49 protein-coding genes, 1 tRNA gene and 2 pseudogenes (2 of these 52 cut by a window edge) are annotated in these 57671 nt (G+C 48.9%); 28 read left to right on the top strand and 24 right to left on the bottom strand.

Annotated features, from left to right (window positions below):
- Nucleotides 1-111: the end of an LPS export ABC transporter ATP-binding protein gene (gene lptB / locus ADH68_RS02525; protein ID WP_068961969.1), read on the top strand. 627 nt of this gene lie to the left of the window's left edge; the window shows 111 of its 738 coding nt (coding positions 628-738); its start codon lies beyond the left edge, outside the window; the stop codon is at nucleotides 109-111.
- A 1113-nt stretch (nucleotides 112-1224) separates the two neighbouring features.
- Here lptB and ADH68_RS02520 read toward each other — a convergent pair.
- From ADH68_RS02520 to ADH68_RS13870, 3 genes are all read right to left on the bottom strand, one after another.
- Complete coding sequence (locus ADH68_RS02520) at nucleotides 1225-1773, bottom strand: RloB family protein (RefSeq protein ID WP_068959942.1); 549 nt, start codon at nucleotides 1771-1773, stop codon at nucleotides 1225-1227.
- Between the two features lie 2 nt (nucleotides 1774-1775).
- A complete protein-coding gene (locus tag ADH68_RS02515; protein WP_068959943.1) occupies nucleotides 1776-2930 on the bottom strand; it encodes an AAA family ATPase in 1155 nt (384 codons plus the stop codon).
- 309 nt (nucleotides 2931-3239) lie between these two features.
- Nucleotides 3240-3395 (bottom strand): hypothetical protein, encoded by a 156-nt coding sequence (locus ADH68_RS13870; protein ID WP_157517390.1) that lies wholly within the window; start codon nucleotides 3393-3395, stop codon nucleotides 3240-3242.
- Nucleotides 3396-3687: 292 nt separating this feature from the next.
- On the opposite strand from ADH68_RS13870, the gene ADH68_RS02510 reads away from it, so the two are divergent.
- The 3 genes from ADH68_RS02510 to ADH68_RS02500 are packed head-to-tail and all read left to right on the top strand — an operon-like array spanning nucleotide 3688 to nucleotide 4308.
- Nucleotides 3688-3903 (top strand): hypothetical protein, encoded by a 216-nt coding sequence (locus ADH68_RS02510; protein ID WP_068959944.1) that lies wholly within the window; start codon nucleotides 3688-3690, stop codon nucleotides 3901-3903.
- A 12-nt stretch (nucleotides 3904-3915) separates the two neighbouring features.
- Complete coding sequence (locus ADH68_RS02505; protein WP_068959945.1) at nucleotides 3916-4143, top strand: hypothetical protein; 228 nt, start codon at nucleotides 3916-3918, stop codon at nucleotides 4141-4143.
- Nucleotides 4144-4155: 12 nt separating this feature from the next.
- Entirely contained in the window at nucleotides 4156-4308 is a 153-nt protein-coding gene (locus ADH68_RS02500) for a Cas9 inhibitor AcrIIA9 family protein (RefSeq protein ID WP_084273915.1), read from the top strand.
- A gap of 87 nt (nucleotides 4309-4395) precedes the next feature.
- On the opposite strand, the gene ADH68_RS02495 is transcribed toward ADH68_RS02500, so the two are convergent.
- Genes ADH68_RS02495 through ADH68_RS02485 form a run of 3 tightly spaced genes read right to left on the bottom strand, consistent with a single transcriptional unit; the run spans nucleotide 4396 to nucleotide 7640 of the window.
- Nucleotides 4396-5382, bottom strand: coding sequence for a tyrosine-type recombinase/integrase (locus tag ADH68_RS02495; RefSeq protein ID WP_235606689.1), 987 nt, complete (start codon nucleotides 5380-5382; stop codon nucleotides 4396-4398).
- Between the two features lie 31 nt (nucleotides 5383-5413).
- Entirely contained in the window at nucleotides 5414-6409 is a 996-nt protein-coding gene (locus ADH68_RS02490; protein ID WP_068959947.1) for a tyrosine-type recombinase/integrase, read from the bottom strand.
- Nucleotides 6396-7640, bottom strand: coding sequence for a site-specific integrase (locus tag ADH68_RS02485; RefSeq protein ID WP_068961955.1), 1245 nt, complete (start codon nucleotides 7638-7640; stop codon nucleotides 6396-6398). The genes ADH68_RS02490 and ADH68_RS02485 overlap by 14 nt, the downstream gene beginning before the upstream one ends.
- A gap of 179 nt (nucleotides 7641-7819) precedes the next feature.
- Between ADH68_RS02485 and ADH68_RS02480 the strand changes: the two are divergent.
- The 7 genes and pseudogenes from ADH68_RS02480 to ADH68_RS02450 all read left to right on the top strand — a co-directional run.
- A pseudogene (locus tag ADH68_RS02480) lies at nucleotides 7820-8119 on the top strand (PcfK-like family protein); the annotation flags it as partial.
- 12 nt (nucleotides 8120-8131) lie between these two features.
- On the top strand, nucleotides 8132-9463 hold the full coding sequence (locus tag ADH68_RS02475) for a PcfJ domain-containing protein (RefSeq protein ID WP_068959949.1): 1332 nt from the start codon (nucleotides 8132-8134) through the stop codon (nucleotides 9461-9463).
- Between the two features lie 52 nt (nucleotides 9464-9515).
- Nucleotides 9516-9773, top strand: a complete 258-nt coding sequence (locus tag ADH68_RS02470) for a hypothetical protein (protein WP_068959950.1) — start codon at nucleotides 9516-9518, stop codon at nucleotides 9771-9773.
- Nucleotides 9774-9784: 11 nt separating this feature from the next.
- Nucleotides 9785-10009 (top strand): DUF3873 domain-containing protein, encoded by a 225-nt coding sequence (locus tag ADH68_RS02465; protein WP_068959951.1) that lies wholly within the window; start codon nucleotides 9785-9787, stop codon nucleotides 10007-10009.
- A 7-nt stretch (nucleotides 10010-10016) separates the two neighbouring features.
- Nucleotides 10017-10334, top strand: a complete 318-nt coding sequence (locus ADH68_RS02460) for a hypothetical protein (protein ID WP_016562958.1) — start codon at nucleotides 10017-10019, stop codon at nucleotides 10332-10334.
- A gap of 279 nt (nucleotides 10335-10613) precedes the next feature.
- Nucleotides 10614-11312, top strand: coding sequence for a DUF3800 domain-containing protein (locus ADH68_RS02455; RefSeq protein WP_068959952.1), 699 nt, complete (start codon nucleotides 10614-10616; stop codon nucleotides 11310-11312).
- A 3-nt stretch (nucleotides 11313-11315) separates the two neighbouring features.
- Nucleotides 11316-11855: a hypothetical protein gene (locus ADH68_RS02450; RefSeq protein WP_068959953.1), complete on the top strand. Its 540-nt coding sequence runs from the start codon at nucleotides 11316-11318 to the stop codon at nucleotides 11853-11855.
- A gap of 502 nt (nucleotides 11856-12357) precedes the next feature.
- Here ADH68_RS02450 and ADH68_RS02440 read toward each other — a convergent pair.
- The 8 genes from ADH68_RS02440 to ADH68_RS02405 form a co-directional block, all read right to left on the bottom strand.
- The gene (locus ADH68_RS02440; protein ID WP_068959954.1) at nucleotides 12358-13389 is read right to left on the bottom strand and encodes a tyrosine-type recombinase/integrase; all 1032 of its coding nucleotides are present in this window, start codon (nucleotides 13387-13389) and stop codon (nucleotides 12358-12360) included.
- Nucleotides 13382-14560 (bottom strand): tyrosine-type recombinase/integrase, encoded by a 1179-nt coding sequence (locus ADH68_RS02435; protein WP_232321432.1) that lies wholly within the window; start codon nucleotides 14558-14560, stop codon nucleotides 13382-13384. The genes ADH68_RS02440 and ADH68_RS02435 overlap by 8 nt, the downstream gene beginning before the upstream one ends.
- 127 nt (nucleotides 14561-14687) lie before the next feature.
- Nucleotides 14688-15374: a tyrosine-type recombinase/integrase gene (locus tag ADH68_RS02430; protein WP_157755860.1), complete on the bottom strand. Its 687-nt coding sequence runs from the start codon at nucleotides 15372-15374 to the stop codon at nucleotides 14688-14690.
- 186 nt (nucleotides 15375-15560) lie between these two features.
- On the bottom strand, nucleotides 15561-16343 hold the full coding sequence (istB, locus tag ADH68_RS02425; RefSeq protein ID WP_068961956.1) for an IS21-like element helper ATPase IstB: 783 nt from the start codon (nucleotides 16341-16343) through the stop codon (nucleotides 15561-15563).
- A gap of 37 nt (nucleotides 16344-16380) precedes the next feature.
- Entirely contained in the window at nucleotides 16381-17982 is a 1602-nt protein-coding gene (gene istA / locus ADH68_RS02420; protein WP_068959738.1) for an IS21 family transposase, read from the bottom strand.
- Between the two features lie 106 nt (nucleotides 17983-18088).
- Complete coding sequence (locus ADH68_RS02415; protein ID WP_157755859.1) at nucleotides 18089-18454, bottom strand: Arm DNA-binding domain-containing protein; 366 nt, start codon at nucleotides 18452-18454, stop codon at nucleotides 18089-18091.
- Nucleotides 18455-18958: 504 nt separating this feature from the next.
- A tRNA-Lys gene (locus ADH68_RS02410) sits at nucleotides 18959-19031 on the bottom strand.
- 231 nt (nucleotides 19032-19262) lie between these two features.
- The gene (locus tag ADH68_RS02405) at nucleotides 19263-20537 is read right to left on the bottom strand and encodes a histidine phosphatase family protein (RefSeq protein ID WP_068959957.1); all 1275 of its coding nucleotides are present in this window, start codon (nucleotides 20535-20537) and stop codon (nucleotides 19263-19265) included.
- 45 nt (nucleotides 20538-20582) lie between these two features.
- Here ADH68_RS02405 and ADH68_RS02400 point away from each other — a divergent pair, with 45 nt between their 5' ends.
- Nucleotides 20583-20855: a hypothetical protein gene (locus ADH68_RS02400; RefSeq protein WP_068959958.1), complete on the top strand. Its 273-nt coding sequence runs from the start codon at nucleotides 20583-20585 to the stop codon at nucleotides 20853-20855.
- Nucleotides 20856-20995: 140 nt separating this feature from the next.
- On the opposite strand, the gene ADH68_RS02395 is transcribed toward ADH68_RS02400, so the two are convergent.
- The 5 genes and pseudogenes from ADH68_RS02395 to guaD form a co-directional block, all read right to left on the bottom strand.
- Nucleotides 20996-21181 (bottom strand): hypothetical protein, encoded by a 186-nt coding sequence (locus ADH68_RS02395; protein WP_068959959.1) that lies wholly within the window; start codon nucleotides 21179-21181, stop codon nucleotides 20996-20998.
- A gap of 309 nt (nucleotides 21182-21490) precedes the next feature.
- A pseudogene (locus ADH68_RS02390) lies at nucleotides 21491-22142 on the bottom strand (response regulator transcription factor).
- A 42-nt stretch (nucleotides 22143-22184) separates the two neighbouring features.
- Entirely contained in the window at nucleotides 22185-23135 is a 951-nt protein-coding gene (gene cysK / locus ADH68_RS02385) for a cysteine synthase A (protein WP_068959960.1), read from the bottom strand.
- Nucleotides 23136-23410: 275 nt separating this feature from the next.
- The gene (locus ADH68_RS02380; RefSeq protein ID WP_068959961.1) at nucleotides 23411-24646 is read right to left on the bottom strand and encodes an MFS transporter; all 1236 of its coding nucleotides are present in this window, start codon (nucleotides 24644-24646) and stop codon (nucleotides 23411-23413) included.
- A 12-nt stretch (nucleotides 24647-24658) separates the two neighbouring features.
- Nucleotides 24659-26056 carry a guanine deaminase gene (gene guaD, locus ADH68_RS02375; RefSeq protein ID WP_068961971.1) on the bottom strand — a complete coding sequence of 466 codons (1398 nt, stop codon included), beginning with the start codon at nucleotides 26054-26056 and terminating at the stop codon, nucleotides 24659-24661.
- A 457-nt stretch (nucleotides 26057-26513) separates the two neighbouring features.
- Here guaD and trpB point away from each other — a divergent pair, with 457 nt between their 5' ends.
- The 8 genes from trpB (at nucleotide 26514) to typA (ending at nucleotide 35166) form a co-directional block, all read left to right on the top strand.
- A complete protein-coding gene (gene trpB, locus ADH68_RS02370) occupies nucleotides 26514-27725 on the top strand; it encodes a tryptophan synthase subunit beta (protein WP_068959962.1) in 1212 nt (403 codons plus the stop codon).
- 80 nt (nucleotides 27726-27805) lie between these two features.
- Nucleotides 27806-29203, top strand: coding sequence for an anthranilate synthase component I family protein (locus tag ADH68_RS02365; RefSeq protein WP_068959963.1), 1398 nt, complete (start codon nucleotides 27806-27808; stop codon nucleotides 29201-29203).
- Nucleotides 29204-29217: 14 nt separating this feature from the next.
- On the top strand, nucleotides 29218-29790 hold the full coding sequence (locus tag ADH68_RS02360) for an anthranilate synthase component II (protein ID WP_068959964.1): 573 nt from the start codon (nucleotides 29218-29220) through the stop codon (nucleotides 29788-29790).
- Between the two features lie 66 nt (nucleotides 29791-29856).
- The gene (trpD, locus tag ADH68_RS02355) at nucleotides 29857-30855 is read left to right on the top strand and encodes an anthranilate phosphoribosyltransferase (protein WP_068959965.1); all 999 of its coding nucleotides are present in this window, start codon (nucleotides 29857-29859) and stop codon (nucleotides 30853-30855) included.
- Nucleotides 30852-31646, top strand: coding sequence for an indole-3-glycerol phosphate synthase TrpC (locus ADH68_RS02350; RefSeq protein WP_068959966.1), 795 nt, complete (start codon nucleotides 30852-30854; stop codon nucleotides 31644-31646). The genes trpD and ADH68_RS02350 overlap by 4 nt, the downstream gene beginning before the upstream one ends.
- A gap of 168 nt (nucleotides 31647-31814) precedes the next feature.
- Nucleotides 31815-32510, top strand: a complete 696-nt coding sequence (locus ADH68_RS02345) for a phosphoribosylanthranilate isomerase (protein WP_157755858.1) — start codon at nucleotides 31815-31817, stop codon at nucleotides 32508-32510.
- Nucleotides 32476-33255: a tryptophan synthase subunit alpha gene (trpA, locus tag ADH68_RS02340; RefSeq protein ID WP_068959967.1), complete on the top strand. Its 780-nt coding sequence runs from the start codon at nucleotides 32476-32478 to the stop codon at nucleotides 33253-33255. The genes ADH68_RS02345 and trpA overlap by 35 nt, the downstream gene beginning before the upstream one ends.
- Nucleotides 33256-33366: 111 nt before the next feature.
- The gene (typA, locus tag ADH68_RS02335; RefSeq protein WP_068959968.1) at nucleotides 33367-35166 is read left to right on the top strand and encodes a translational GTPase TypA; all 1800 of its coding nucleotides are present in this window, start codon (nucleotides 33367-33369) and stop codon (nucleotides 35164-35166) included.
- 265 nt (nucleotides 35167-35431) lie between these two features.
- On the opposite strand, the gene ADH68_RS02330 is transcribed toward typA, so the two are convergent.
- Nucleotides 35432-36877 (bottom strand): MFS transporter, encoded by a 1446-nt coding sequence (locus tag ADH68_RS02330; protein WP_370015448.1) that lies wholly within the window; start codon nucleotides 36875-36877, stop codon nucleotides 35432-35434.
- 156 nt (nucleotides 36878-37033) lie between these two features.
- Here ADH68_RS02330 and ADH68_RS02325 point away from each other — a divergent pair, with 156 nt between their 5' ends.
- From ADH68_RS02325 to ADH68_RS02310, 4 genes are all read left to right on the top strand, one after another.
- The gene (locus ADH68_RS02325) at nucleotides 37034-38203 is read left to right on the top strand and encodes an AI-2E family transporter (protein WP_068959969.1); all 1170 of its coding nucleotides are present in this window, start codon (nucleotides 37034-37036) and stop codon (nucleotides 38201-38203) included.
- A 365-nt stretch (nucleotides 38204-38568) separates the two neighbouring features.
- Entirely contained in the window at nucleotides 38569-40068 is a 1500-nt protein-coding gene (locus tag ADH68_RS02320; protein WP_068959970.1) for a DUF6377 domain-containing protein, read from the top strand.
- 99 nt (nucleotides 40069-40167) lie between these two features.
- On the top strand, nucleotides 40168-41277 hold the full coding sequence (gene thiH, locus ADH68_RS02315; RefSeq protein ID WP_068959971.1) for a 2-iminoacetate synthase ThiH: 1110 nt from the start codon (nucleotides 40168-40170) through the stop codon (nucleotides 41275-41277).
- Nucleotides 41277-41708 carry a DNA alkylation repair protein gene (locus ADH68_RS02310; RefSeq protein ID WP_068959972.1) on the top strand — a complete coding sequence of 144 codons (432 nt, stop codon included), beginning with the start codon at nucleotides 41277-41279 and terminating at the stop codon, nucleotides 41706-41708. The genes thiH and ADH68_RS02310 overlap by 1 nt, the downstream gene beginning before the upstream one ends.
- Nucleotides 41709-41809: 101 nt before the next feature.
- On the opposite strand, the gene thrC is transcribed toward ADH68_RS02310, so the two are convergent.
- From thrC to thrA, 3 genes are read right to left on the bottom strand one after another with little or no spacing between them, the layout of a single operon-like run.
- On the bottom strand, nucleotides 41810-43123 hold the full coding sequence (gene thrC, locus ADH68_RS02305) for a threonine synthase (protein ID WP_068959973.1): 1314 nt from the start codon (nucleotides 43121-43123) through the stop codon (nucleotides 41810-41812).
- A gap of 22 nt (nucleotides 43124-43145) precedes the next feature.
- Nucleotides 43146-44357 (bottom strand): cofactor-independent phosphoglycerate mutase, encoded by a 1212-nt coding sequence (locus ADH68_RS02300; protein ID WP_068959974.1) that lies wholly within the window; start codon nucleotides 44355-44357, stop codon nucleotides 43146-43148.
- A 40-nt stretch (nucleotides 44358-44397) separates the two neighbouring features.
- Nucleotides 44398-46833, bottom strand: coding sequence for a bifunctional aspartate kinase/homoserine dehydrogenase I (thrA, locus tag ADH68_RS02295; protein ID WP_068959975.1), 2436 nt, complete (start codon nucleotides 46831-46833; stop codon nucleotides 44398-44400).
- Between the two features lie 276 nt (nucleotides 46834-47109).
- On the opposite strand from thrA, the gene ADH68_RS14000 reads away from it, so the two are divergent.
- From ADH68_RS14000 to ADH68_RS02275, 4 genes are all read left to right on the top strand, one after another.
- A complete protein-coding gene (locus tag ADH68_RS14000) occupies nucleotides 47110-49020 on the top strand; it encodes a family 43 glycosylhydrolase (RefSeq protein WP_157517391.1) in 1911 nt (636 codons plus the stop codon).
- Nucleotides 49021-49267: 247 nt separating this feature from the next.
- Entirely contained in the window at nucleotides 49268-50440 is a 1173-nt protein-coding gene (locus tag ADH68_RS02285; protein ID WP_068959977.1) for an efflux RND transporter periplasmic adaptor subunit, read from the top strand.
- Nucleotides 50440-53568, top strand: a complete 3129-nt coding sequence (locus ADH68_RS02280; protein ID WP_068959978.1) for an efflux RND transporter permease subunit — start codon at nucleotides 50440-50442, stop codon at nucleotides 53566-53568. The genes ADH68_RS02285 and ADH68_RS02280 overlap by 1 nt, the downstream gene beginning before the upstream one ends.
- A complete protein-coding gene (locus ADH68_RS02275; RefSeq protein WP_068959979.1) occupies nucleotides 53543-54985 on the top strand; it encodes an efflux transporter outer membrane subunit in 1443 nt (480 codons plus the stop codon). The genes ADH68_RS02280 and ADH68_RS02275 overlap by 26 nt, the downstream gene beginning before the upstream one ends.
- Before the next feature lie 102 nt (nucleotides 54986-55087).
- On the opposite strand, the gene ADH68_RS02270 is transcribed toward ADH68_RS02275, so the two are convergent.
- A protein-coding gene (locus ADH68_RS02270; protein ID WP_084273919.1) for a glycoside hydrolase family 31 protein crosses the window boundary here: on the bottom strand, nucleotides 55088-57671 show its 3' portion. It continues 83 nt past the right edge of the window; 2584 of the gene's 2667 nt are visible here — the last part of the coding sequence; the start codon falls outside the window, past its right edge; it ends in the stop codon at nucleotides 55088-55090.

The following is a 57671-nucleotide window of genomic DNA, read 5'->3' as shown; positions in this document are numbered from 1 at the left end:
GAGGGAAAAATCCTGTTTCAAGGTACCTCCGAAGAGCTTGCCGGCAATCCTGTGGTACGTGAGAAGTATCTCGGGCGCAATTTCGTATTCAACCGCAAGCGCTTCGACTGATATACCGCAAGGCCTGGCTTAATAGGTCCATGAACTATGACTTCGAGGTCAGAAAACTTGGGAACGATACCGCATGTGGTAACGTTTCCAAGTTCATTATGAAGCAATTCGTTTTTTTACATTCATACGAAATTTACTATGATGTTGCTCATAAGCAGACAAATGGTAGTTAATGGCTTAGCTACCACTAATTCACTAGCAATCTGTGGATTGTGCAACTTTTGAGTTTTAATTCAACCAACGAGTTTTCAAGAGTTAAAGTATGTTTAGAAAACTCCGAAATTGCCACCCTAACCGGGTCAGAGGTTCATTCCCACTCTGAAAACCCCACTTTGTGAATGTGTATATGATGGTAATATCGTGTGTTCCAGTCAGCTCACAGTCGAGAATTATCAACTGTGAGTGAAATCGATCACAATTGTGCCCACTCACACATCACTCACAGCCGACCAAAATCAGAACCCTCGCGAGGGTACAATCGGGTCAATGTAAAAAAGCGGTTGTTAATTTCTGAGATTTAGGGATAGATGGGCGTATCGCTAACTGAATTAGGGAAGTCTAATCATCATAAGCACTTGTTATTTATATAGTAGATTCCCTAATGACAACAGCGCTAAACTCCAATCTAAGCGCCTAAAAATATTTTTACTCTCGGGTAATTTTTTTACAATTCAACCGGGTTTTGCTACTGACCCCCAATGTTCTGTGTAGAAACGCCGATTGGGGATAACGAAAAACCTCCGAAATCGTCTGGATTTCAGAGGTTTTCTGCATTTTGATGCTTTGTCTTGTGACCCCGGAGATTTCGGGGATATTTCATTTATTAGCACTGGCTATCAAAGAGTTGCGAGCAAGAGTAAGAGCCGACTCACTATTGGCTCACTCCGCTACTTCAATGTTCTTCACCGTTATGATGATACGGTAATGCAAAGTTAATACTTTATTCCCAATCATCAAAGAGCCAAAGCGTTAAAAATCCTTCGGACTCACGAATACAGGAATTTCCCGGCTCACGGTTCAAAATGCCAAATCCAAGTATTCCATAAGAGTATGGCTTTTGCCGACTCACGGTTGATTTGCCGTGCTGTTTTCAGCCGAAAAAGCTTCTTGCAACTATCTTTTGACTGCGGTTATCTCATCGGTCAGCAGGTGAATTGTTGATGACGGATTAGTGTATGTCTCTTTGGTTTTTGCTCGTTTGGCGGCTTCTTCAATCGCGTCTATCAAGACCTTTTTCATTGCCGTGGAGAATACGCCTTTCTGGTAATCCGCGTCTATTCCTTTCAGCATTGCAAGACATTCAGCAGATGACAGCTCCTTGTTGGTGTCCTTATAATGTAACAGAAACCAATACTCGATACTGGGATTGGAGAGCAGTAACACGGCATCTTTTATCTTTCGCAAACGCTCCAGCATACCCGGCACATCAAGGTCAAACATCAAAAATGTCTTATCATCCGATGTTGTAAACCTGTCACGCTTACATCTGTCAATATAAGGCTGTGAAATATTGGAGTCGCTGACCCTCGCTATAATTTCCACCGGCACACGGAAACTGCGACGCAGCAGGTCAATGTATGCCGCCTCCGTCTTACCCTCGCAAAACACGAAGAATGTCGGGTTCATCTTCTTGCCCCTCGGTTGCTTTGCTTTTCGTGCCATAGTCAGATGTTCTCAAATTCGTTGATATACGGCACGGCATCGAAACGCCCCTGAAGGTATGCTTTCTCCAAATCCATTTTCTCCCGGAAATCCTTGTAGTCAAACAATGAATACAAATCAGATGAACCGTCGTCGCGCTTGTTGACAAAGAAAATCTGATCCTTGCGGAAGCGCGTCATGTCAAGCAGGTGTGTATTGTGGGTTGTGAATACCAGCTGTGCGGATTTGCTTGAATGGAACAGGCTGATAAGATACTCCACCAAGCGGGTGTGCAGACTTGTTTCAACTTCGTCAAGGAACATCACCTTGTTGTTGCGTACCACATCCATGACCGTCAGCATGATTTTGAACAGGATTTTCGTACCCTCCGATTCTTCGGTGTTGAAGTCAAAGGGCAACGCCGGATTACGGCGGTGGAATGTAGTCAGTTCACCGTCTTTATAGGTAAACTCAACGATATCACTGTCGGCGGCTTTAAGCACCCGGAGAACTGCGTCTTTGTTGTCACCAAGAAAACGGTCGATGGCAACCGAAGTCTTGCCGCGATAACTGAACACCAGTTGTTCATTGAACCACCTATATATCTCCTTCGCCTTTTCCCTGTCCATCTGGCTTGCGCGTGATATAAACAGAGTCTTGCGCGAGGTGTTGGACGCTACATCCATCGGGCGACGGATAACATTGGTAAACTCATATTTTTCTTTCTTGCCGCCAGATATACGCTCGTCACGCGAAAAAATCAGCGCACGTCTGCCCTTCGGGTAATAATACAGGCTTTCGGTTATTATTTCATCACGGGTGCAACTGAATGAATACTCATGTTCAACCCCGTCAATAATGAAACGTATATAGAACTCACTGGGAGCGTTTTTTTCTCCGAACTTGAACGGCTTGAAGCCGAAACTATCTCCCTCATTGTAGTTGTGGGAGTCAAGTATCATATCGACCGCCGCTTTTACAGCCTTTATTATGTTACTCTTGCCGGAAGCGTTTGCTCCATAGATGGCAACCGTTTTCAGCAGTCTTTCATTACCGACCGCAAATGTATTATCGGCAAGGGCACGCGCCTCCTTTGTCTGGAGGTTGGCAGCCTGTAAATCCAGAGTTATCTTCTCGTTTATCGAGAAAAAGTTGGTGAGAGTTATTTCCAATATCATTTCAAGTGTCGTATTTGGAATTATTTTGCAAATATAACACTTTAATTTGGATTTTAGGTTGTTTGGCACGAGATTTTTAGGATTGCACTGCGGAAACGGATAGAGGCGTGACGGCTCACGGTGTCTGCGTCGGTCGTGCCGTCAGATGGTGACGGTGATCCGGTAGGTCACTGACACCATCCGACCGCACCGCGACTATGGGAGAAGGCTACACACCGATTTGCCTCAACGCCTTGTGAGGATGCGCCGGTGACGTCGCTTCCCTCACAAGACTCCAATCGGCAAATCAGTGTGCCATACGCCTTCTCCTTATAATGAATATGAGCCGTCACGCCACAATCCGTTTGTCAGACCCACGGGAGCAAGAAAGCGTATGCCGCCGATAATTACGCCATGCTCCATGTACGGCGGCATACGCATACTTGCTCTTTCCGGGGCCATTGCTTTTATCTCAACGGTTTCCATTTTTCTTATGTCTGTCGTCCAGTGTCACCCTGCGGGGCTTTGCCGCCTCTATTTTTCATGCAGAGTATAATCTCCATTCAAAGTTTATTCGCTCGTAGTTGATTAACACGCTGGGACGGGGTATTCTCTGACATTCGCGCAAAAAAATCTCCAGACCTCGATCCCCTGCGGTCGCTCACCTCGTATTTTTTTGAGCGAGTGCCGAACACCCCTTTTCTCCCGTCGTGCCACAGGGTCAACGAGCGAACAAACTTCAAACAGCGATTATACGCATTAAAAAAAATATCGCCTTATGACACTGAACGACAGACATATTAAAAATACGAGCTTCACACCTTCTCCAGCTCATACCGCATTAAAAAAGGCGGCTAAGGTGGTGGGGATAGCAGTCGGGGCGGTTGTCGGGATTATTCTTTGGGCGATACTCAGACCGATATTCCGAGGTGTGGGGTGGATAATCTCAATCCTCACCGCAATAGGGATTATCTACTTGGTAATGACACTCTAAATATTTACGACTATGGCAACGAAAAGAAATTCAAAGACTTGGGAACAGCAAGCCAAATATTACGAAGTTGACAACATCGCCGAGTATATGGTGGAAACCTATATCAACGGCAACATATCAACATTCCGCAAGCTGTACTATGAACTCAAACCTGCGGGTCGCAAGCTGTTCATAAGCTGGCTTTTCCATACGGAACTGAACCGCAAGGAGATTGAAAAAATGATACTCGCAACACTCTAAACACATACGACTATGGCAACCACAAGAGAAAACAAAGGCACACGAGCCTTTAACAAAACTATCAAGGCGTATCTTGAAGAACGAGCCGAGAATGACGCACTGTTCGCAGTCAAGTTTGCAAATCCCTCGAAATCAGTTGAGGACTGCGTGACCTATTATGAGTAGAGGCATATTATGAGAAGTCCATTTCAAAGCCGCCAGATATTCAGGCGTCTATCATTGCTACTTATCAGATGGACTTCTCATAAAGATTTAATGGCCCAGTTGTTTAAGCCAGGTCAACAGGTTTTTGTCATTTTCCCATTCTCTTTCTGACATTTTAGATGTTACGCCTTTATAAGCTTTTTCCAAGGCTTCCCGTTTGGCCTTGGAGTCTGCTCTTGCATAAACTCCTGTAGTAACTATCGAAGCATGGCCGAGGAAGTCCCTCAGGTCTACGATATGCATGGCCCCTTTATGAAGAAGGTGCATGGCTCTGCTGTGTCTTATGCAGTGGGGACTTATTCTTTGCGGAATGAGCTCCGGATTCAAATGTCTTGCCATATCTGCATATCTTTTTAGTATGTAGGCGATTCCTTCTCTTGTAAGTTTCTCGCCTCTGGAGTTTTGGAACAAAGGCGATGTGTGAGAAACGAGCGATTTCTGATTTTCAGACATATACTGTTTAATCAGAGATACCTGTTCCTTTGAAAGTGGTACTATTCGGGCTTTGTTCCCTTTGCCTACTATTTTAATCGTATATGGCTCTGACTGAATACGAAGACTGCCGACGATTAAGTCTGCCATTTCCTGCACTCTTGCAGCGGTATCGTACATCAGAGCCAAAAGCGCAAGATGTCTGCGCCCCATAGAGGTCAATTGATCCGGCTGTTCGAGAAGGAGCTTTATACCCTCAGGAGTAAGATATTCCAACGCTTTTTTTTCTGTCTTGGCCTTAGGTATGGACATTATATTCTGCCATTGAGCCATTCGATCGATGTCTTTATACATTAAAAACCGACAGAAAGACTTCACCGCTGCCAGCCGATAATTGCGTGTAGCAAGACTGATACTTTTTTCGACCTCTATCCAGCGAAGATAATCAAGTATGTTTTCTCTATTTACATGCTTGAGCATAATACGGTTAACACTTACAGACTTTTGCTTTTCCATAAAGATTATGAAGTCAATAAATGCCACTTTATACGATGCCAGCGTGTGCTTGCTCACATTACGGTCATGAGGGAGATATACACTCATAAATGAGCTTAACCGGTTTGCGAAGTCTGTCTCAGTCATCATAGCTCTTTGATTTAGATGGATAGACAAACGCGTTAATCGCAGAACTGTTCCTTTCGATGTCGGCATATGTGTTTCGAGTAAGACGCACATAATATTCAGTGGCTTCCAGAGAATGATGCCCCATGCTTGCAGACAAAATAGGAAGTGCAGCATAGATATTCATACCTTTTCTGGTCATGTTGGCCAGAGCATGTACCGCATAGGTATGGCGAAGAGAGTGAACACATGGGCCTCTGGAACGGCCACCATATTGTATCCCGCATTTTTTCAACAGCTTTCTGAAGTTGGCGTATACAGCCTTATCCGAGACGGGGGTACCGTCCAACTTTACAAACAGGTGATGCTCCGGATTTGTGAGGCCGGACAGCGGCATCCGGTTCCTGCATTCAATATAGTCTCGGAGTACATTCTTCATGGTGTCATGAAGAACTATTATTCTCTCCGCCTCTCTTTTTGTGGCGTGTATGAGTATGGTGCCGTCCTGCAGGTTGATGTCCTTGTTCCTGATTGAAAGAGCTTCGCCCATTCTTAAACCGGCACTGTATAAAAGCCGGTAAATGGCTGGGAGCGTCATGAGTGGGGAGTCTGCGTTGTTTTTGTGTGCCCTTTGGCGGTCTATTTCCGTCCATATGGATGAAAGTTCTGATTCTGTGAACACGTATGGTGTAAATGTGCTATGAGGTCTTCTCATAGCTCTGGGGACATAGCATTTACAACCTCTGCGATTCATCAGAGTAAGAAGTTTTCTCCAGACCGAGACTTTGTTATAGACAGTCCTTTCACTCTCGTTAATCCTTGTTTTGAGCCAGCCGATGATAAAACTCTCACTCACAGATGTGTCTTTCAGACCATAAGCGCATGCAAAATCATCAAAGTCTTTCAAGATACCGTGAAGATGCGTGTTGACTGCGCCGGCAGCCCGCTCCATTTCCATAAGTTGAGCCATATATGGAGCCAGAACGCTTTTATAATCAGTGTCGCTCATAAAATGTCCCTCCTTTCTGATTATAGAATGTATCCGGGACAAGCGGTACTTCAAGTGCACATTGCCGGAGCGATTCCATGTCTATGGACAGATAGCTCATAGTCGACTGACAGCTCTGATGGCCCAGAACCTCGGATATTGTTTCTATCGGTGTTGATTGTTTTAGGAGTGCAGAGGCAAGAGAGTGTCTGAGTGAATGTAGGCCATGATGCTTCCCTATGACATTCACACCACTGAGTGCGATCAGCCTGTTTATCTGACTGCAAACTGCATAGGCACTTAGGGATGTATATGGGGGCCTGTGTAGTATGAATAAATTCACAGCCGACGACTTCGGACGACCATTCTTAAGATAATCGATTATGGCATTCCCGACTTCCGACAGAAGTGGCAACTCTATGGAATTGCCGGTCTTTACCATCTTTTTCCTGATAAGATTGTTCTCCCAGTCAATCTCATCAAAAGTCAACGTGGCTATATCTGACGCGCGGAGTCCGAGCCTTGAAGCCAATAGGATGATTGCATAATCTCTTTTCCCAAGAGCACAGTTGCGATTGACGGATTCCTCGATTTTTTCGACATCTTCAGATGGATAGAACGAAGGGATTCTCTCTTTACGCCTGACTTTGAAAGCGCGAAAAAACTCATCGAAGTCATTTAAGACTACTCCATGCTCATGCCAAAAAGACATAAGCATTCTGATTGAATATCTTGCGCTTACTTTATTAGAGCAAACTCCTATATAAGACACAATATCCCCTTCTGTTATCTCCATTGGATGTACGAGTGCCTTGCCTTGAACCAGATATTCGAGGAAATAGCTTAAATTACGCTGATGGTGGACAATCGTTTTTTCTGCTCTGCGCAAACGTCTCTGTGAATCTATAAACTTCAGCATTTCCATGCCAATCTCTCCACTAAAGTCATATTTCACAGGAACTTTACTTGACCTTCTGATATGCCCGAGCAAAAGCATATCATTAAGCATCCGGACAGATCTGCGATATTCGTTTACAGTTCCCTCAGTATATATACCAAGAGCCTGTATGGAACATAGATATTCATCCCCCAACGGAGGTGAATAATCGTCAAGGCCCTTGCTCCTCAGATACTGCGCTATGCCACTGTTCCATCGTCTGATATGATTCCGTATGGATATGGCGGCATAGCGAGTGTCTCGGAGAAAAGCCTCACATCTCGAAATGAGATGCTGTAGATTCTCTTCTTTCATAAATTTACCGTTGTGTTGTAGGGCAATATTACCCATGGTAAATATAGTTATGAGAAGTTGTTATGTCAAGTAATGATGGGAGTTGACTTAAAATAAAATGAATACAGAATGAACTGGAGATAGTACTTCTCATAATATGCCTCTACTCATAATAGTTTTTATGAGAAGCTTCTCATAATACCTACATACTAAACTCCGTGCAGAAAAGCGGTTGCAACGGGTTCGAGGACGATGAAATATTCGGAATGGCAGTCCACTACTGGGAAGAAAGCGAGATAGAGGTCGGAAAGCCTGTCAACTGTCAAGTGGTGGTCAACCATACGGTAGAACTCACCGAGGAGGAAAAGGAGCAGGCACGGCAGGACGCCATCGCAAAACTCCGTGACGAGGAAGCGTCCAAAATGCGCAGACCCTCTCAATCCAAGAAAGCGACAGAGAACAGACCCCAAGTTGAACAACGCAGTCTTTTTGACTTCTAATACATTAAAGCTATGAAACCCAAGACAATGATACAGAAAGAGGTTGCACGACTTTCAGCAAGCCTGCGACCAATATCCCCCAAGCAGACCGAGTGGGCATACACCAACTGCGTTGAACATATCGCATACCGTGCCAAAAGCGGTGTGCTTACCTGCCCCGACTGCGGACACACATGGAAAAGCGGTGACGGCACTTTGTGTGACACTCTTGAAGGTTGCATCTGCCCTCACTGCGGAGCGGAACTGAAAGTGCAGGACACACGCAGACGCACTCAGAAGGGTGTACGGTATTTCTGCATACTCACCACCTGCCGGGGTTATCAGCTAATCAGAGTGGCGCAGGCTCACTATTCAAGCAAAAAGGGAGAGCCGATGAAATTTTACTGCACCGAGGTGGTACAGCGTTGGATTTCACCTGACGGCAAAGTGACCGACATGGCTTTGCTCCGCACATTTCCCTCCTACTACTGCGACCAGTGGTCGTTATACAGCGACATGGAGGTGCGACCATACAACAGCCTTTACGATGATGTCTGCAAGTGGAGCGAAGTCTATCCGCTGATACGCACAATCCCACAGCTTAGACGCAACGGGTTCAAGGGCGATTTCTACGGCATCTCACCCGTGCTGCTTTTCAAGAGGCTGCTTTCCGACACACGGATTGAAACGCTGATGAAGTCCGGAGAGATTGAGGACATGAAATACTTTATCCTCAACCCACACAACGCCGAGATGCTCTGGGCATCATATCTCATCGCCAGACGCCACCACTACAAAATAAACAGCCTTGAACTGTGGTGTGACTATCTGCAAATGCTGAACAATCTTGGGCAGGACATACACAACCCGAAGAACATCTGCCCCGCAGATTTCATTGACGCACACGACAGGGCAATGCGCAGAATAGAAGCCAAGCGAATGAAGGAGCGCACTGAGAATGAACGCCGATGGGAAGCCGAAAGGCGTGACCGTGAACAGCGTAAACTGCTGGAGGAGAAACAGCGGGAGGACGATTTCAAGGCTATGAAGTCCAAATTCTTCGGGCTGATAATCTCCGACAACGAGATAACGGTAAAGGTTCTTGAAAGCATCGAGGAATACTATGAGGAAGGCAAAGCGCAGAATATATGCGTTTTCGGAGCTGGTTACTACACAAAAGCCGATAGCCTTGTATTGTCCGCAAGGATTGGTGACAGAATAATAGAAACCGTGGAGGTTGATTTGCAGACCCTCAGAGTGGTGCAATGCCACGGCAAGGGAAATCTCAACACCCCATACCACGACCGCATTGTGGAATTGGTAAACTCCAACGCCCAGCTAATCAAGGCGAGAATGACCGCCTGATGTTTAACACGACCTGCGCCATTACTGGCGCAGGTCACAATACCCACCGATTATGAAAGTAACATTTGAACATCCGACCATCATTTTTGATGATAGGATAGCCGAAATTATCATAGAATTTGTGAACCACATTCTCTATGCCGACAGCGAGAAAACGCTACGGCAGATAGTAGCTGATTTTGCCGACAAGTACGACCTTGACCGATACTTCGTATATGGGTACGGCAGTCACCACCTATGGCTTACACAAAGGAAGATAACCACCCCCGATATAACATTTGAATACCGGATACTTATTGTAGAATACTAAACCGCAAAACTATGGCAACCAAGCTAACCGCCAACGGAGTCAGCACTACCACCACTCCCGGCACTGAACAATTCGAGGTGTTTTACACCGGCTACCGCTCACTTCGCAAGAAACACTATCAATATGATTACCGCCACACTGACGGAGAGTTATATTCCTGCGTGGCAGACACTCTCAAAGAGTGCAGACACCGCTGTGACAAGTGGCTTAACAAGAAAATCAACAACTCAAAATAATAGCGTTATGGATAACCAAGTAGCAAAAATCATACTCCAACAAATCGGAGGACGCAGGTTTGTGGCAATGACAGGAAGTCACGACTTCATAAATCTCGGCAACGGACTGAGAATGAGCCTCAGCCGTAACAAGACATCGGCTAATAGGTTGGAAATCATCTATGACGAGGGCGCAGACCTCTACGACCTGCGTTTCTACCGTCAGAGTATGAACCACAAGACCTTTGAGGTCAAGACAAAGGATATCAAGACATACGAAGGTGTCTATTGCGATATGTTGGAGGACATCTTCACTGATGTGACGGGGTTATACACCCGATTTTAACCGAACATTTGCCAAGTCGTAATATAGAGAAGGTGGGCGACCTCGTGATGAAGTTGCTCACCTTGATTTTTCCAAAAATTTCGGCCGCCAAAAGGCGGCGTTTGGGGATCTTCTTTTAATATCTCAAGATTTTCAACATATACTTGAATCAGGGAAAGAAATCACTAGATATGAAATTCGCAGATAGGAATTTTGAACCGTATAACCAATTATTTATCAATCACTATCTCAGTAGAAAGTTGATTCATATTTGTTTTTGTAGTATCTTTGCAAACTATTATGGAACAAAAAAACAAGACATTCAATATATATTGTGATGAAAGCACCCATTTACCAAATGATGGGTGTCCTTATATGATATACGGGTATGTAAGTGTAGCCTCTAATCAAATAAAAATGATACGAGAGCAATTAAAGGCTATCAAAACAAAATATAACTTTAATAGCGAATGGAAGTGGACTGGGATACACGACAAGACATATCAGATGTATCGAGAATTGGTAGAATATTTTTTCTCGGTATCCGGCCTGAATTTTAGGGCTGTAGTCGTTGACAAATCACATATAGACGAAAGTCGGGCGGAATATACATACAATGATTTTTATTTCAGAATGTATTTCCAATTATTGCATCATAAAACAGATATGACTGCGCTACATAATATCTATTTTGATATTAAGGATACTTGTAGCCAAATGAAACTGCACAAGTTAAAGGATATACTTAAATATAATGCTTCGATTGGCAATTTTCAATTTATCCGTTCTCATGAGAGCGTTTTCCTTCAACTTGCAGATGTCTTAATGGGGGCAATAAATTACAAGTTGCGGATTAAAACCGGAAACATTGAGGGGAAAGTTGTCGCAAAGCGTAGAATTATTGAATACATTGAAAGCCATTCATACGTATCATTAACTTGCACCTCTCCGCTTTCTGCACAAAAGATGAATTTATTTTATATTTCTCTTAAACATTAAGCGATGCCTTTTAATAAATTGAAAAAATATCCCGATTTGTTAGACATTGCGTTTATGTCTGACAGAGATCGGAACAATTCCTTGAGAGGGATTTTTGACAGGGATATAACGGATAATCCAGATTTTATCTTCAGAGGCAAACGGATTTATCCATTAAAAAGTGATGGGGTACTGGATATGGACAGAGAATTCACTCATCTTACCACGGAAGAAATTGAAATTGAGGAGGACGGAAAGAAAGTTAAACATCGAGTATTTGACATTCATCGTTCGCAACGCTTACATTGGATAAGACCTCACATAGAAGAAAAAATTGACGATAGTGTCATTATTTTTAGTGCAACAGAACGCGACAAGAAAGCTCGTAAAGATGTAATCAAAACATATATTTATAACAAGACCCATAAATATGTTATAGTCCTTGAATCTCAACATGGTAATTCAAAAGGCTATTTCTTGCTTACAGCGTATTATCTTAATCGAGGATATGGGGAGAAGGCGATATTAAAGAAATATCGTAAGAGATTGCCTCAAATATTATAATTAAAATACAATCTTTACCCCACTATAAAACACAAGGCTCAGATTTATGCCTTGATAAACCGAGCCTCGAAACTCCTTCTGTTTACAGATGAGCGATGCAAAGGTACAAATAAAAATTTATATACCCAAGCATTATATAATATATAACGTAAAAAAACTTATTTTGTTGTGTTAGGCACAGCGTCTATCACTTATGATTGAACAGGCATAAGTATTCTGTCAGCCTACGTCGATGGAGTTGGGCATGGAATTTGCCTTTGTAGCGGCAGTGAGCGGTATAGGTTTTGAAAATGTCGCGGTTGCCTGATTTCAGTTTTTTCAGGATGCTACTTTTGTTCACCACACCGGGGCCGCAGTTGTAGGCTAATACGCCTAACAACAGTTATCCCAACTTCATTATTATCCCAACCAAAGAGGTATATATCCTGTAAAACAGATTATTATATACGATTATGGTTGGGATAATAATTTGATTGTCCAATCAAACTTTGTTGAGTTTTTGCTACTTCAGACCAAAGGCAGCTGCAAGAGATTTTTTGACTTTGGATGTTTTGTAATGCTTTTCAATGTTTTTTGTAGTGGCATCATCCATTATGGCAAGAGCCTTGATCATTTGTTCTTTGGATATGCCGACATACTTCATGGTCGTTTCGATACTTTCATGTCCGAGCAACCGTTGGATTTGTACGATGTTCACACCATCTTCCAGCCAGTGTGTCGCCCTTGCATGCCGCAAGCTATGACAATGGAATTTGTCCGATACCATTGGTGATTTGGATGCATATAGTTTAAGACGTTTTGAGACTGCCTCCTGACATAGCTTCGTATTTCTCCTGCCGTTGATTGGAAAGAACAGAAAGTCCGATGGAACAGGGGCTTTCCCATGGAACACGGATATATAATGACCGATGATTTTTGCCACGCTTTTTAGAAGATAGATGCAACGGCGTTTGCTTCCCTTTCCTGTCACCCTTATGCACGGACTCTTACTGCCAAGAGCGATATCGGCTATTTTTAGTGAAAGTACTTCATCTACACGTGTTGCAGTGCTGTACATGACATTGAACAGGGCAAAATCTCTCTTGCCTGTTATGGAGCCTGTGTCTATTGATGCAAACAAGGCTTTTATTGTTTCCCTTGATATGACCTCCGGCAGCTTTTTTACCGGACGTATCCTTTTTACCGATGTGATACTACATCCATACTTTATGAACGCGACATTTTTCCTAGATAAAAAAGCTATAAAGCTTCGCAAAGCCGCCAAACGCAGGTTGCAGGTTGACGGTGAACAGCCTTTTGCCTCTTTCATCCATGCAAGCCAATTTTCAATCGTGTCCACTCGGAAACAATCCCCGACAAGAGTCTCCCGCCTTATCCCCTTCACTGACTCCAGATAATCAAGGAAGAGTCCAAGTCCGTTCCTGTATGATCTGATTGCATTCCCGCTTAGGTTTCTCACTTCTGTCAGATAGTACCCTTGCCATTCATTGATGGCTTCCCCCACCATTATGTGTTCTTTAAGTTCCTTAGTCATTTTCGAAGTATTTGTTTAACCCCGGCAGCAGTTCATCGTAAGCGGATCCGGTAACAGACTCCAGTTCTTCCGAGAGCAGCGGCACGAGTTTGTAATAGTATATTGTATTCTGTAAATATCTGTGTCCCATAGATCTGCTGAGGCACACCAGCTTCCTGTCCCAATCAGAATTTGAACCGTCCCCGCACCATTTGTTGATGTTTGTCACCGCATAGTTGCTCCTCAGGTCATAAGCACGGGCATAATCATTACTGACCCGCTTCCACAGCTTTTTGAAGTTGGAGCTTACCCATGCGTCGGAATACGGTCTGTCGTATTCATTTGGAAAGAACGTCTTTCTTCCGGGCATGATGGCGTCCATTTTCTTGTCGTATATTTCCAGGGCCTGTCTCATGGATTCATGTAATGCCACACGATGCTCATTATAGCCTTTCGTTTGGCAGATATTGATAACACCCGCTATCAGATCAACATTGCAACGTTCAAGAAGGCGGGCCTCGGTGGTTCGCATGCCGGAACTGTATAGAAGCCGGAAGAATACCGGAAGTTCAAGCCGGACCAGCGACGCTCGGATGTCATTACATGTGGCTGATGGGGTGAACGAGTCTGCCTCCGCAAAGAACGCGGCCAATTCTTCCTGAGTGAACGGATGTGGCGTATACGTACAACGGTTGGCTCTAGGGGTGGTCAGAGGCAGTCGCAGTGCCGTGAACCCTCTGCCATTGGCAAACCTGACAAACTCACGGACGGCTCCGATCCTGTTGTTGCGGCTTTTTGCGGACTCTTTTTCTCCGCGCTTGCAGAAATCATCAATAATGCAGGCTGTCAGCTTTTTAGCATTCGGATATTTTGATGCGCAGAACTCATTGAACCTTCGGAGCCTCTCCATTGTACGGCTATTGAGCCTGCCCGATGCCTCTATATGGGATTGGTAGGTCTCAAGCATCTTGGATATGATACTCGGACGGAACGGAAGCCCACAGACTTTGGGGCGTATAGGCTTATGTATATAGCCGGGATCCGGAGGGTATGACGGCAACGAAAACCGCACCCCTGTTTCCGTGGCGATATGTCGGACCAGTCTTCTGATGATTATGCATCTGGCTCTGTGGGTATAGTATTTTTCACTATCGCGTCTGTGACTCCATTCGGCTATCAACATGTCGTTCATTACACCACCGTGTGATTCACAATAGCGTAGAAAGGACTTTAGATATATTCCGGTTGCATAATCCAGTCTCCCTTCCTTTGTCAGAAGATTTGTATATTCTTCAACAATACATCCGATATTCTTCATTTCATTCATCCGTATAGGTTTTAGGCAATGGATACTTCTCTATGCTGAGTCCCAGTTCCCGAAGATGCGTGATGTCTGAGTCAACGTACGCTTCGACTGCCTGAGGGCAGGTATGCCCCAAAATGCCACTTATTATGACTGATTCTGTGCCTGCTCCGAGAAGCCGTGTGGCAAGATTATGCCGGAACACACCGATTCCGCGATGGCTTTCGCCGGGACGCAGCCCAAGTTTGTCAAAGACTCCGGATATTATAGTCCCGATGCTTTTGTATGAAAGTCGTTTTCCGGGTTGTACTTTACTTGGGAAGACGTATTCAGAACGGTCTTCCGCATTTCTTTCGTTCAGGATATATATCAACAGCGCATTGCCGACATTGGCTGACAACGGCAGCACAAGGGGGTACCCGGTCTTTACCTGTATCAACCTGATTTCTTCGTTCTCCCAGTCAATGTCTCCGGATTTGAGGTTTGCAATATCACAGCCACGCATACCGGTATACAAAGCCAAAGCCACTATGGCTTTCTCTCTCAGGGTCATTCGATTGTCCAACGGATTGGACAGACAGTCCTTGATTGCTTCCACTTCAAAGTCCCGTAGATTGTTATAGTTCCTTTTCTTGGGTTTCATCTTCGGCAACAACGAGATGATTCGTGGAATGTCAGGTGACAGGTCTCGGATCTTGTCCAATGCCAATCTGAGGTGGGACTGGGTGTGTTTTGAACCTTTTCGCTTTCCGGTCATGAAAAAATCCAAGACCAATTTGTCTGTTACCTCATTCAACATTACCGCCCCAGCAAGCTGTATCTAACATTTGAAAAGGGACCCGGATAGCATTTGAAAAGGGGACCACCCGGGATGGGGATGCAAAGATAATTATATTTGTTGAGTCATCATTTCCTGAGTTTCTTTCATGCGGTATGATTTGCCTGTCATGTTAAGCAGTATAGCCTTGTGGGTCAGGCGGTCTACCATTGCGGTGACCAGTACTTTGTCGTCAATAATCTCGTTCCAGCGGTTGAAGGCGAGATTGGTTGTGACGACGGTCGTCTTCTTGTCGGTGCGGAGGGAGAGATGGTTAAAGAGCATCTCTGCGCCGGCCTTGTCGCAGGAGACGTATCCGAACTCATCACAGATGACCATGTCGTATCTCTCGAACTTGTTTTCCAGCGACCGGAGTGTCAAAGCGTTGCGGCACTCGCGTATCTGCGTGAGCAGTCTTGGCACGGATGTGAACAGCACCGAGTGTCCGGCATTACATGCGGCGATACCGAGAGCTGTCGCCAGATGAGTCTTGCCTGTTCCGGGATTGCCGTATAGAATGAGGTTGCGTCCGTTTTTGATGAAGTCGAGTGTCTCGAGTGTCGGGAGCGCTTTCCGGGCATCGGCGGGCAGAGCGTCGGTGTCGATTTCGTTAAGATAGCGAAGTTGCGGGAACCCTGCGTTTTTGATGCGGTGACGGCGCTGGTTTTCAGAGCGGTTCTCTTTTTCGCGCCGGAGCAGTTCGGCTGTAAACCGCCATAGGTTCCATTGTTCGTCGGCGCTCTGCTGTATAAGCAGGTCGATGTCGCGCCGCACAAGCGGGAGTTTAAGGTCGAAAGCGCATGAGCGAATGAGCTCCCGAAGTCCGTCACGGTCTGTTTCATGTATGTCTGTCATTGTCATTCAGTGTATTGGTTGTTTTTTGGGGGGGTATTCAGTCTGCCTGCGATGCGCGGGTATATTCCATAAATGATGAAAGCATGTCAAGGGTATGGCTTGCCGAACTTTCTATTTCAGCCTGTTGCGGGTCGGGAACGTTCGTTGCCGCGATATCGGCGGTTGACTGCATATGTCCTTCCGCCGAGATCATCTGAGCCTGTATCTGTTCAGATGAGAGGCGCTGGAGCCCGCGGGACGAAAGACTTGTGGCGGCACGGACGATGTCAGTGTATGCCAGATTGTTGTCGCGGGTGAACACAAGCAGTTCTATGAAGCTTCGCGGAGACTCGCGGAAGTGTTCGCGGTAAAGCGCCGCCACCGACGGATGTACCTGTTGCAGAGCCACAGACCGCCCCAGAGCGGCCGGTTTGCGCAGGAATGTACCCAGATAATGCATCAGGTCGATGACCCAGTCGCCGGAGCGTCGGCTTCGGGCATGATTGGCCACCTTGTCGCGTCCGTAAAGCACCACGATGCGCTCGGAATACAGCTTTACCGCCACCTGCGAGCCCACCAGACGGTCGGGCACAGAGTAGTGCACTCCGTCAACGGTTATCGTTGAATACTTTCCGACGCGGTACAGCCGCTGCTCGAAGCAGCCGATGTCACCGTGGTCCAACGGACGTAGCGCCGCCAGATCGGCCTGTATGCGCAGGCGTTTTTCTTCCGCCGACATGTTGGACGCCTCTGTGTTGAGCCTGTCGCAGACTGCCGCCAGATGCGTCTGCGCGGCATCCAGGGAGTCAAACCGGACCTCGAACGAGAATGCACGACGCCGGATATATTCCACCGAACGTTCCACCTTGCCTTTTTCCCATCCCGAGCGAGGGTTGCAGAAATGGGGTGTGAAACAGTAGTGTACCTCCATGCGCAGCAGCGCATCCGTGTGCTCGCGGTCGCGCCCGAGGAACTTCTTTACGGCGGTACGCATGTTGTCATAGGCCATCACGCGCGGGGTGCCCCCCAACTCCCGGAAGCAGTTGCGGTGGGCTTCCATAAGAGCCAGGGTATCTTCGCGCGAAAACAGATATGCCTTGCGCATATTGCTGTGGTCGAGGGTGAATACCGCCATGTGAAGGCGAGTCCTGACTCCACCGATCCACAGGGTAAGCACGCCCCAGTCGAACTCGCAACGGAATCCAGGCTCATAGTCCTGACGGATATATGCCTTTGCAGGCTTTTCTTGCGACTTCGGCGCTGCCTCCAGCGCACGGACATACTGACATACTGTGGAATAGGCGATACGCACGCCATCGTCCTGAAGACGTCGCCACATATCGAGCTTGCGCATCTGCTGCTTGTGCAATCCGGCAGCGACGTTCTCCCGGTTGCGGGCGATAAAACCATCGATGCGACGGCGGACATCATCGGTCACAACACGCCTGACGCGTCCGCTGCTGTCATACTTCGGCCTGGTCAGCAGATAATCGTCAACCTCCCGCTCTGTCGGTGACGGGCCGGCCTCTCTCTCGAACTCGCGCAGATACTTGCGCACGGTCTTGCGGCTCATGCCGTTGCGGCGCGCTATCTCGCGGATGCTCATCCCCTCGCGGCGATGAGACAGAATAATGGATGTTTTTTCCTCCATGTGTAGCATTTTGTGGAATCGTTGATGTCGTTCTTTCTAATCAACGATATCCGGTTGAACTTACCCATGGGGTGGGTCCCTTTTCAATTGCTCTACCTGGGTCCCTTTTCAAATGTTAGATGCAGTCGCCACGGTCGAATCTCTCCTTGTGTTGTTCGTTGACATAGTTGAACACTGCACACAGCATCTTCGGCCCCTCGGCATTACCGAGAAAGTGCTGCTTGATGATGAGAGGATTGATTGCCTCTTCATCTTTCACAAGCGAGGCATGAATCTCGCTTATGCGGACACGGATTGAGTCCAAATACTTGTTGAGCTCAATATCTCTCTTGGACTTTCCAAAGGAAAGTCCTTTGGCGGCGTTCCAGTTGTCAGGGTCGACACTACGGTTGATGTTGAACTCGGCTCGCTGGCCGGAAACGGTTATGCGAGCAAAAATCGGAGTTTCCCCGGATTTTTTCTGCTGAGCCTTTCGTATCATAAAGGTCAGCGTGTAATAATTCGCTTGATACATAAGAGTCTTTTTTGACATAAAGTTAATAATCTCATGTCGTGCTCTTATGGTGCAGAAATTTGAATATCAGCGAAATATGATCTTTTCGGGTGTAAGAATCGAGACCAGCAAAAAGATTTCCTCAGAATTTACACCTGCATTTGAGCGCAGATACTGACTCGTTTTAGTGGGGTCTGAAATTCTTTACCCGTAGTTTTCAATGATTTACCTATAAATGGAGTGGTGCCCGAACCCATTTATGGAAAATCGGCGAAAATTGGGGTGTATTCGGGGTAGTCGTGTGTCTGTAACTATGCGTCAGTCAGAAGATTGGCAAGTCTTCGGGTGTAAATTTTGAATTTTCAAAATCTATTCCCGATTCTTACACCGCAGAGTGCTCAGATATGCCGATTTTTGCGGTTTGTGCAAAAATAAAAACCGTTGAAAATGTCTGATTTTCAACGGTTTTCCACTTTCTGTGGTCTTTAATAGTGACCCCGGAGAGGCTCGAACTCTCGACCCAATGATTAAGAGTCATTTGCTCTACCAACTGAGCTACGGAGTCATTTTGTGAATCATGCACATTAAATGTTGTGATGATTTGTGCAATTTGGGAGGCGCTTGAATCTTTATTCTTGCGAGGTCTGCCTCATTGGTTGGTGAGGTGTTTCCCTCAATTGCGATGCAAAGTTAAGGAGCTTTTTTGTATTGTCCAAATATTTTTGAAAATATTTTGAAAATATTTTTTATATCATTGAATACTTCATTGAATATTAGTGTGTTGTGTAATGCCGGATTATTGGCCGGCAGGCACGGATGTGGCGGAATCAAGTATGTCGTTGAAATATTTTCGTGCCTGCTTCCAGCTGACATAATATTTGTCGGTCCCGGGAAAGCATACGGGATGTTCGTTTAGGTCGAGTCTGATATATGGTGTCCCCGAGGGAGCCACGCAGATTATCATCTGTAGGTTGGTGGCCATCGGGGTGACATAGAAGTTTTTCCAATATCGGCTGACGCTGTCAAGGTCTTTGCTTACATAATAACATCCCGGAAGCCGGATTAATGATAAAAAAGGCATTACGGTTTCGGCGTGTCCGAACCTCAGATTTAATGATGCTTTGGAACGTCCTGACAAAAAGTAGTCGGTCGTGTTTATGAAATCGGCAAGCAACGCACGCGTTATGTCCGACGGTATCGACGAGTATACCGATGTGGTTCGTTCGAGATATTGCGTGATATTGCGGCATTCCCACATTTTGTTGGCTTCCTCTATAGTATAGAATTCTGCGAGGAAGTCTCCGTCAATTCCTGAGGCGTTGAGCCCGCATAGGAATCCGAAAAGAGAGATTGCGAATTGCCTGGCATCATCCCGGTTCATTGTATCATGTCCGACAAGTCGCCACACCGGTTCGAGGGGAATATTCTTTTTATAAAATGAGTCAAGAGCCTCTGCCCATGGAGCATCCTTCCTGATATCAAGATATGCAGAATCGATTGCAAACGGACGCATGAGAGGTGAGTTTACTTTGCCGGATGAGGTAAGTATCTCTACATTGTCGTCAATGCTTGATAGCTTATGTGTGAACTCATACATGCTCATTATACAGCGAGGGATGTACGATGATATAGCCTCGATATGGCTGTTTTTCACCAAAGCAGGCCACGTTCTATAGATGCGGGCTGCGATTCCCTGCTGTTCCTTCATTCCAAGAGAGTCGAGTGCTCCCCATTTGTCTTTAGACAGCTCGAGAGTCCGATTTACTATATCGAGCATCGAATCGCCTTTGGCGGATAATGTATTTTGTTTTTTTGCTTTCATTAGTGTATCGCGAATTTTATTCGCACGTTTTGGCGATGTCTCGTAGCGTGCACCGTGGCGTCCGAGGTGATTTATCATAATAACTGATAGCGTGTCGGGGAGGGCCATGCGGCTTTCGGGAGCCGGATACGGGTTGGCTGAACCGCGACATTCGTCGAATGTGTAATCGGTAGGCCCGTTATTGTTGCCGGCAAAAGCACTTGCCGCGATGAGGAGAATGTTGATGATGATAATTGCCTGACGATACATTTCTTTGTAAATTTGCCAATTATAATAATAAATTTCAGATCTGTTATGATGACTCGTGACGAACTTGTCGCCCTTCTTAAAAAGAACGCACCTGACGCTGTAATTGTTGCTGCAAGCGAGATAATTGACAATGACGGCTCTATAGCATGGCCGTATATGCTCCGCAGTGAGGCATTTTTGGCAACCGGACATCTCGGACGTGCGCTTGGCGATTTACACATGGCAATGTCTATTGAACCCAGCGAGGCAATCCGTCAGCGTATCGATGCTCTACAGAATGTGATAGCATTCCGTAATACTGATATTTTGAATCCATGACATGAATCTTTCTTATGATGGAGCCGAGAATTCTTTTCGCATAAAAAAGCATCCAGCAGTAATTGCCGAATGCTTTTGGATAATAGAATATTAACCGAAGGAGGGGAGAAGCCGGTATGGCTTTTGTAGATGGGGAGTGTTCAGCAAAGGCCCTTGTCCTGACCATGTTTGAGAACAGCCTCGCAAATAAAGTCTGTGATGCTGTCGACTTGCTGAAGCACAGCGTGCACTGTGGCGGGGGCATTAAAACCATAGCGCTTCACTGTTGATTTCTTGCGGCCTGCTCCGGGACGACGGCCGCCTCTTTTCTTTGCAAAGTTTTCCATAAGTTATAAGCCTAAAACTACTAATAGCACAAATTTGATTTCACAAATGGATTGTCCACACCTTTATTATGTGGAATTTGTGTGCAAATTTACTAAAAAGAAAAGTATGGCATAAATTTTTAATATAATTTTGTGTAAAAGGTAGCATGTTTATTTAAAACGCACACACATAATCATATGTGTTAACTAAAATTAACTTACTGTCAAAATCTGAAATCACACATGCGTTAATAGAATGTAAGCAAGTGTCAGTGTTAGAATTTGAGATGGAATGTATGATGGTATTGTTTTATCATACCCGTATCTCTGTCATATATAATACTCGACGATTTCTACCAGCCCGGCTCTCAAGGCATATTTGGTAGCTTCATACACATTGTTGATTCCAAGTTTCCGGAATATGTTTTTTTTGTGTGTCACGATTGTATGTATGCTTGATATTCTTTCCGAAGCAATCTCCTTTACTGTCATCCCCTTTGCTATGAGTCTGAGTATATCAGTCTCGGTTGGGGTAAGATTGTTGGATAACTCGCGGCGTTCGGGTGTCTGTATGAGCATATTGGCAATCTGATGGCATATAAAACGCTCACCATGACATGCGCAAAAGCAGAGCACAGTGTATCTCGTCGGCCGATGTCTCTTTCAGAATCATGCTTATGTTGCACTCTGCGCTTATACGCCTCATAAAGTTGTCGCTAAGTTCGTTGGAAAACAATATCCAGTGAGCGGATGGAAAGCGTCTCACAATTATCAATAATTCCTCTATGCCGTTGATGTCAAACAGAGTATAGTCAAGCACCACAACGCTGTGGGAATCTTCTGACAGTCTGGACACAAGATGTTGCTTGTCACAGATATCAGTAATGCTTGCGTTGCTGAATATAAAGGATATATACCCGTGCATCCCTGCGCGGGTTATATCCTGGTTGTCAGCTAATATAAAAGTTGCACTATCCACCATTTTTTCCTTAGAAATTGGTTTAGATAGTCTTACTACATGATTTTATCCAATAGGATATTCGTCAAAAGCGTAAAGAACAGTCGAAAGGTAACGCTCTCCGGTATCAGGAAGCAGGGCTACGATGGTTTTGCCCTCGTTTTCAGCCTTCTTTGCAAGTTGCAGAGCGGCATAGAGCGCTGCGCCCGACGATATTCCTACGAGTAGACCCTCTTTTTCAGCAAGCATACGCGATGCTTTTATCGCGTCGTTATCCTCTACAGGCATTATGAGGTCCACTACTTCCGGGTTGAAGTTATTGGGCACGAATCCTGCACCTATCCCCTGTATCTTGTGTGGGCCGGGATTTCCTCCTGACAATACCGCAGAGGAAGCTGGCTCGACAGCTACAGCAACTATTGCCGGATTGTGTCTTTTCAATCCGGAGGCAGTACCGCTGATTGTGCCTCCGGTGCCTACACCTGCCACGAAGATATCGATTTCACCATCAGTATCCTCCCATATTTCCCGGGCTGTAGTCTGCTCATGTATTGCCGGATTGGCTGGGTTGTCAAACTGTTGCAGTATCACGGCGCCTGCATTTTCTTCTTTCAGTTCGTTGGCTTTTCGTATAGCGCCTTTCATACCTTCCGCTCCGGGAGTGAGCACGAGTGTCGCGCCAAGAGCCTTAAGCAGGTTCTGGCGTTCGAGGCTCATGGTTTCCGGCATGGTAAGAATCAGCTTGTATCCTTTTACTGAAGCCACCCATGCAAGTCCGATTCCGGTATTGCCGCTTGTCGGCTCTATTATAGTAGTACCGGGCGTGAGAGTCCCATTTTTTTCTGCCTCATTAATCATTGACAGTGCCACACGGTCTTTGACACTTCCACCGGGATTGAAATATTCTATTTTAACAAACAGCCGTGCTTTTAGATTTTCTGCCTGTTCGATGTTTTTTATTTCAAGGAGTGGGGTATTTCCAATAAGTTCAGTGAGATTTTGATATATCTTTGCCATAAGCGTAGAATTAGTTTGTTTCAAGCTGACGGTATGAAATTGCAGTACCTCGCTGTAGGGTTGTCAGGACAATAATTTCTTAATACCGTTCATGCAAAAGTAGTAATGAATTATATTCTGTACAATACCACATAAATGGTATTGGTGATACCGTGATAGGGTCATTCCCACCCGATACAATACGCTCCGGCATAGAGATACCTCTTGCCGGAGCGTTGATGGCTGATACCGGGCATTTTATGTCAGTTTACATAGGATGCGGCATGACGGGAATACTATTTAGGTTGATTTGCCGGAGCGGTTTCCTTCTGGATAAACACGAATACAAGAGCTATTACAGCGGCGATGAGGTAGGGGGCAAACATCCCGTGAAAGCCGCTACCGTGGCTGTGGAGCGTAGATGGTATGTTCTGGAGTATGCCACCGAATATAAACATTATGCCGTTGAGAAACGCACTTGAAGTACCCACCAGCGGACCGCCGGCAACGTCTCCGCCGACACTGAATGCCAGCATATGGGCCGTGGCTCCCATACCGATTACAAACATCATTGTCACCATAAGCCATACCGGCATCTTTATATAGATTACACCCACAAGGCCGATTATCATGAGCAGGACTCCGATTATGCTTGGTATGCGGCGGCTGTGTATCCTGTTGCTCCACTGAGGCCAGAAACATGAGCCTACTGCCAGGCCGAGCCATAGCATAGCAGAGCCAAGATTGCCGTTGTCAAGAGTATAGCCTGCTTCAGTAAACAGTTTTGGTGTCCACACTACACCCAACGCAAGGTTAAGTCCGAATACAATGCCTCCCCACATGGCTGCAATCCACATCTGAGGCATCTTTACAATCTGCTTGAGATTGTCGGCTACTACCTTGAACGGGTCTTTCTTCGTGACTACCGGAGTCGGGTTTCTCATATACAATATAGCGAGTACGACGAGCAGCACCCCGAAGAATCCGAGGTAGATAAACAGTTTCTCATAAGTGAGATGAGCAAGTAGACCTTCGGTAATCGGCTGCTGTATGGCGCTCGACAGTGACGAGAGCACCTGGACGTATCCGAACATAGTGCCATATGCCGCCATGCCGAACCATACACCTCCGATATATCCCGCTCCTACAAATCCGCAGCAGGCTCCGAGAGCCATAAGTACCTGGGCTAGCAGTATTACGGTATAGCTTGTTGCCAGACCATACAGAAACACCCCGGCAGTGACGAAAATAAATGCAGGGATAAGCACCTTGCGCGAACCAAAGCAGTCGAGGAAGGCTCCTCCGAAAAACTGGAATATGGCGAATGCCCATGTGTATGTGCCGGCGATAAGGGTCAGATGTGATTCATCAAGACTGAGGGCCGATTTTATATCTCCCTGCACTACACTGAACATTGTCTGGACATTGAACAGATAGATGGTGAAGACGGTCACGAGAATCCATACCCACCAGGCCATCGGTCCGCCAAGGCGATATTTGGCCGGGGCTATATTGGTATTGTTAGCTGTCATAATATGGGAATATTATTTGTCAAGTTCTGATGCATACATCCATTTTTTGTCGCGGTTGCGGTCGTATACCTTACGCCCTGCGACATAAGTGGCCTTGTTGAAGTTGTTGAGTCCGAGGGTCATGAGCACAAACAGTTTCTCAAAAATAGTGTTGGAGAATTTCAGACGCCATGTCGCGAACTCCGACGGCTTCAGGTCGAGCACTGCGATATCCGCCTCATAGCCCGGAGCGATACTGCCGATTGTATTCTCAAGATGAAGGGCTTCGGCGCCGCCGCGAGTGGCGAGGTAGAAACTTTTTACAGCATCAAGATTCTTCATCTGTAACATAGCCACCTTATATGCCTCGTTGAGCTGACGTGGTATGGAGAAGTTGGTGCCACCACCAACATCGGTGCCCATGCCTGTGCGCACGGGACGGCTCGGCTCTTTGGCCTCCCAGTATTTGAATTCTCCGTCGCCAAGGAAGAGATTGCTGCTTGGGCAATGGGCTACTCCGCAGTCGCATTTATGCAGTGTCTGCCATTCCTCCTCACGCACAATACAGCAGTGGGCCATTATCGACCTTTTGTCGACGAGGCCGAAATGTCGGTAGACCTCAGTGTAGTTGGGCTGGTCAGGGAACAGCTGTGTTACCCAGTCAATCTCACTCTGAACTTCATCGAGATGGGTATGCATATACACACCCTGGTCGATGTAGCGTTGGTATAGCTCGCCGGCGAGTTGTAGCTGTCGCGGTGTGGAGGTAGGAGCAAACCTCGGTATGATGGCATACAGCTGTCGGCCGCGGTGATGCCACTTCTTGAGCAGTTTCTCCGCGATTACTATCGACTGGTCGGTGTCCGGGTCCTTTAACGAATCGGGCAGATTGCGGTCCTGCAGCACTTTGCCACTGATCATTCTGGTATCATAGCGTTCGCTCTCCTCGAAGAAGGCGTCGACGCTTGTCTCGAATGTAGTGGCAAATACATTGGCAGTAGTTGTTCCCTGCTCAAGCAGCTGTTTGAAGAATTCGCGGGCTACCTCGTCGGCAAATTTCTTGTCTTTGAATTTACTCTCGGTAGGAAATGTGTACTGATTAAGCCAGTTGAGAAGTGTGTCGCCGAATGATCCTATCATAGGACTCTGCACATAATGTACGTGGCAGTCGATGAATCCCGGCATTATAAGCGAGTCTTCATATGTGTCTATATCGCCTTGTCCTAATTGTGGATATTTGGGTGCTATTTCAGGATAATTGCCTACATCGACTATATGTCCGTCCTGTATTATTACGAGGCCATCATTGAAATAGTCGTAGCATTTCTCTTCGTTATTAAGGAACGGATCGGCCTTGAATGTCAGAATCTGGCCGCGTAATCCCGTCAGTCTGCCACCTTCGGGATTTACAGGTATGGGTGAATTGGTCATCTTGCGTATATGTTTGGTTTGACTTATATGGATTAACATTTATTATTAAACAATCTCTAAATATCAACACCTGGGATATAGAATTGGTTCCGTTTTTTGCGATATACACAAGGTGTGCATAAATTTTGAATATTTTCGGCGTGGAGCATCTTTTTTCGAATTAAAATTTGGAAGATTGAAAATTTATGCATATATTTGCATCGGAAGTAATATTCAAAATGCATATTTAATGTATATGAGCAATTCGTTTATACAGAATTATTGGTGGTGCCTCGATGACATATATCGATGGCTCCCGGCTCATATATTATAATGACAAGGGTTTTCCGTAAATACAATTTAGGTAATAATAGATTCACAGGTAGCCGTCGATTGAGTTTATACTCGGTCGACGGTTTTTAATTATGAAGCCTGGTAAATTACATTAACAAACCAACGACAATACATATCATATAGTATGAAAACTATCGCACATGGGCCTGCATTTATGGTGGATGAGAAAGGCTACTACGGACGTTTCGGTGGCGCTTATATTCCTGAGATTCTGCATCGTAATGTGAAGCAACTTTCAGATGCTTTTGCCCACTATGTAGATGACCGTGATTTTAATCATGAACTGGACATACTACTTTCCGATTATGTTGGGCGTCCGTCGCCGCTTTATCGTGCCGCACGTCTCAGTGAGCGCTATGGAGCTGAAATATACCTCAAGCGCGAGGATTTAAACCACACCGGAGCACATAAAATCAACAATGCCATAGGTTCGGTACTCCTTGCGCGGCGCATGGACAAAAAACATATTATCGCCGAGACGGGAGCCGGACAGCATGGCGTCGCGACCGCTACAGTGTGTGCGCTTATGGGGATGGACTGTACAGTCTTCATGGGAGCCACCGATGTCATGCGTCAGCAGCCCAATGTACAGCGCATGCAGATGCTCGGAGCGCGTGTCGTAGCCGTAGAGTCTGGCAACAAGACCCTTAAGGATGCTACCAACGAGGCTATCCGCTACTGGTGTTGCCATCCTGATAGCTTCTATGTGATAGGCTCTACCGTTGGCCCCGACCCATATCCACGTATGGTCGCCCACTTCCAGTCGGTAATCAGTCGGGAGATGAAGGCCCAGTTGCTGGAGCATACGGGACGCGAATTTCCCGATGCCGTGGTTGCATGTGTGGGAGGCGGAAGCAATGCCGCCGGCGCTTTCTATCATTTTATAGATAATCAGGATGTGCGTCTCATAGCGGCCGAGGCTGCCGGAATGGGAGTTGATACCGATATGACTGCCGCTACTATAAGTGTCGGTACAGAAGGTATAATACATGGAGCCCGCACTATGGTGATGCAGACTCCCGACGGACAGATTGTAGAGCCATATTCAATATCGGCCGGACTTGACTATCCCGGTATCGGGCCGCTTCACGCACATCTTGCCGACTGCGGCCGCGAGGAGGTGGTGGCCATAACCGACCGTGAGGCCCTTGATGCCGCCATGCTTCTTACCCGTACCGAAGGCATAATTCCCGCCTTGGAGTCGGCGCATGCGCTTGCTGCGCTTGAGCGGATTCGTTTCGAGTCAGGGCAGACGATAGTGGTAAATCTTTCCGGTCGCGGTGACAAGGATATGCATACATATCTTTCCAATCTGCCGTCGGATTTCGGCAGATGACACGCGCCAATATCTCAATCAAATAAATCCGGTCAAAAAGTAATGACCGGTATATATTAAACAGTTCAGAACATTTACTTATGAATCTATATATCAACTCCCGTACCATCCCGGCCGATTTGCAGACACCTGTGGCTGTATATCTCAGGCTGCGCGACCTCTACCCGGAATCGGCACTCCTTGAAAGTTCCGACTATCACACCACTCAGAATGCAAAGAGCTATGTCGGCATTGAGCCTATGGCCTCTTTTCGTGTCGATGCCGGAGGCGTTGTCTCCATGAAGTTTCCCGACGGTACGGTCGAGTCTGTCGATGATGCCCCGGGGAGCATGGTAGTCGATGCGTTACGCTCATTTGTGGGTCGTATAAATATAGCAGGGGGCACATCCCCCGGTCTGCTCGGCTTTACTGCCTACGATGCGGTTAAGTATTTCGAGAAAGTGGCGATATCTCCCAGAGAGGAGCGCTTTGCGTCTGTACCCGACATGTACTACATACTTTTCCGCTACATAATATGTTTCGACCACTATAAAAACCATATCACAATTGTAGAGCACCTCGACTCTGAGGATACTCCATCGGCTATTGACGATATTGTGGCGATGCTGCATGACAATAACTTGCCGCAGTTTCCGTTCCATGCTGTGGATGAGCCGCGTGCTTCAGTATCCGACGACGATTATTGCCGGATGGTGGAGCAGGGTATAGCTCATGCACGGCGCGGCGATGTGTTTCAGGTGGTATTGTCGCGAAGGTTTGAGCAGCATTACATCGGTGACGACTTCAATGTGTACCGCGCACTCCGCTGTGTCAATCCATCGCCTTATCTGTTTTACTTCGACTTCGGCGACTTCCGTATATTCGGCTCGTCACCGGAGACTCATCTCCGTGTACAGGATGGTACTGCATATATCGATCCTATTGCCGGCACATTCCGCCGCACAGGTGATGATGTCCGCGACCGGGAACTGGCCGATGCTCTGCTTGAGGATGAAAAGGAGAATGCCGAACATATAATGCTTGTCGACCTTGCCCGAAATGACCTGAGCCGGGGTGGGGGACATGTCGAAATCGACTTTCTGCGTCAGATTCGCTACTACTCCCATGTGATACATATGGTTTCGCGGGTCAAAGCCACACTTCCCGACCTGGCTGATGTGTTTTCGCTGTTTGCCGGCACCTTTCCTGCCGGCACACTGAGCGGAGCGCCAAAGGTGCGGGCGATGGAGATTATCGATACTCTGGAGCCGCACTCCAGGGTGGTGTATGGAGGATGTATCGGGCAGATTGGCTTTGACGGTTCACTCAACCAGGCCATTGTAATACGCAGTTTTCTAAGTATGGAAAGCACTCTATACTCTCAGGCAGGAGCGGGGATTGTGGCGCGTTCAATGCCCCGCAATGAGCTTCAGGAGACAGAAAACAAACTTGGAGCGCTTGCTGCTGCCGTGAAATACGCCGAATCGTTCAATAATTGATAATTTCATTGACTATGAGACTTCTGATACTCGATAATTACGATTCATTCACATACAATATAGTACACTGTGTGCGCTCGCTCGGATATGAAGCCGAGGTAAGACGCAACGACGAGATTTCCATAGCTGAAATTGATGCATTCGACAAGATAATAATATCGCCCGGTCCCGGCATACCGTCGGAAGCAGGAATACTCCCGCGGTTGCTTGAATGTTATGCCGACAAAAAGTCGATATTTGGCGTGTGCCTCGGACATCAGGCCATTGCCGAACATTTCGGTGCTCGATTATATAATATGCCTGAAGTATGTCATGGTGTCAGTTCCATGATGCGTGTTGTGGCTCCCGATTATATATTCGATGGCCTCCCCATTGAGTTTCATGCGGCGCGCTACCATTCGTGGGCTGTCGACGGCGAATCCATTCCTGAGCATCTTGAAGTGACGGCATATAGCCTGGATGGTACGGTTATGGGATTGCGGCATCGCACTCTGGATGTGCATGGCGTACAGTTTCATCCCGAGTCGATAATGACTCCCGAGGGCATAGGGATTATTGAAAACTTTCTATGCACCGTGATGAAATAGGTTTCTGAAGTACATCCGTATCATACCTGACTTACCGGATTGGATATAAAATCGAATTATACAGCAATGAAAAATATATTAGGCAAACTTATTGAGCATGCGTCGCTGAGTCGCGACGAGGCGCGCAAAGTGCTTCTGGATATCGCCGACGGTAAATGCAACGACTGCCAGCTCGCGGCCTTCATGACAGTGTATCTGATGCGCGGCATTACACTCGACGAGCTCATTGGCTTTCGCGATGCTATCCTTGAGCGGCGGCTGCCCGTTGAGTTCGACAGGACGGATGCCATTGACATAGTCGGTACCGGCGGCGACGGAAAAAATACATTCAACATATCTACTGCCACATGCTTTGTCGTGGCTGGTACCGGACGCCGTGTAATCAAGCATGGCAACTATGGCGCAAGCTCTGTCAGCGGCGCATCCAGTGTGCTTGAGTATCATGGTGTGCGGTTTACAACCGACGAATCAATCCTGCGCAGGTCGCTTGACGAGTCTGGTGTATGCTATCTGCATGCTCCGTTGTTCAGCCCGGCTTTGAAGAGTGTGGCGTCGGCACGTCGTCAACTCGGCATACGCACATTCTTCAATATGCTCGGTCCGTTGGTCAATCCTATGCAGCCTCGTCATCAGCTTATGGGTGTGTATTCGCTCGGTATGATGCGCATGTATCATTATATTTCGCAATATGAGGGGATTGAGTGTACTGTGGTACACTCGCTCGACGGGTATGATGAGATTTCGCTTACATCACCCTTCAAGGTAGCAGCTGTCGGTGGAGAGCGTGTGTATCGTCCCGCCGATTTGGGATTTGCCGTTGTCGAGCCCGGTGAGTTGTATGGCGGCGACACCGTAGCGGAGGCGTCGGCTGTTTTTGATAAAGTTTTGACCGGCGAGGGGTCGCGAGCTCAGACCGAATGTGTGCTTGCCAACGCAGCTTTCGCTATCCATACCCTTGAACCGCATGTGTCGCTCCTCGATGCTGTAGAGCAGGCTCGTGAGTCGATAGTATCGGGGCGTGCCGTTGAATGTTTTCGCAAATTTTTAGATATCAATAAAGCATGAATATACTCGACAGAATAGTTCAATCCAAGCGCCGCGAGGTGGATGCGTTGCGGGCTGCCGGATATTATCAGGCCATTGCAACTGTCTCTCCGGTGGAATCAGTGGCATCGATGGCCGAGTCGATAAGACTGAGCCCCACAGGAATAATCGCGGAGTTTAAGCGACGCAGCCCGTCGCGCGGACTTATCAACGGTACTGCCGATGTCGAGCGTACTGTCGAGGGGTATGCCTCCGAAGGGGCTGCCGCATGCAGTGTGCTTACCGACACTCCTTTTTTCGGAGGAGCACCCTCCGATTTGGCAAGAGCAAGCCGTGTGGCAGGGCGTTGTCGGTTGCCGCTTCTGCGCAAAGATTTCATAGTAAGCCGCGAGCAGATATTGGAGGCACGCATGCTCGGAGCATCGTCGGTGTTACTTATCGCATCTGTGCTGACTCCATGCGAGCTTGCCGACTTTGCGGAATATGCTCGCTCGATAGGGCTTGAGACGCTCGTCGAGATACATGCCTCTGACGAACTTGACCGAGTGACAGGAATCGGCGCCGATATGATTGGAGTCAACTCAAGGAATCTCGCCGATATGTCGACTGATATCTCTCATGCCATGCGCATGGGCGATGAGGTGGCGGCTCGATGTGGCGGAGCTGTGATTGTAGCTGAGAGCGGTATCGGCAGTATCGAGGATATCAATAATCTGCGGCAGTACGGATACTCGGGATTTCTCATAGGTGAAAGATTTATGCGCGAGTCCGATCCGGTACATGCCTTCCATGTTTTTTTAACATGCTCTTAGAGATTGTCTAAATTTATATGATACCGATTTTGAGAAGGATTGTCTGATGGATTTTTGCTTGTGATGAGGGAGTGTAGCCGTAGCTACATGACCGAAGAATAAACAAAAAGACACCGACAAGACTCTCAAAAGCAAAGTAATATGAATTTTAGACAATCTCTTAAATATATGACACGCAACAGACAACCGCTCCACGCCGAAATGATGATAAAGGTATGTGGAATGAAAGATGCGGATAATATAAGGAATGTAGCGGCGCTTACTCCGATGATGATGGGATTCATATTCTATCCCGGGTCGCCGCGCTATGCCGGTGACCTCGATGCCGATGTCGTGCGCTCTCTCCCGGGCCATGTGCGTCCCGTAGGGGTATTTGTCAACTCGGAGGAGCACGAAGTCATAGAGATATGTCGCAGTTATGGTATAAAAATAGTGCAGTTGCATGGCGAAGAGTCGCCCGCAATGTGTGGCTCTCTGCGCCGGCAGGGGTTCACGGTATTCAAGGCTGTAGGCATTGCGACTGCAGCCGACTTCTCCATGCTTTCTGAGTATGAAGGATGTGTCGATATGTTTCTGTTCGACACCAAGAGCCCGCAGCATGGAGGCACAGGATGTCAGTTTGACCACTCCTTGCTTGAGAAATATTCGCTCGATGTGCCATACCTTCTCAGTGGTGGTATAGGCCCGGGCGATATCGACACTGTAGTGGCGGCAATGCGTCCGGGCATGGCCGGCATAGACATTAATTCACGTTTTGAAGTCGCTCCCGGAGTAAAGAATCTCCGTGCGCTCATACAATTCATTCTTTCACTACGCTCATTCAACGAATATGAATCGGATAACACGCCTTTTTGGGAAAAATAAGAGAGACATACTCTCGGTATTCACAACCGCCGGATATCCACGGCTTGAGTCGACCGGCGAGACACTTGCGGCGCTAAGCGATGCCGGTATCGACATGGTCGAGGTCGGTGTGCCATTCTCCGACCCTATGGCCGACGGACCTGTGATTCAGGAAAGTTCCGCCGTGGCATTGCGGGAAGGTATGACTCTCCCCACGCTACTGCGCCAGGTAAAAGAGGTGCGCCCTCGTTTGCGCGATGATATGCCTCTGGTGCTTATGGGATATCTCAACCCTATGATATGCTATGGCATAGAACGTCTTTTCAGCGACTGCAAGGATGCCGGTATTGATGCCATAATAGTACCGGACCTTCCTTTTGATGAGTATATTGATGTTTTCCAGACACTTTGCCGTCAGTATGATTTACCTATGATAATGCTCATAACGCCCGAGACCGAGCCTGAGCGCATACGGCTTATCGACCGCGAGTGCGACGGATTCATATACATGGTGTCGAGTGCGTCGACTACCGGTGTCCGCGATGGTTTCGACAGCACACAGGAGCGGTATTTCCGCGAGATATCGGAAATGAATCTTTCCCATCCGCGCATGATAGGGTTCGGAATAAGCAATCAGTCGACTTTCCGTATGGCCTGTGACTACGCCTCGGGCGCAATCGTTGGTTCCCTCTTCATTAAATATCTTGCTTCGGAGTCGTCGCCTCGTGCCGCCGTGGAGAGGCTGCTTGCCTCTCTCGGACGCTGATTATGATGTGACCGTCCCTCTTTTTGAATCATTTTATCCGGAATGGAGCGAGCATTGGCCGAAAATTTGTAACTTTGCGCCCGAATTGAAGAGAAACATTTACAACGACACATGCAGAACATCAGAAACATTGCTATCATTGCCCATGTTGACCACGGCAAGACTACTCTTGTCGACAAGATGCTACTTGCCGGCCACCTTTTCCGCGAAAACCAGAATGCGGGAGAGCTTATACTTGACAATAACGACCTGGAGCGAGAACGAGGCATAACGATTCTATCAAAGAATGTTTCGATAGACTATAAAGGCACAAAAATCAACATTATAGACACTCCGGGACACGCCGACTTCGGTGGTGAGGTAGAGCGTGTGCTCAACATGGCCGACGGCTGTCTGCTGCTGGTAGATGCCTTTGAAGGCCCGATGCCACAGACCCGTTTTGTGCTACAGAAAGCCATACAGATGGGCCTGAAACCGGTAGTTGTGGTCAACAAAGTCGACAAACCCAACTGTCGTCCCGACGAGGTGCAGGAAATGGTGTTCGACCTGATGTTCAATCTCGACGCCACTGAGGACCAGCTTGACTTCCCCACAATATACGGATCGGCAAAGCAGGGCTGGATGTCGACCGACTGGCGCAAGCCTGCCGACGACATTACCGCGGTGCTCGACGCGATAATCGAATATATACCCGCGCCCAAGACTCTTGAGGGCGACGCTCAGATGCTTATTACATCGCTCGACTACTCCAACTATGTAGGCCGTATCGCTGTGGGTCGTGTACATCGCGGCACACTGCGTGAAGGTATGGATATCGGCCTGTGTAAAAGCGACGGCACTGTTGTAAAGCAGCGTATCAAAGAGCTACATACTTTCGAAGGAATGGGCCGCAAGCGTGTAAGCGAAGTAAGTTCCGGCGACATATGCGCGCTCGTAGGTCTTGAGGGATTTGAAATCGGCGATACCGTTACTACTCCCGACAATCCCGAGCCTCTGCCACGTATAGCCATTGACGAGCCTACAATGTCGATGTCGTTTACAATCAACGACTCGCCTTTCTTCGGCCGCGACGGCAAGTATGTCACTTCGCGTCATATCGCTGAGCGCCTTACTCGCGAACTTGACAAAAACCTCGCTCTGCGTGTGAAAAAAGCCGACCACGAGGATGTGTGGACCGTATTCGGACGTGGTGTGCTTCATCTTTCGGTACTTATAGAGACAATGCGCCGCGAGGGATATGAGCTGCAGGTAGGTCAGCCTCAGGTTATCATCAAAGAGATTGACGGTCGCAAATGCGAGCCTGTCGAATTGCTCACAATCAATGTGCCTGAAGAGTACTCAAGCAAGATTATCGACATGGTTACACGCCGCAAGGGCGAAATGGTAAGCATGACTACACAGAACGATCGTCTGCATATCGAATTCCATATACCCTCGCGAGGTATAATCGGTCTGCGCAACAATGTGCTCACCGCATCGGCCGGCGAGGCTATCATGGCCCACCGCTTCCTTGAATATCAGCCCTGGAAGGGCGACATAGAGCGTCGCACCAATGGCTCTCTGATTGCCATGGAGGCCGGTACCGCATATGCTTATGCAATCGATAAACTTCAGGATCGCGGACGCTTCTTCATCTTCCCTCAGGAAGAGGTATATGCCGGTCAGGTAGTGGGTGAAAGCGCCAAGGACCGCGACATTGTAATCAACGTCACCAAATCTAAAAAGCTCACAAACATGCGCGCTTCCGGTGCCGATGACAAAGCCAAGATTGTGCCCCCAGTGGTGTTCAGTCTTGAAGAGGCGCTTGAATACATCAAGGAGGACGAATATGTGGAGGTGACCCCCCATCATCTTCGTCTGCGTAAGATTATCCTTGACGAACTTGAGCGCAAGCGCGCCAATAAAGATTAATTACCGTTCGGGTACAATATCCAAGGAGCCGCATCGCATTGTCGTGATGCGGCTCCTTATCGTATTATCCCGTGCGCAGACAAGGCTTGTTATCCGGTGAGACTGCTTCTTGGCCTGGGATATCATTAAATCATAGGATTATATAACAAAACTCCCGCCGTCCGATATTAGCCCGGGCGGCGGGAGTTGTATTATGGCTGAATCAGCTTGTCGGATGGGACGGGAACATCAGCCGGTTGACGGTTGCATTCCCGGATGCGGAGTATTATTCCTGGGTGCGTCCCTCTTCTTCGAATATTTTCTCTTCCTTGTCGTCAGATATATTGGGCAATTCGAGTCCGTAGTGCTTCTTGGCGTCAAGAGTTTTGAGCCAGAGACCGAATATAAGGGCAAGCACTCCAAGCGACGCGAAGAGCAGCATCGGGTTGGTGTAGTCATACTTCATCGGGTCGGTAACTCCGGGATTGGAGGCTGTAAGCACTACGCCGATAAGGATGGGGAAGAGCGATAGACCGATATTCTGTACCCAGAAGATAAGAGAGTAGGCCGAGCCGAGGAATCGCTTGTCCATAATCTTGGGGACAGAAGGCCATAGGGCAGCCGGCACGAGCGAGAATGAGATGCCGAGGAGCACGATAGCGCTGAATGCAAGCCACTCTGTGGGATACTTGGGTAGCACGAGTGCAAAGGTGAGATGACACACAATCATAAGCAGAGCGCCGAGTATCAGCATTGTTGCGCCTTTACCCTTACGATCGAGAAAATAGCCGAGGGCCGGAGTGAGGACAGCCGCTCCGATGGGGAACCAGCGGAATATATCGGAAGCTGTAGTGGCGTCGATACCGAGATTGCACTGGAGCATATTGGCGGCATAACGCTGGAAGGGGAAAATCGCAGAGTAGTAGAGCACACACAGCATTGCGATAATCCAGAACAGGCGCGAGCCGAAGATATTTGCCACATCGGAGAGCTTGAATTCCTCTTCAGCGGTCTCATCGTTGGCCAGAGCCTTTGCTCCGAGCTGTGCGTCAAGTTTTTTGTCCATCACGGTAAATACCATAAACGATATGAGGCCGATAAAGAGAAGGGCGGTACAGAAAGCCACAGGAGGAACTACCGAGGGGTCTTGGGGGCTAATCCATTCGGCCAGACGGGGAGAAATCGAGAAAATTGCGAATACGCCGATACGGGCGATTGCCATCTCCAGGCCCATGGCCAGAGCCATCTCTTTTCCTTCAAACCATTTTGCAATAGCCTTGCTAACGGTAATGCCGGCCATTTCACATCCGCATCCGAATATCATGAATCCGAAGGCCGCGAGTTTGGCGCTTCCTGGCATTGATGTCCACCACGAGCTCAGCCACAGTTCAAGAGCTGTGCCTTGGAATAGATTGCTGATTGCATACAGCTTTATGCACGCTCCGGCCACCATAAGCGATGCCGAGAGAGTACCGGTAAAGCGCACTCCCATTTTGTCGAGAATGATACCGGCGAGAATCAGGAATCCGAACACGTTGAGTATATACTCCGCGCCGGCATAGTAGCCGAATGCGTCGGGCGACCAGCCGCGCTGTGTCTCTATCAGAGACTGCAGTGGCGACATCACGTCGACAAACATGTAGGCAAACAGCATCATCGAGGCGATGAGTATGAGCGCTGTCCATCTTGCCCATGTCTTGTCGTTTAGCGCTCTGGCGGATGCTTCCGCCACATTAGTTAAAATAGCCATTTGATATGTTGTAATGATTTGGTTTTGATTTTCGGGGAACAAATTTACACAAAAATGAGCGGAATACGGAAAAATTAGCTAATTTCGTAACATTATTTTACAAAATACAGCAGGTGTAATAACCGAAAATATATAGACATGAGTACGAGCCGACCATATACATTCGACCGCGTAGTGCGGCTGGTAATCACTACTATAGTGGTATGTGCCGCGGTATGGCTGATATACCGTCTGCGCGGTGTGCTTCTGCCATTTTGTGTGGCAGCCCTTATCGCTTACATATTTGAGCCGTTTGTTCAGTTCAACCGCGAGCTTCTCAGGCTCAAGGGGCGTGTGGCGGCTATCTTTATCACTCTTTTCGAGGCTACACTGGCTTTTGGTCTGCTCTGTTACATGCTTATCCCTATGATAACTTCAGAGATGGCCCATATGGCTCATCTGCTTAAGGTATACTCGCAGTCGCAGGTAAGCATACCGTTTCTGCCCGACTGGCTTCATGAATTCATCCGCAATTATGTGGATTTCGAGTACTTGTCAAGTCTGCTTACACGTGAAGACCAGATTAAATTGCTGGAGAGTGCCGCATTCCATACCTGGTCGGTGCTCACGAGCGGGATAAGCATGATTGTCGGATTGCTCAGCTGGTTTATAGTGTTTCTATATGTGATATTTATCATGCTTGATTACGAGCGTCTAAGTAAGAGTCTCCATCATATGGTGCCTCCGGCATGGCGCAAGACAGTGTTCCGTATCGGCAATGACATACAGCGCTCGATGAATCATTATTTTCGCGGGCAGGCTCTTGTGGCATTCTGTGTAGGCGTGCTCTTTACCATCGGTTTTCTGATTATCGGTATGCCTCTGGCTGTCGTGCTCGGTATGTTTATCGGGTTGCTCAACATGGTGCCGTATCTCCAACTGATATCGTTGGTGCCGACTATATTTCTTTGTCTGGTATGTTCGGTCGACCAGGGTGTGGATTTCTGGACGATATTTTGGGAGTGTATGGCTGTATACTGTGTCGTGCAGGCGATACAAGACCTGTTTCTGACTCCTAAAATCATGGGTAAGGCTATGGGGCTTAATCCGGCCATTATCCTTCTGTCATTGTCGATATGGGGCACTTTGCTCGGTTTCCTCGGCCTCATCATAGCGTTGCCGCTGACTACGCTGTTGCTTGCATATTACGATGAATACCTTAATACGCTTCAATTGCGACATATGCGTTCGAGACATCATAATGACATGTCGTCGCCCGACGGGGATGATGGCGTCAAGGAGGACGATGACCATCGACATATTGAATAGAGATATCAACGGTACGCAGTCTGAAAATTTGTTAAAAAATACATGTGTGACGATTAATGCTGTGCCACAGTTTTTGATGACATGCTAATAAATGAATAGTTGCGCAAAAGTTTATTAAATAAATTGTGGCATATATTAAAGTTCAATATCTTTGCAATTGTTAATGAATTCGTGATTGTGTATTCAAATGCGGTTCTATCGCTTGTATTCTGATGTAGGATGCGTTTATTGATAGATACTTTATTCGTTCGTCTTAACCTTATTGTAATTTGCACGCTGTAACATTACGTACATTAATCTTTCTTGCCATCTCGTTCATATGGTGTATTGCTCCTGGAACAATTCTGGGGGCGTCTTATCGTGATATGCCGCATACGGCAGAAGAACTTCTTGAAAGGCTTGACAGCGCTATTGACGAGAGGGATACTTACATAATGCGACGTACATCGGAGATAGACTCTATGGTGATGAATCTTTCGTCATCTCCGTTCGAGCGTACGGCCGGCTATATAGATATTGCAAAAAAATATAAATCACTGTGTGCCGACTCGGCTATAATCTATCTGCGACGGGCCTCTGCGGATGCCTACTCGCTCAGTGACAGTGTGCTGATATTCCGGAGCCGTATGGCGCTGGCCGCCATTCTTCCTCTTGTCGATCTTGAGCGCGAGGCGATACTGATATTTGAGTCAGTTGATGCCGAGGAGTTGCCAAGCGAATGGAAGCGTGAATATTACGATGGTGCCGCCGATATGTATACCATTATTTCAGATCGGGCAATGGCATTGCCTGTGCTTAGTGAGAAATATGGAGCCAAAGCTGATTCCTATCGACAGCATGCCATGCGGTATTATCCGCCGGAATCACCCGAATGGCTTTTTCATGAAGCGTGTCGTTTTTACTTCGACGGAAATTGCTCGGCGGCGATGATTTCTGGAAATGAACTTCTTGAACGTACTGATATTACTGATGCTTTGTATGGGCGAGGCGCCGAATTGATGGCGCGCATAAGTGCCTCTCTGGGTAATGACGAGGATGAATTTTATTATACGCTGCATGGAGCATTGAGCGAGACCCTTCGTGGCGACAGGGAAGGCATGTCTCTCCAGCGTCTGGGACATCTCTTGTACAACAGGGGAGATATCGACCGCGCCCACTCTTATCTTTCGGTTGCACTTACCAATGCTTCCTATGGTATGGGGTATCATTCCGATCTCGTGGGCGAGTCGCTGATGATTATTGATAAGGCCTATCGCAGCCAGTGGAGCCGCAATTATATGCTGCTGTGGGTCATTACCGGCATGATGGTGCTTCTTCTTCTGGTCATGACGGTGATGTTGCTGCGCTACAGGCGATATATTAAGAATATGAGGAAAGAGCATGATATTGTATTGCGGCTTCAGGACGACAGACGCTTGTATTTGGCCAATTTCCTCAGAGTATGCTCGATATCAATGCGCCGTATATCCGAACTGTCACGTACGGTGAAGCGCAAACTTGCCGCACGACAGTTTGAGGAACTATTCAATATCATTAAATCAGGAAATTATATCGACGAGCAGCGCCGCGATATGTTTGGAATTTTCGACAGTACTTTCCTGAAGATTTATCCTACATTTGTCGATGATCTCAACACCATATTGCGTCCCGACGAGCAGTATGTGATTCCTGCCGACGGACGCCTGATGCCGGAACTCCGCATAGCCGCTCTTACTCGCATAGGCCTTACCGACACAGCCAGAATGGCCGAGTTCTTGGGGTATTCTCCCAACACCATATATGCATATCGGGCGAAGATACGTGCCAAGGCGATTGACAGCAGCACGTTTGACCGTGATTTCCAGGCGTTGAGCACACGTGTGTAGTTGCTATATTATGAAATATGAGTAATAAGTACTACCTTTGCATTGAGCATAGGCGCCCTTTTTGACTATGGGATTCCCGCTATGCGGCAGTGTAATAATATGTTTTACGATGAAATAAAAAAATACGACTGGGATGAAACCACTCGTTGTATCGCGTCAAAGCGCGCGGCCGATGTGGAGACTGCGCTTGGGAAAACGCATCCCGATGTCGACGATTTTATGGCGCTGATTTCTCCGGCAGCCGCTCCTTATCTTGAAGACATGGCTCAGATAAGCCGACGGATAACACAGGAGAGATTCGGCAAGACTATCAGTATGTATATACCGCTGTACATCACCAACTCATGTGCCAACGGATGTGTGTACTGCGGATTTAATCATAACAATCCTTTCGAACGCACGATTCTCACCATGGATGAGATACGCCGTGAGTGCGAGGCCATACGACGTCTCGGTCCGTTTGAGAATCTGCTGATTGTCACAGGCGAGAATCCCGCCCGTGCCGGAGTAGACTATCTTGAGGAGGCATTGCGTACGTGCCGTCCGTATTTCAACAATCTCACCATCGAGGTGATGCCACTCAAAGCCGAGGATTACGAGCGCCTTACCCATTCGGGGCTGAACGGAGTGGTATGTTTCCAGGAGACATACCATGAGGAGAACTATAAGAAGTACCATCCTGTAGGCATGAAGTCAATCTACCACTGGCGCCTTAACGGATACGACAGGATGGGACAGGCCGGAGTCCACAAAATAGGCATGGGCGTGCTTATCGGTCTCGAAGACTGGCGCACCGATGTCACCATGATGGCGCGTCATCTTCAGTATCTGCGTAAAAATTACTGGCAGACTAAATATTCCGTGAACTTTCCGCGCATGCGTCCCTCCAAGGGCGGTTTCCAGCCCAATGTGGTTATGAGCGACCGCGAGCTCGCTCAGCTTACATTTGCCTTCCGCATATTCGACAATGATGTCGACATAAGTTATTCCACGCGCGAGAACACTGATTTCCGCAATAATATGATGCAGCTTGGGGTCACATCGATGAGCGCCGGCAGCAAGACTGATCCGGGAGGCTATGCCGTCAATCCACAGAGTCTGGAACAATTCTCCGTGAGCGATGAGCGCACTCCGGCCGATGTGGCCGCCGACATACGCTCGCTCGGATATGAAGTGGTATGGAAAGACTGGGACAAAGTATTTGACTGATGGACGGCGATAAATCCCCACTGCAGGCGATAAAGCATCGCTTCTATGCGATGCGCAACGGTATAGTGGCCGACACCCTGCGTCGTGCCGGTGCAGAGTATCGAGTGATTTTCGGAGTGAATCTTCCACAGCTTAAGGAGATTGCGTCCGACATCGGATATGATGCCGTGCTGGCGCGTGAATTATGGGCCAATGTGTCTACGCGCGAGAGTGTGCTCCTCGCTCCGATGATTATGCCCGCCGAGGAGTTCACCATTGATGAAGCGAGGCGCTGGGTAGCCTCAGCGCCATCGGTCGAGGCTGTCGATGTGCTTTGCCTCCGGTTGCTCGGACGTATGCCGTTTGCCGCACAGATTGCAGATGAGTGCCTTGTGTCCGACTCACGGCTTATGCAGTATGCCGCAATGCGCCTCCGCAGCTACATATCCTGAACGGGCACGGGTATAGATATACTACTGCCGCGTTGCTACAGCTGTCTGACAAGGACGGCATGTATGCAATGCGGCAGTGATTGTTTTGTATATATGGGCGATTACTGTATCTGTGAGAGCAGGAATTTCTTGAACGCCGGGAACTGGCGTGACAGGCGCACTGTGGATTTTTCGCCACGCATGAATGCCGCCAGACGTGATGGTATCTGTACGCGCGCACCGATAGCATCCTCTACCGTATCCTTGAACTTAGCCGGATGGGCTGTCTCCAGGAATATGCCTTTCTCGCCGGGGAGCAGTTGCTCGCCGAGAGCGCGGCACGCGGTGGCTCCGTGAGGGTCGAGGATATATCCGGTCGAGTCATACACCTCGCGCATGGTCGAGCGAATCTGGTCATCGGTGTAGGAGCATCCCGATATATCAGCCTTTATCGCTGCATGGTCGTTACCGTAGAGGTCGAGTATACGTGCGAAGTTTGACGGTTCGCCTACATCCATTGCATTGGCTATGGTCGGGATTGAGGCGCCTGGATTGTATTCTCCGGTGTTAAGATAGCGCAGGAACACGTCGTTGCGGTTGTTTGCGGCAATGAAGCGCTTGATAGGGAGACCCATGCGTTTGGCTATAAGGGCGCTGCATATGTTTCCGAAATTGCCGCTCGGCACTGCCACTACTATCTGTTCGGGGTCGACACCCTCTTGCACCATGCGTGCGTATGCATGATAGTAGTAGAACATCTGAGGCAGGAAGCGCGCCACATTTATAGAGTTGGCCGACGTAAGGTGCATGGCTTTGTTAAGCTCATCGTCGATGAATGCCGATTTTACGAGCGACTGGCAGTCATCGAATGTGCCGTCGATCTCAATAGCGGTGATGTTGCCGCCCAGAGTGGTGAACTGTGCCTCCTGGATTGGACTTACCTTTCCATAAGGATAGAGCACAAAGACTCTTACGCCCGGCACATTGAGGAATCCGTTGGCTACGGCGCTTCCCGTGTCGCCCGATGTGGCCACAAGCACATTGACATCTCCTGTGCTCTTCTCCTTGCTGTGGAAGTGCGAGAGCATATGGGCCATGAATCGGGCGCCTACATCCTTGAATGCAAGTGTCGGGCCATGAAACAGTTCGAGCACGTAGCGGTTGTCGTCGACCTTGCGCAGTGGTATGTCGAAGCCGAGGGTGTCGGCCACGATATTGCGCAACTCCTCAGAGTCGACATCATCGCCGAAGAGTGTATTGGCCACTACATAGGCAATCTCATGTAGTGACATCTCGCCGATATGGCGGAAAAAGGCTTTGGGTATCGATGGAATGCGTTCGGGCATGTACAGGCCGCGGTCAGGGGCAAGACCGTGTACGATGGCATCGCGCAGTGTCACATCTGGAGAGGAATGGTTGGTGCTATAGTACATCATAGCGCATTATATTGACAAATAATTATACTTTTAAGAATTCTTCTATAAAATCGGTGCTCTTCATCAGTCCGTACAATCCGTCGGCTGCGGCTCTTTCGGAGTAGGAAGTTACGCTGTCGGGAGTTTCGCCGGGATGGTATATTATGAACGGTACCGCATCAGATGTATGCGTGCGCAGACGGCATGGGGTAGGATGGTCGGGGAGCACTGCTATTGAGAGCGGCTCGTCAAGAGTGTCGGCGGCTTCCATTATCGGGGCTACTATGCGTCGGTCAAGATACTCGATGGTACGCTTTTTCAACTCAATGTCGCCTTCGTGGCCGGCCTCGTCGCTTGCCTCGATGTGGAGAAACACGAAGTCGGCTCCCGAGCGCAGAGCGTCTATGGCTGCCCGGGCTTTCCCTTCGTAGTTGGTGTCGGCGAGTCCCGTGGCCCCCTCGACATGTATCGGACGCAGACCGGCATAGACTCCTATTCCGAAAATAAGGTCGACGGCTGAAATGACTGCACCGTTCTTTATACCGAATCTGGTGCTCATCGGTTCCATGGACGGTCGGTATCCGGGCGACCATGGCCATATGCTGTTGGCGCAATCTTTCCCGTCGCGGGCGCGGACGAGGTTGACGGGATGTTCCGCCAATATCTTTTGCGATTTTATGATGAGGTCGTTGATAAGCGCGGCTGTATCCGTGGCGTCGTGGTGAGTGGCTTTTATCATTACTGTTTGCCACGGAGTGCCGGGTACATCATGCGGAGGTGTGCATTCTATCCGTTTGTCGGCATCACGTATAAGTAGCAGATGACGGTATGAAACGCCGGGATAAAATTTCACACTCTCGCTCCCGAGCTCACGGTTGAGGGTGTCAATAAGTTCTGTCGCCTCTTGGGTCGATATATGCCCGGCCGAGTGGTTTTTGATATTTCCGTCGGCTATGCATATCAGATTGCAGCGCATGGCCATCCAGCCCTCGGGCACATTTATGCCCATGCTCGCGGCCTCAAGCACTCCGCGTCCTTCAAACGAGGTGCGCACGTCATAGCCAAGGACACCCATATTGGCGATTTCGCTTCCGGGATGAAAGCCCGGCGGTACGGTGGCGAGCAAGCCCGAACGCCCCATCCCGGCAAGCCTGTCCATCGACGGAGTGTCGGCAACCTCAAGGGGAGTCAGCCCTCCGAGGCTTTCTACAGGCTCGTCGGCCATTCCGTCGCCAAGTATTATTATATGCTTCATTTAACTTTCAGAATAGATATTGTCGGTAAAAAACAGTAGATCAGCGTATGTTGGCGATGCCGATGATGTCGGAGAAAACTCCTGCGGCGGTCACTTCGGCTCCGGCTCCATATCCCTTTATCACCATAGGATATTCGTTGTACCGTTCAGTAGTGAGCAGAATAACATTGTTGCTCCCTTCTAGATGGTAGAAGGGGTGGGCCGAGTCGACAGTACGCAGACCTACGCTTACTTTGCCATGGTCGAGCACGGCTGCAAATCGGAAATGCTCTCCGTCTTTTTCGGCCTGGGCACGCATTTTCTCAAACATGCCGTCGAGCTCCTTTACTTTGGTGAAGAAGTCATCAATTGAGCCTTCGAAACACGATTCCGGCAGAAACAGACGACACTCGACATCATCTTGCGAAGTCGGATAACCGGCCTCACGCGCAAGTATCACGAGTTTTCTCATTACATCGCGTCCGCTCAGGTCGATGCGTGGGTCAGGCTCTGCATAGCCTGCCTCACATGCCATTTCTATCGCACGGCTCATGGGTATTTCCGGACTGAGCACATTGAATATATAGTTCAGAGTGCCGCTGAGCACCGCCTCTATGCGCAGTATCCTGTCGCCCGAGTTGATGAGATTGTTGATGGTGTTGATAATCGGAAGTCCGGCCCCTACATTGGTCTCAAACAGGAACTTTACATCTTTTTTTCGGGCCACGCGCTTCATGCGCCGGTAGCCCTCGTAATCGCCCGATGCCGCGATTTTGTTGGCAGCCACAACGTTGATGTTGTGGCTGAGGAGGTCGTAATATAGTTCCGCAATCTTTGGGCTTGCCGTGCAGTCGACAAACACAGAGTTGAAGATATTCATACCGATTATCTCCTTTTTGAGATTCTCCGGAGTCGCGTCGATTGTCGAGTTCTCAAGCAGATAATCAGTCCGGTCTATGTCGATGCCTTCGCGGTCGAAGATACATTTACGTGAGTTTGCAATGCCAACTATGCGTAGCCGCAAAGCCTTGTTTTCCAGCAGGTTTTCCTGTTGGGCGTGGATTTGCGACAGCAGATGTCGCCCCACATTGCCTGTACCGACAACAAACAGGTTTAAGACCTGAGTGTCAGATAAGAAAAAACTGTCGTGGATTACATTGAGCGCTTTGCGCAGGTCGTCATGCTCGATTACAAAGGATATGTTTGTTTCGGATGCTCCTTGAGCGCAGGCTATGACGCTAATACCGTTGCGTCCGAGAACATTGAATAGCTTTCCCGCGATACCGCCGGTGTGCTTCATGTTCTCACCTACGATGGCTACGGTGGCCAGATTGGGTTCGGCTACAATCTCGCTCAGTGTGCCGCTCTTAAGTTCGGCGGCAAACTCTTGATTGAGCACCTGTATGGCGTGGTCGGCGTCGGCGTTGCGCACGGCAAACGAGATATTGTTCTCTGAAGCGGCCTGGCTTACGAGGAACACGGATATGCCGTTTTGCGCCAGAGCATTGAATATCCGTGAGTTGATACCTATCACGCCTACCATGCCGAGGCCCTTGATGGTGACAAGACATGTATCGTTGATTGAGCTGATACCCTTGATAGCTTTGCCCTCCGGCGACGGCTCCTGCTCGCTGATCCATGTGCCTGCGGCTGACGGGTTGAAGGTATTCTTGATTACTATAGGTATGTTCTTGTGGAATACAGGATAGATAGTGGGAGGATAGATGACCTTGGCTCCGAAGTTGCATAGCTCCATCGCTTCGGTAAACGACAGTCGGTCGATTACCAGTGCGCCGGAGATTACGCGCGGGTCGGCGGTCATGAATCCGTCGACATCGGTCCAAATCTCAAGCACTCGGGCATCGAGAGCTGCCGCGATGATTGCCGCGGTGTAGTCTGAGCCGCCTCGGCCGAGATTGGTGACATTGCCTTCTGCGTCGCTGGCTATAAAGCCGGGGACGACTACCACTTTTGCATTAAGATTGTCGAATCGTTCGTGAATCAGAGGTTGTGTGGCGTCATTGTCGAGTACATGCTTGTCCCATTGCTTTACCGTCTTGATAAAAGTGCGGCTGTCGATATGTACCGCACCTTCAATTACGCGCGATACGATTACCGATGATATGCGCTCGCCGTAGCTGACGATAATGTCGAGGGTACGCTGGCTCAGGTCGCGGATAAGGCTTACACCGCGATAGATATTGCCAAGTTCCTCAAGCAGCGGGTTGACAATCGAGAGCACTTCCAGCTTGAACGCTTCGGGCACTATACCGTCAATCACCTGGCGGTGACGTTCTACGATGCGCGCGTAGCTTTCAAGATGTGCTATGTCACCTGCCGCAGCCAGCCGTGCGGTGGCAATCAGCTGGTCGGTGATGCCGCCAAGCGCCGACACCACTACCACCACCGGTTCGTCGCAACTTTCGACAATGGCTTTCACGTTGCGCAGGCTTTCTATCGTGCCTACCGACGTGCCGCCAAATTTCATTACTTTCATTGGCTGATGAGTAGTAAAATATATTAGGTTGTATATATTTGCAAAGTTAAGCATTTATTTCAACATATGCTTCTGTTGCCGTTGTTTACATGATAGATTGTATGATTTATTTGTTATTCGATGCTGATGATGCCTGTTTTGCAGAATTTTTGTAACTTTAGGCGATGAAAGCAGGCAATGAGTGGAAAAATCGGTATGAATATGAAATCGGATGTCTTATGAGCCTGATGCTTCATGTAATCATTGAGGCCTTATGTATATTTCAACTCTGTATTAATGAAAAAGTTTAGTTTATCACATTTCGTGTCTTTAGTGATTCTCTGTGTGTCGTGTTTCCCGGCTTTTGGAGCCGGTATGGCGTCAGGTCCGTTGGTGAACGGTGCAGAGTGGTACGACACTGAAAGCAACCGCATAAACTGCCATGGCGGAAACATAATCAGGACCGACTCACTCTATTACTGGTATGGGGAGCACCGGCCCGGATTTGATGCGGATTATCAGAAGGGAGTCGCGTGTTATTCGTCCGCCGATCTTGTTGACTGGAAGAACGAGGGCATTGCATTCAAGGTGGTCGACGATACCGCCAGCACAGTGCAGAAAGGTTGTACTATAGAGCGCCCTAAGGTAGTGTATTGTCCTAAGACAAAGAAATATGTCATGTGGTTTCACCACGAACTGAAGGGTAGGGGCTACGATGCCGCCCATGTGGCTGTGGCCGAGAGCGACAGGCCGGATGGGCCATTCGAGTTTAAATATTCCCGAAGAGTCAACCCCGGTAAATATCCTTTGAATTTCGATAAATCATTGCGTGGCGCCAAATGGAACACTGATGAATACACCGGATGGAGTCCCGAGTGGCTTGATGCTGTGAAGAAGGGTATGTTTCTTATCCGTGATTTATCGGGCGGCCAGATGTCGCGCGACATGACTGTTTTTGTCGATGATGACGGAAAGGCATATCATATTTATTCTTCAGAAGAGAATCTTACGCTTAACATCGCCGAACTCAACAGCAGTTACAACGCCCATACAAGCAAATATATACGTATTTTTCCTGCCGGACACAACGAGGCTCCTGTCTTGTTTAAGAAAAATGGCCGATATTGGATGATATGTTCGGGATGTACAGGATGGGCGCCAAATAAGGCACGCATGTTCTCGGCCGACAGGATAATGGGAGAGTGGACCGAACATCCTTCACCATTTGTAGGCGAGGGCAGTGACACGACATTCGGTGGGCAGGGGGCTTTCCCTCTGGTAGTAGGCGACAGTGTATATTTCTTTGCTGACAAATGGCGTCCCGGCTGTCTTGCCGACTCCCGATATCTTTGTCTGCCTATAGACTTCGACGTTGATTCTGTTCCTGTCGTTAAGTATGTAGATATAGCTCCTGTGCTCAACCGCACCGCTGACGGGCGCAGACTTGTGTGGTATGATGAGTTTGACGTAGACGGTCCTCTTAACGACAGCGTATGGAACTATGAGGAAGGCTTTGCCCGTAATCATGAGGCACAGTGGTATCATCGGGATAACGCATATTGTAAGGACGGCCTGCTCATACTTGAGGCGCGCAAGACACGTAGCCCCAATCCTATGTTTGAGGATGGCTCGTCCGATTGGCGCCGCTCGCGTCCTACGATAGAATATACATCAGCCTCGGTAAATACCAGGGGTAAAAAAGAATTCCGCTATGGTACTCTTGAAGTCCGCGCACGCATCCCGGTCGGTCCGGGTGCATGGCCTGCGATATGGACTCTCGGTAATGACATGCCATGGCCTTCATGTGGCGAAATCGATATAATGGAGTATTACAGAATAGACGGGGTACCTCATATTCTTGCCAATGCAGCCTGGGGCAATGACCGACAATATGATGCCGTATGGAACAGTAAGACTGTAAATTATGAGCATTTTCTTGCCAAGGATGCCGACTGGGCTTCAAAATTCCATATCTGGCGTATGGATTGGGATGAATCGGCATTGAAGATATATATTGACGGAGAGCTGATTAATGAAGTATCACTTGATGATACCGTAAACGGTACGGTCGGCAATGGCACGAATCCGATGAGGCAGCCTCACTATTTCCTCCTTGATCTTGCTTTGGGTGGCGACCATGGAGGAGATATCGACAACGGTGCATTGCCGATGAGATATGAGATTGATTATGTAAGGCTATATCAGTAGCTTTGATGTAAAGCGCCATATTACAGGTCGTCCATATGCATAGGGACGGCCTTTTTTGCGTCTGCTACGGGCGGTTTATTGACATACTTCTACAGTTTATTGACATACCGTTTTATTATATGGAAAAAGTTTGTAATTTTATCGTCTGAGAGAACTATATCCATTTGTTGTTGTTTAATGATAATAGAGCATTTTGCTATATTGTCATCACATTAAATTCAAGGTAATAACTACCTCACACATTATTATGCTGAAACAATCATTTTCCAAATTGCCGCGCAATAAGCGTATTGTAGCTTTGGCTGTATTGCTGTGTGTAATTGTCGCCATTGCTGTAGCGGCAGTGATTCTTTTGCGTAAACCATCTGCTACTGTGTTATCTCCTGTGGTCACTGTGGCGCCGGCACGTATCGACGATGTAGAGATATATGGTGAATATGTGGGTCGTGTAAGAGCCTCCCAGTTTGTAGAGGTACGCGCGCGCGTCGAGGGATATCTGGAGAAGATGCTCTTTGACGAAGGCTCCCATGTAGAGAAAGGGCAGGTGCTGTTTGTGATTAATCCGGACACCTATCAGGCCAATGTCGATAAGGCGCAGGCCCAGCTTAAGAAGAATGAGGCACAGGCCCAGAAGGCTGCTCGCGATCTTGAGCGTGTGCGTCCGCTCTATGCTCAGAATGCCGCGTCGCGTCTTGACCTCGACAACGCCGTGGCTGCATACGAGACAGCCCAGGCGGAAGTGGCTATGAGCCGCGCCGACCTTGCTCAGGCTCGTCTGGAACTCAGCTATACTACAGTGCGCTCACCCATAAGCGGACGCATATCCGAGCGCAATGTCGACCTGGGCACTTTGGTAGGCCCGGGCGGAAAATCGTTGCTTGCCACAATCGTCAAGAGCGACACGGTGCTCATCGATTTCAGTATGACATCGCTTGACTATCTGAAAAGCCGCGAGCGTAATGTGGAGCTCGGCGAGCGCGATTCGTCGCGTTCATGGCAGCCATATGTCACGATTACCCTCGCCGACAATACCGTATATCTGCGCCGTGGTCTGGTCGACTTCGCCGAGCCGCAGGTCGACCCGAAGACAGGCACATTCTCCGTACGCGCCACAATGCCCAATCCCGAGCGTGCGGTGCTCCCCGGCCAGTTTACAAAGGTAAAGATATTGCTCGACGTTCGGGAGGACGCCGTAGTGGTTCCTGTAAAGTCGCTTATCGTAGAGCGTGGCGCAAGCTACGTATATGTGATGCTCCCTTCGGGAAAAGTCGAGAAGCGATTTGTGGAAATCGGCCCCGAGGTCGACAACCGTGTTGTAATCGAGCGCGGTCTTGTCGCAGGGGAGATGGTGGTTGTCGAAGGGCAGCATAAACTGTCGCCAGGAATGGAAGTCACATATAAGACTGAGGAGGGCGAGTGATGAAACCTGGATTTTTTATTGACCGACCGGTATTTTCAGCAGTGATATCGCTGCTGATTGTGATTGTCGGCATTATCGGGCTTATTGCTCTTCCTGTCGACCAGTATCCGCAGATAACGCCTCCGGTGGTGAAGGTAAGCGCCTCATATCCCGGAGCCAACGCGCTCACTGTATCGCAGGCGGTGGCCACTCCTATCGAGCAGGAACTTAACGGTACGCCCGGTATGCTTTATATGGAGTCGACCAGCAACAATTCGGGCAGTTTCAATGCCACGATTACGTTTGACATATCGGCAAATCCCGAGTTGTCGGCTGTAGAGATACAGAATCGCGTAAAACTCGCAGAGTCGCGTCTGCCCGCGGAAGTGGTACAGAACGGTATCAGTGTCGAGCGCCAGTCTCCAAGCCAGCTGATGACCATGACGGTCACCAGCTCCGACCCTAAGTTTGATGAGATATATCTCAGTAATTTCGTCACATTGAATGTGATAGACCTTATACGCCGTCTCCCGGGCGTTGGACGCGTAAGCAATATCGGAGGACGATATTATGCGATGCAGATATGGGTCGAGCCCGACAAGATGGCCGACCTTGGCATCACTGTCGCCGACCTTCAGAAAGCTCTCAAGGACCAGAACCGAGAGTCGGCGGCAGGAGTGCTCGGACAGCAGCCTGTAAAGGGACTCGATGTCACTGTGCCTATTACCACACAGGGGCGTCTGTCGTCGGTATCGGAGTTTGAGGAGATTGTCATACGTGCCGATTCCGAAGGCTCGATAATACGTCTGCGCGATGTGGCGCGTATATCGCTTGAAGCGCAAAGCTACAATACCGAGAGCGGTATCAACGGAGAGAACGCGGCAGTGCTCGCCATATATATGCTCCCCGGAGCCAATGCCATCGATGTGGCCCGCGAGGTGCGCGAGGCTATGAAAGAGATAAGCAAGAGTTTTCCGGAAGGCCTCGATTATGCCTTCCCCTTCGATATGACCACCTATATCAACGAGTCGGTGCATGAAGTCTACAAGACGCTTTTTGAGGCGCTCGTGCTGGTTATATTCGTGGTATTCCTGTCGCTTCAGAGCTGGCGTGCGACGCTTATTCCACTTATTGCCGTGCCTATTTCGCTTATAGGTACGTTTGGCTTCATGCTCATGTTTGGCTTCTCGCTCAATATGCTCACATTGCTCGGACTGGTTCTCGCCATAGGTATTGTCGTCGATGACGCCATTGTGGTGGTCGAGAATGTGGAGCGTGTGATGCATGATGAGAATCTGCCTCCGCGCGAGGCTACCAAGCGCGCCATGGCCGACCTTACAAGTCCGATTATCGCTACGTCGCTTGTGCTGGCTGCTGTGTTTGTTCCGGTGAGTTTCCTTGGAGGCATTATTGGCCAGATGTATCGTCAGTTTACAGTCACAATCGTGGTGTCGGTGCTGCTTTCTACGGTGGTGGCTCTGACGTTGAGTCCGGCCATGTGTGCCATTATCCTGCGTCCGGCCGGAGAGGGGCCTAAGAACCGTCTGTTCAGTGCTATAAATCGCTGGCTTTCATCGGGAAGCAGCCATTTTGTGGCAGTTACCGCGCGGGCTGTGAACAAGCGCAAGCGTATGCTTTCGGGATTTGCGGTCATGCTTGTGGCGATTTTCTTCATCAACAAGTTTATGCCCTCGTCGTTTCTTCCTGTCGAGGACCAGGGATATTTCAAGGTAGAGATAGAGCTTCCGGAGGGAGCTACTCTCGAGCGTACGCGCGCCGTGTCGGAGCGTGCCGTCGAATATCTGATGGATAATCCTGCTATAGCTTACGTGCAGAGTGTGGCCGGCTCCAGTTCGCGTGTCGGCAGCAGCCAGGCGCGCAGCGAGCTCACAGTGATAATGAAGCCTTGGGGCGAGCGCGACGGAGAGACTATCGACGATGTGATGGCTGAGGTGCGTGCCGGATTGCAGGAATATCCGGAGTGCAAGGTATATCTGAGCCGTCCGCCGGTGATACCCGGACTCGGTAATTCCGGTGGATTCGAGATGCAGCTGGAGGCTCGCGGCGACGCCACTCTCGACGATCTGCGCCAGGCCACTGACACGCTTATGTACTATGCCGCGCGCTGCAAGGAGATAAGCGGGCTGTCATCGTCGCTGCAAAGCGATATTCCGCAGCTATATTTCGATGTCGACCGTGACAAGGCTATGTTGGCCGGAGTTCCTCTTGCCGATGTGTTCTCTACTATGAAAGCTTTCACCGGCGCGGTTTATGTGAATGATTTCAATATGTTCAACCGCATATACCGTGTGTATATACAGGCGGAGGCCCCGTATCGAGAGCACCGCGACAATATCGGACTCTTCTTCGTACGCAGTTCGGGTGGAGCTATGCTCCCGCTTACCGCTCTTGGCTCTACAAGCTATACTACCGGCCCGGGCACCATACGCCGTTTCAACATGTTTAATACGGCGCTGATAATGGGTGATGCGGCCAAGGGCTACAGTTCGGGCGATGCGATGGCGCGTATGGAGGAGCTTGCCCGCACGCATCTTCCGTCGAATATCGGCGTGGAGTGGAGCGGACTCAGCTATCAGCAGAAGCGTGCCGGGTCACAGACTGGTATGATACTCGCTCTGGTGTTTCTGTTTGTATTTCTCTTCCTTGCCGCTCTGTATGAAAGCTGGACAGTGCCGCTCGCAGTGTTGCTGTCGCTTCCGGTGGCAGTATTGGGCGCATATCTTGGCACGTGGGCTCTCGGACTTGAAAATGACATCTATTTCCAGATCGGACTTGTGATGCTCATGGGTATGGCCGCTAAAAACGGAATTCTGGTCGTAGAGTTCGCCAAAGAGCGTACCGACAGTGGTATGTCGGCTCTTGAGGCCGCAAAACATGCCATCCGACTACGTTTCCGTCCGATTGTGATGACCTCTACGGCATTTATTCTCGGCATGCTCCCGATGGTCATCGCATCAGGCCCCGGGTCTGCTGCCCGCCGCTCGATAGGCACCGGTGTGTTTTTCGGAATGATTCTTGCCGTAGTGGCGGGAGTCATGCTTGTGGCATTCTTCTTTGTTGTAATCCAATCGGCTATGGCCCGGCATAAAAACAGGAAAAATAATGGTAAAGCAATCAAGACTGACTGAATATATATTGGCTATATGCGGGGGGCTTGTGCTCCTCTTGTCGGGGTGTCGTGTAGGCGTAAATCTGCCACATGCCGACACAGTGATGCCCGACCGGTATGTTGAATCATGGAACGGCTCGGCCGATACACTGACCATGGCCGATTACAGTTGGTGGGAGATATACGGCGACACTGCCTTGCAGGCTGTAATCGACGCGACACTGCGCAATAACCGCGACCTGGCTGTGGCGCGTGCGAGGATAAAGGAACTCGCTGCGATGAAGCGGGTGGCCTCGGCCGCGCTTCTGCCAAGTGTGTCGGGACAGGCCTACGGACAGCGTGAGACCCTCAATTATGGTGGTGACAGCCATAAGGGTGACCCGGAGTTTGGACTTAAGGCTACAGTAAGCTGGGAGGCTGACCTCTGGGGAAATCTCCGCTATGCATCCGATAAATCAGCATCGGAGCTTCGCGCGGCCATATGGTCGGAGAGAGCATTGCAGATGAGTCTTGTGGCAGAGGCTGCAAAATCCTACTTTGAACTCGTGGCGTTGCATACCGAACTCGCGATTGTAAAGAGCACTCTTGCCGCCCGACGTGAAAGCGAGCGCATTGCAAAACTCCGCTACGAGGGTGGACTTACTGCCGAGACCTCGTATCTTCAGGCAAAGACCGAAACCGCACGCACCGCTACATATCTGCCGCGCCTCGAACAGCGTATCGCGGCTATGGAGAATAACATATCGACTATCATGGGCGAATATCCGTCGGGCATAGTGCATGCCGACCGTACGGCTGATTTCAGTCTGCCCGAGCGCCTTCCGGTGGGTATGCCTTCGACTCTGTTGCGGCAACGTCCCGACATAAGGGCCGAGGAGGAGAGGCTGAAATCAGCATATGCCCAGGTAGGTGTGGCCTATACCGACCGATTCCCGCGCCTTACGCTTACGGCTACCGGCGGATTGGAGAATGAGGAACTTGGCCATTTCCTGAAATCGCCGATGTCGTTTCTCAGTGCCGGACTGCTCGGCCCGATATTTGACTGGGGTAAGCGTCAGGGTGCCTACAGAGCCGCTCAGGCTGCTTACGAAGGGGCCGTGAGCCGATATGAGGGTGTGGTCATTAATGCGTTCTCCGAGGTGCGTACGGCGATAAGCAATTATACCAAGGTGCAGGAAAGCTACGATTCGTGGGCCGCACTTGAGCGTGACGCCAAGGCTACTATGGAGCTTGCCCAGGTACAATATATAAACGGCGCTGTCGGATATCTTAATGTGCTTGACGCTCAGCGTAGCTACTTTGACGCGCGTGTCGGCCTGAGCAATGCCATGCGCGACAAGCAGACGGCGCTTGCTGATCTGTATCTCGCTCTGGGCGGCGGCTGGAGTGACAACGCGACATCTGTCGACGTAAAAGAGGAGCAAGCCAAGCAGTAGACTTTTGTTGAAGCTCCTATAGAATTGCCGGATAAAACAACCGTCGGGTCAGAGATGACCACGGTTGTTCTATCCGGCAATTATTTTGTGGGTTAAAGAGCGTTACAGCCCGAGTTGTGCGGATACTCGTGTCTTGAATCTGTCGCCCGAGTATTCATGATTCCTGATAATCGAAGGGAGTTGGCTGTATGCCTTGTCGAAATCGTCGAGATAGGTGGCGATGGCCTGCGGATTCTCAAGTATGAAGTTGGGACACTGTGATACTTTGAGATATCCTTCAGGGAGCATAATATAGCTTTCGCCGTTGAGGCTCTGTTCTTCCTTGAATTCGGGTGTTAGTGTGCGGCAGCGACGGAATATCTGCTGCTTGCCGTATAGACGCGCGGAATCGCCCATGCCGTCGGCATAATGGAGCACGACTTCGGCATCGGTATCGACGGGGAGCATCTCGGTGTATACGGTCGGCTGAAGCGACATGCCGTCGTAGCTCCATGTGCCGGGCTGCGGGAAACGGGAATATGGGTATTCCTTTCCGTCGACCTCGACTGATGTCGGTGGCATCGTGGCCGGGAAGCGAAGTTCGTAGGCGCGTCGGGAGGGTGCGTTGTGGAATGTGCCCTTTCTTGCTCCGATTTTTACGTTGACAGTTTTGTCGGAAGTGTTTTTGCTGATTTCGGTAGTGGCGTAAGTGTTGATATATGCGTCGGTCTCACCGTCATCCTCGTAGTGGGAAAGCGAGCCGTCGGCGCCGGGTATGAACGTAAGTACGAGTGTGTCGCAGGGCACCTGGAGCGATTTTACCGATGAGGGATTCATGGGCAGTATAGCTCCGGCACGCACGTAAAATGGGTTTTCAGCGAGCGTGTAGGAGAGATTGAGTTCGGTATTGCCGTCGTAGAGATGGCCGGTGGAGTAGTCGTACCATTTTCCTTCGGGGAGCCATACCGAACGGTCGGCGAGGCCTGTCACCGTGTCTACAGGGTGGGCGACAGCTGTGGCGATTATGTCGTCGCCGAAGAAATATTGCTCGGGCACATTATATGCTTTGTCGGTCTCGGGATATTCGTAGTACATCGGTCGGCACATCGCCACGCCGGTGTCGTAGTTGGCGCGTGCCGCATTGTAAATGTATGGCACGAGCGCATAGCGCAACTGTATGGCGTCGCGCATCATGAACTGATGGTCGGGGAATGCCCATGGATAGCGCACGATGCGGCGGTCCTTGGTGGAGTGGGTCTTGAAAATCGGGGTGAACACTCCATATTGAAGCCAGCGCAGATATAGTTCGGGGTCGGTCTCCTTGATGTCTTTATGAAACATATGTCCGCCGATGTCGTGGCCCCAGTATCCATAGTTGACATTTGATGCCGTCGAGGTGAACCAAGGCAGAAATGCCAGAGTCTCCCATGTGGCATATGTGTCTCCTGAAAATCCGAGAGGATAGCGGTGTGAGCCGAGGCCTCCCCAGCGGTGGTAGATAAACGGGCGTTTGTTTAATCCGTCGGTACCCTCAGAGGCGCGTTCGCGGGCATGGCTGAAGAATGTGTGGTTGAGCCAGAATGTATTGCTGAGTCCTTTGGTGTACTTAGAGTCGAGCCACTGCTGCCAGTCGAGCCACCAGAAGTCGACGCCCATATCCTCCATCGGAGCGAGAACGGTATTGAAATATGTGTCGGCCCATTTCTGCTCGTCGATTCTGAAAGGCACGCTTTTCCCTTTCTCAGTCCAGCCGTATGCCTTTGTAAACGCATCGTAGCACTCTTCGTAAGGCTGTATGCCTGATGCGGGATGGAGGTTGAGGGCGGTGAGGAGATTCGCGCGATTGCTCCATTCGAGGAAGTTTTTCGGATTGGGGAACAGTTCTTTCTGCCAGGTGTATCCGGTCCAACCTACACGCTGTCCGTACTCGTCTTTGCGTGGATTCTTTTTTGTGAGTCCGAAGGTATCATGCCAGTCCATGTCGACAATCAGCACATCGATGGGAATGTCGTATGAGCGTAGCTTGTCTACGATGTCGACCATCTCGTCGTCGGAGTATTGCCAGTAGCGGCTCCACCAGTAGCCGAGTGTCGATTTCGGAGGCAGCATGGCGCGCCCGGCCACTTTCTGGTAGTCGGCAAGAGCCTTCTTGTAGTCATGTCCGTAAGCGAGGAAATACCAGTCCTGCCGCTCGCCTTCGCTACGTTCGGCCACCCATTCATTCCAGTGGCTGTCGGTAGGCACAATCAATGGCTTGCCGCTGTCGTCAATCAGGGCCCATCCGCTTCTTGACAGCAGACCGGTCTCCATGGGCTCTCGGCCAAGTTTCTTGCCGTCGCATCCGTCGAGCGTGCGCGTTGTGCCCATCAGATTGAGCGAGTCGGTGGTTCCCGGAGTCCATGTCATCTTTTTCAGTCCGGGTTTGAATGTGATTTTAAGGTTGGAGGCATCAAACGGACGCCCGTCGTTTTTATATGTAAGCGAGAGTGCGTCAGTGGTAATGGTAGCACCTTTCTTTGATGTGCTACTTTTGAATCGAGGCACGTCAAGCCGACGGTTGACGAATGTCAGGCTTTTGTTGTCCTCCCACTTTCCGTCAGCACACCATTCCATGCGTATCATCTGAGGGGTGAGCACCGTAAAGCGGGCATTGCCGCATGTGACTGTCGCCTTTTCGTTAGCCACAGGATTGGCGACTTCAGTGCTG

Source organism: Muribaculum intestinale (assembly GCF_002201515.1).
In the GTDB taxonomy this organism is placed as follows: domain Bacteria; phylum Bacteroidota; class Bacteroidia; order Bacteroidales; family Muribaculaceae; genus Muribaculum; species Muribaculum intestinale.
Note: the sequence above shows the minus strand (reverse complement) of the source record. Positions and strands in the feature narration are given on the sequence as shown.

Bases quoted from the DNA above. Each gene is read 5' to 3' on its own strand.
- ADH68_RS02520 (WP_068959942.1), bottom strand. From the start codon at position 1,773: ATGGCACGAAAAGCAAAGCAACCGAGGGGCAAGAAGATGAACCCGACA.
- ADH68_RS02515 (WP_068959943.1), bottom strand. From the start codon at position 2,930: ATGATATTGGAAATAACTCTCACCAACTTTTTCTCGATAAACGAGAAG.
- ADH68_RS13870 (WP_157517390.1), bottom strand. From the start codon at position 3,395: ATGGAAACCGTTGAGATAAAAGCAATGGCCCCGGAAAGAGCAAGTATG.
- ADH68_RS02510 (WP_068959944.1), top strand. From the start codon at position 3,688: ATGACACTGAACGACAGACATATTAAAAATACGAGCTTCACACCTTCT.
- ADH68_RS02505 (WP_068959945.1), top strand. From the start codon at position 3,916: ATGGCAACGAAAAGAAATTCAAAGACTTGGGAACAGCAAGCCAAATAT.
- ADH68_RS02500 (WP_084273915.1), top strand. From the start codon at position 4,156: ATGGCAACCACAAGAGAAAACAAAGGCACACGAGCCTTTAACAAAACT.
- ADH68_RS02495 (WP_235606689.1), bottom strand. From the start codon at position 5,382: ATGAGTGTATATCTCCCTCATGACCGTAATGTGAGCAAGCACACGCTG.
- ADH68_RS02490 (WP_068959947.1), bottom strand. From the start codon at position 6,409: ATGAGCGACACTGATTATAAAAGCGTTCTGGCTCCATATATGGCTCAA.
- ADH68_RS02485 (WP_068961955.1), bottom strand. From the start codon at position 7,640: ATGAAAGAAGAGAATCTACAGCATCTCATTTCGAGATGTGAGGCTTTT.
- ADH68_RS02475 (WP_068959949.1), top strand. From the start codon at position 8,132: ATGAAACCCAAGACAATGATACAGAAAGAGGTTGCACGACTTTCAGCA.
- ADH68_RS02470 (WP_068959950.1), top strand. From the start codon at position 9,516: ATGAAAGTAACATTTGAACATCCGACCATCATTTTTGATGATAGGATA.
- ADH68_RS02465 (WP_068959951.1), top strand. From the start codon at position 9,785: ATGGCAACCAAGCTAACCGCCAACGGAGTCAGCACTACCACCACTCCC.
- ADH68_RS02460 (WP_016562958.1), top strand. From the start codon at position 10,017: ATGGATAACCAAGTAGCAAAAATCATACTCCAACAAATCGGAGGACGC.
- ADH68_RS02455 (WP_068959952.1), top strand. From the start codon at position 10,614: ATGGAACAAAAAAACAAGACATTCAATATATATTGTGATGAAAGCACC.
- ADH68_RS02450 (WP_068959953.1), top strand. From the start codon at position 11,316: ATGCCTTTTAATAAATTGAAAAAATATCCCGATTTGTTAGACATTGCG.
- ADH68_RS02440 (WP_068959954.1), bottom strand. From the start codon at position 13,389: ATGACTAAGGAACTTAAAGAACACATAATGGTGGGGGAAGCCATCAAT.
- ADH68_RS02435 (WP_232321432.1), bottom strand. From the start codon at position 14,560: ATGAACGACATGTTGATAGCCGAATGGAGTCACAGACGCGATAGTGAA.
- istB (WP_068961956.1), bottom strand. From the start codon at position 16,343: ATGACAGACATACATGAAACAGACCGTGACGGACTTCGGGAGCTCATT.
- istA (WP_068959738.1), bottom strand. From the start codon at position 17,982: ATGCTACACATGGAGGAAAAAACATCCATTATTCTGTCTCATCGCCGC.
- ADH68_RS02415 (WP_157755859.1), bottom strand. From the start codon at position 18,454: ATGATACGAAAGGCTCAGCAGAAAAAATCCGGGGAAACTCCGATTTTT.
- ADH68_RS02405 (WP_068959957.1), bottom strand. From the start codon at position 20,537: ATGTATCGTCAGGCAATTATCATCATCAACATTCTCCTCATCGCGGCA.
- ADH68_RS02400 (WP_068959958.1), top strand. From the start codon at position 20,583: ATGATGACTCGTGACGAACTTGTCGCCCTTCTTAAAAAGAACGCACCT.
- ADH68_RS02395 (WP_068959959.1), bottom strand. From the start codon at position 21,181: ATGGAAAACTTTGCAAAGAAAAGAGGCGGCCGTCGTCCCGGAGCAGGC.
- cysK (WP_068959960.1), bottom strand. From the start codon at position 23,135: ATGGCAAAGATATATCAAAATCTCACTGAACTTATTGGAAATACCCCA.
- ADH68_RS02380 (WP_068959961.1), bottom strand. From the start codon at position 24,646: ATGACAGCTAACAATACCAATATAGCCCCGGCCAAATATCGCCTTGGC.
- guaD (WP_068961971.1), bottom strand. From the start codon at position 26,056: ATGACCAATTCACCCATACCTGTAAATCCCGAAGGTGGCAGACTGACG.
- trpB (WP_068959962.1), top strand. From the start codon at position 26,514: ATGAAAACTATCGCACATGGGCCTGCATTTATGGTGGATGAGAAAGGC.
- ADH68_RS02365 (WP_068959963.1), top strand. From the start codon at position 27,806: ATGAATCTATATATCAACTCCCGTACCATCCCGGCCGATTTGCAGACA.
- ADH68_RS02360 (WP_068959964.1), top strand. From the start codon at position 29,218: ATGAGACTTCTGATACTCGATAATTACGATTCATTCACATACAATATA.
- trpD (WP_068959965.1), top strand. From the start codon at position 29,857: ATGAAAAATATATTAGGCAAACTTATTGAGCATGCGTCGCTGAGTCGC.
- ADH68_RS02350 (WP_068959966.1), top strand. From the start codon at position 30,852: ATGAATATACTCGACAGAATAGTTCAATCCAAGCGCCGCGAGGTGGAT.
- ADH68_RS02345 (WP_157755858.1), top strand. From the start codon at position 31,815: ATGACACGCAACAGACAACCGCTCCACGCCGAAATGATGATAAAGGTA.
- trpA (WP_068959967.1), top strand. From the start codon at position 32,476: ATGAATCGGATAACACGCCTTTTTGGGAAAAATAAGAGAGACATACTC.
- typA (WP_068959968.1), top strand. From the start codon at position 33,367: ATGCAGAACATCAGAAACATTGCTATCATTGCCCATGTTGACCACGGC.
- ADH68_RS02325 (WP_068959969.1), top strand. From the start codon at position 37,034: ATGAGTACGAGCCGACCATATACATTCGACCGCGTAGTGCGGCTGGTA.
- ADH68_RS02320 (WP_068959970.1), top strand. From the start codon at position 38,569: ATGCCGCATACGGCAGAAGAACTTCTTGAAAGGCTTGACAGCGCTATT.
- thiH (WP_068959971.1), top strand. From the start codon at position 40,168: ATGTTTTACGATGAAATAAAAAAATACGACTGGGATGAAACCACTCGT.
- ADH68_RS02310 (WP_068959972.1), top strand. From the start codon at position 41,277: ATGGACGGCGATAAATCCCCACTGCAGGCGATAAAGCATCGCTTCTAT.
- thrC (WP_068959973.1), bottom strand. From the start codon at position 43,123: ATGATGTACTATAGCACCAACCATTCCTCTCCAGATGTGACACTGCGC.
- ADH68_RS02300 (WP_068959974.1), bottom strand. From the start codon at position 44,357: ATGAAGCATATAATAATACTTGGCGACGGAATGGCCGACGAGCCTGTA.
- thrA (WP_068959975.1), bottom strand. From the start codon at position 46,833: ATGAAAGTAATGAAATTTGGCGGCACGTCGGTAGGCACGATAGAAAGC.
- ADH68_RS14000 (WP_157517391.1), top strand. From the start codon at position 47,110: ATGAAAAAGTTTAGTTTATCACATTTCGTGTCTTTAGTGATTCTCTGT.
- ADH68_RS02285 (WP_068959977.1), top strand. From the start codon at position 49,268: ATGCTGAAACAATCATTTTCCAAATTGCCGCGCAATAAGCGTATTGTA.
- ADH68_RS02280 (WP_068959978.1), top strand. From the start codon at position 50,440: ATGAAACCTGGATTTTTTATTGACCGACCGGTATTTTCAGCAGTGATA.
- ADH68_RS02275 (WP_068959979.1), top strand. From the start codon at position 53,543: ATGGTAAAGCAATCAAGACTGACTGAATATATATTGGCTATATGCGGG.